This window comes from Phenylobacterium sp. (assembly GCF_965284355.1).
In the GTDB taxonomy this organism is placed as follows: domain Bacteria; phylum Pseudomonadota; class Alphaproteobacteria; order Caulobacterales; family Caulobacteraceae; genus Phenylobacterium.
Genome location: NZ_OZ260078.1, coordinates 3590635 through 3645420 on the forward strand (window position 1 = coordinate 3590635; position 54786 = coordinate 3645420).

The following is a 54786-nucleotide window of genomic DNA, read 5'->3' on the forward strand; positions in this document are numbered from 1 at the left end:
CAGCTCGCGGGACGTCCGCTCCTGGGCCCAGAACCATTTCGTGCCGACAGGCTGCCTGGCCTGATCGAAGACGGCGACACGGACATCGACGCCCGTGGCGGTCATCGCCTTCGCCAGGGCTTCCGCCTTGGCTTCGGCGCGGCCGCCCGAGCGCACCACCAGCGGCGCCAGACCATCGGGGCCTTCCACCATCCAGCCGCCGTCGACGGGCAGCACCCGGAATTCCACCGCCTTCATGACACCTCTCCGGTTCGGCGCTCGAGGCGCAACAGGGCGTCTCGAACGTCTGTAAACGGAACCGGTTCAGGCGTTCCGAGCAGCCAGCGAAGCGTGGGTTCGTCCTGTACGGCCGAGGCGTCCGAAGCCCAGGACGAGAGGATCTCGCGCTTCTGGGTCAGCGGCAGGTGCGGGTCTTTGACGACATCGTCTGGAATCGTGAATCCGACAGCGGGGCGGACCCCGCGGGCAAGGGCGGCGCGCAGCCCCTGGCCCTGAAGCAGATGTTCCGTGGTTGCCAGTCGCACGGTCGTATCTCCAGCAGTTTCCTTCCTCGAAAGCGCCGCGGCGGCGCGGCGGCGATTGATGTGGATCGCCGTCGCCGTCGTTCAAGAGGGGGTATCCTCCCGGGACCAACCGACAGCACTGGAAACCTGGCGCGGCGCCCGCCACAGTGCGATCAGGCGACGGAGGCTTCCTGTGGCGGCGACAGATCTGGCCGGCGATCTGCAATGGTGGCGCGAGCATCGCGGGGCCGCCGCCGACCCCGCGGCCATGCGCGACGTCCTGGCCCGCCTGCAGGCCTGGAAGGCCCAACACGACCAGGACCGCACCGGCCAGCCCGGTCCCTTCCTGAAGATGGTCTGGGACGGCATCTTCGGCGACGACGACGGCGCCGTCTGCGCCGCCATCGCCGAGCTGGAAGCCGCGCTGGAGCGCGCCGCCTAGCCCTCCGCGACCTCGCCCACGCTTCCGCGCAGGCCCCCCGCGTGATAGGCGCCCGCCATGAGCATTTCTCCCGCCGCCGAGGCAGCCCGCCGGCGCACCTTCGCGATCATCTCCCACCCCGACGCCGGCAAGACCACGCTGACGGAAAACCTGCTGCTGGCCGGCGGGGCCATCCGGGCGGCCGGCGCCGTGCGCGCCCGCGGCGAGAACCGCCGCACCCGCTCGGACTGGATGAAGATCGAGCGGGAACGCGGGATCAGCGTCTCGGCCTCGGTGATGACGTTCGACCACGACGGGCTGATGTTCAATCTGCTGGACACGCCCGGCCACGAGGACTTCTCGGAAGACACCTATCGGACGCTGACGGCCGCCGACGCCGCGGTCATGGTGCTGGACGCCGCCAAGGGCATCGAGCCGCAGACGCTGAAGCTGTTCGAAGTCTGCCGGATGCGCGACATCCCGATCGTCACCTTCATCAACAAGATGGACCGCGAGGCCCAGGACCCGTTCGAGCTGTTGGACGAGGTGTCGTCCAAGCTGCAGCTCGATCCGTCGCCGCTGTACTGGCCCGCCGGCTCGGGCGGCCGTTTCAAGGGCATGCTGGACCTGCGCCGCGACCGCTTCCTGCCGTTCGCCAAGAAGACCGGCGGCGCCAAGGAGGAGGACGAGGGTCACCCCGGCGCGATCCCCTTCAAGGGCAACGCCATCGTCAGCTACCTCGACCCCGACGAGCAGGAAGAGCTGGCCGAGAACGCCGAGCTGGCCATGGGCGGCCTCAAGGCCTTCGACCCGCAGGCCTTCCTGGAGGGCCACATGACCCCGGTGTTCTTCGGCTCGGCGCTGCGCCACTTCGGCGTCGACCAGCTGCTGGAGGGCCTGGGCGCTTATGCTCCGCCGCCCAAGTCGGTCGCGGCCCGCAAGGGGGGCGTGGACACCCACGTGGCGCCCGGCGACCGCGAGGTGACGGGCTTCGTCTTCAAGGTCCAGGCGAACATGGACCCCAACCACCGTGACCGGATCGCCTTCCTCAAGCTGTGCTCGGGCAAGTTCAGCCGCGGCATGAAGCTGAAGGTCCAGAACACCGGCAAGCAGCTCAGCGTGAACGCGCCGATGATGTTCTTCGCCTCGGACCGCGAGCTGGCCGAGGACGCCTACGCGGGCGACGTGATCGGCATCCCCAACCACGGCGTCCTGCGCGTGGGCGACAGCCTGTCGGAAAGCGGGACCCTGCGCTTCGCCGGCCTGCCCAACTTCGCCCCGGAAATCCTCCAGCGGGTCCGCGTGAAGGATCCGCTCAAGGCCAAGCACCTGAAGAAGGCGCTGGAGAGCCTGGCGGAAGAGGGTGTCACCCAGCTGTTCCGCCCGTCGCTGGGCGCCGACTTCATCGTGGGCGCGGTGGGGCAGCTACAGTTCGAGGTGATGGCGGATCGCCTCAGGGAGGAATACCAGCTGGACGTGATCTTCGAGCCCAGCCCGTTCGGCGAGGCCCGCTGGATCCTGGGGGAACCCGCCGACCTCGAGGACTTCATGAGCAAGCACCGCTCGGCCATGGGGACCGACATCGACGACCAGCCGGTCTTCCTGGCCAAGAGCGCCTGGGACGTGGGCTACGCGGTCGACCGCTATCCGAAGGTCCGCTTCGAGCGCTCGAAGGAACGGGCCTGATCAACCTCTTCAATCCCGCTCATCCCGGCGAATGCCGGGACCCGGATGGAATGGCTCAGATGTGGGTTCTACAGGCTCGGCGCTGTTCCCATCGGTTGCAGCGCCTTGAGATCTGGGTCCCGGTATTCGCCGGGATGAGCGGAAGAGCGGAGGTGCGATGACAGGAACCCTTCTCTACGGCGTCCCTGCGCCCGGCCTGATCGACATTCCGGCCGGCGCCCAGCAGGTCTCGCCGCTGGTCCCAGGCTCGGCCGATCTCGCCACGCTCCCGGACGGCGCCGTCGACGAGGCCTTCATCCTCGCCCCCGGCGGCACGCTGGAGCGCGACTACGTCCTGGCCCAGGCGCTGCGGGCGCTGAAGCCCGGCGGCCGCCTCACCGCCTTCGCGCCCAAGGACAAGGGCGGCTCGCGGCTGAAGAAGGTGCTGGAGGCGTTCGGCTGTCAGGTGGGCGAGGACGCGCGCCGCCATCACCGCTTCTGCTACGTCGAGCGGCCCGCCCGGCCCGCACGCCTCGCCGAGGCTATCGCCGCGGGCGCCCCGCGCGTCGTCCCGGCCCTGGGCCTGTGGTCGCAGCCCGGCGTGTTCAGCTGGGACCGCATCGATCCCGGCAGCGCCAAGCTCATCGCGGCCCTGCCGCCGCTCTCAGGCAAGGGCGCCGATCTCGGCTGCGGCGTTGGCGTGCTGGCCACGCGCATCCTGGCCTCGCCGGCGGTCACTTCACTCGCCTGTATCGACCTGGATCGTCGCGCCACCGAATGCGCCGCGCACAATCTCGACGACCCGCGCGTCACGGTCGTCCAGGCCGATGTGCGCCGGCTGGACGAGACGTCCGGCGACCTCGACTTCGTGGTCATGAACCCGCCCTTCCACGACGGCGGCCATGAGGACCGCGACCTGGGCGTCGCCTTCGTCCGCGCCGCGGCGAAGCTGCTGCGCAAGGGCGGGACCTGCTGGCTGGTCGCCAACCGCCACCTGCCCTACGAGAAGCCGCTGGGCGAGGCCTTCGCCCGCGTCGAGGTGCGCTCCGACGCCGGGGGCTACAAGGTGGTGGAGGCGCGCAAATGACGGCCAAGGTCCCGATGGCCCGCGTCGACCGCCTGCTCGCCAACCTGGGCTACGGCTCGCGGCGCGAGATCGCCCAGCTGGTTCAGCACAAGCAGGTCGTCTTCGACGGCGTGGCCGTGAAGGACCCCGGCGCGAAGGTGCCGATCACGCCCGATCTGCCCAGCCGTATGACCGTGGTCGACAAGCCCGTCGACCCGCCCGCGCCGCTGACCGTCCTGATGCACAAGCCTGCGGACGTGGTGTGTTCGCACAAGGAGATCGGGCGCAGCGTCTACGAACTCCTGCCCCGCCGCTGGCAGGCGCGGATGCCCGGCCTGTCCACCATCGGACGCCTCGACAAGGACACCACCGGGCTCCTGCTGATCACCGACGACGGCCCGTTCCTGCACCGGGTGATCTCGCCGAAGAGCCATGTGGCCAAGCGCTACCTGGCCACCCTGGATCGTCCGCTGGAGGGCCACGAGGCCCAAGCGTTCGCCTCCGGGACCCTGATGCTGGAGAGCGAGACCTCCCCGCTGGCCCCGGCGATCCTGGAGCCCATCGACAGCCACCGCGCCCATCTCACCATCACCGAGGGCCGCTACCATCAGGTCCGCCGCATGTTCGCCGCCGTGGGCAACCACGTGACCGGCCTGCACCGCGACCGCATCGGCGCCCTGCCGCTGCCGGCCGACCTCGAGCCCGGCCAGTGGCGGATCCTGACCGCCGCCGCGCAGGCGCTCATTTTCAGCTAGGCTCGCCGAGCCGTTCAGGCGCCCAAGTTGGTGATGATCGTCATTGGCTCGGATTCAGATCGGTTCGCAACCCTGTCGGGCGCCGCCGCCGGGCGCTCTACTGTGCGTCGGTTCAACGCCTCGTGGGTGAGGGCGGCCCGACAACTGGCCCGCACCCCGTCCCTATATCAGCGGTCTCCGGCAAGACCGCGGCGAGGGGGCGCGTGGGCGTTGAACCTCCCCGAGCTCTCGTTGCGCGGATGCGTGCGTCCGCCGGGCCCGGACCAACAGCGGCGACGCGGTGGATACCGTCGCCGCGGGCGGCCGAAGCCTGGATGCGAGCTCGGGGGACCCTTCCGAGCGGGCAGGCGAGGGGTGACAAGACCGACCGCCGCGACTACAACGTCGCCCGATGACCTCCGTCGCCACGACCTACTTTTGGTATTTTAGCGAACCGACGCCCCTGGCGCCGGCGGAGGATCGCTTGGCCTGACCCCACTCAGGACCAGACCCCTTCCCAAGCCGCCAGGGCCCTGGCGGCTTTTTTCATGGCCGCCGCCCTCCCACCTTCAGGAGACCAGCCGTGCAGCCCAGACCGACCGCCGACACCCGTATCCAGCGCCTCGAGGCGCTCAGCCCGCCGTCCCAGGTGATCGGCGAGGCGCCGACCACCTCGATGATCTCCGAGGTGGTGGGCGAGTCCCGCGGCGCCATCCACCGCATCCTGGAGGGCCAGGATGACCGGCTGGTGGTGGTGATCGGCCCCTGCTCGATCCACGACCCGACCGCCGCGCTCGAGTATGCGCGCCGCCTGGCCGAGCAGCGTCGCCGCCACCTGGGAGACCTCGAGATCCTGATGCGCGTCTACTTCGAGAAGCCGCGGACCACAGTGGGATGGAAGGGCCTCATCAACGATCCCGGCCTCGACGGCGGCTTCCGCATCAACGACGGCCTGCGGCTCGCGCGCCGCCTGCTGATCGACGTCAACGCTCTTGGCCTGCCGGCGGCCTGCGAGTTCCTGGACGTGACGACCCCGCAGTACATCGCCGACCTGGTCGCGTGGGGCTGTATCGGCGCGCGCACCACCGAGAGCCAGATCCACCGCGAGATGGCGTCGGGCCTGTCCTGCGCCGTCGGGTTCAAGAACGGCACGAACGGCGACGTGAAGATCGCGGTCGACGCCGTGCTGGCGGCGGGCAATCCGCACCATTTCCTGGCCGTGACCCGCGAGGGCCGGGCCGCCATCGCCGCGACGGCCGGCAACGGCGACTGCCATGTGGTGCTGCGCGGCGGCAAGCATCCCAACTACGACGGCGCCAGCATCGCCTCGGCCGGGGCCGAGCTGGCGAGGGCGGGCCTGCGCGAGCGGGTGATGGTCGACGCCAGCCACGCCAACTCGTCCAAGAACCACGAGAACCAGCCCAAGGTGGTGGGTGACCTCTGCGCCCAGCTGGCCGCCGGCCAGGAGCGGATCATGGGCGTGATGATCGAAAGCCACCTCGTCGCCGGCCGCCAGGACCTGATCGCGGGCCGCCCGCTGACCTACGGCCAGTCGATCACCGACGCCTGCATCGACTGGGAGACCTCGGTCGACGTCCTCGACAACCTCGCCGCCGCCGTCCGCGCCCGCCGCCAAGCGACCGGCCGCGTGGGTCAGACGAAAGTCACCGCCAACGCCTGAGGGCGCCCCAGGCGCTGCGACCTGGAACCACGGAAAACACGGAAGGACACCGAAGGAGCTCCGCGCCTGGACCTGCCTTCCGTGTTTTCTGTGTCTTCCGTGGTTCAATCCTAGCGGCGCTGACGCGCCAATCGCGGCGCAAAGGCTGCGTCCGTCCATGGCGAAGCGGCCAAGGGTTAACAAAAGCGGCGATCAAATCTTTGTATTACTGGGGGTTCCCACCCTCGTTGTTAACCATACTGACGGAATTAAGGGGTTGTTAAGACGCGCGGCTCCGGGTTTGCTGTGTTTCGGCAAAGCCTGTGTGGGGCGTTCCAAGGTGGGACGTCCGTGAGGCCGGAGCGGGTCATGTTCGAGTTGGGCCGTGAACTTCGACGCTTCTTCGCAGCCGACAGGGGCAAGCCTGTCGACGGACTGACGGGGGGCGACTCCTCGCTGCTCGAACTGCTGGACAGTCAACTGCTCGCCCAGGAAGCCAAGGCGGCCGACGTCGCCGCCGGGCGCATCAGCGCCAAGGACAAGCCGCGCCGCCGGCTGGAAGCCGCCATCGTCTGGCGCGAAGTGGCTCGCCGCACCGGCGACGCTGTGGCTCTGCGCAAGGCCGCCGCCGGCGCCGAAACCGCCGCCGCCGGCTTCGAAGGCGCCCATCGCAAGGACGGCTGGGCCCGCGCCCGCTGCGAACAGGCCTACTGCGCGCTGCTGGGCGCCGAGATCTTTGGCGACCCGGGCCTGAACGCTGCCGCCGAGGTCGCCTTCAAGGACGCCCGGGTCAGCGTCCGCGGCGGCCTGGCCGCGCCGCTCGCCGACGTGGGCCTGCTGGCCATCGAGGGCCGCCGGGTCCTCGACAGCGCCGACGCCGACGAGGCCCGCGCCTTCTTCGACCGCTTCAATGCGCCGATCTCTGCGCTCGACGCCATCGCCAAGCGCGTCACCGCCGCCCGGGCGCTGGCCGCCGAGGCCCGCCTGATCCGCGCCGACCTGCTGTGCGGCTGGGGCGCCCGCCTGAAGGACGGCGACCTCCTGGATATGGCCGCCGCCGAGGCGCAGGCCGCCGGCGAGCGCCTCGACAACGCCTACGAGCCGCTCACCTGGGTGCGCGCCAAAATCCTCCACGGCCAGGCCCTGGCCCTGCGCGGCGAGAGCGTCGGCGACGTCGACGCCCTGGCCGCCGGCGCCGGCGCCCTGGCGCTGGCCCTCGACAACCTGACCCGCGACCACAGCCCGCTCGACTGGGCCCGCACCCAGGTGGCCCTGGCCCAGGCGCTGCAGGCGCTGGGCGAAGCCTCCAGCGACGCCCGCGCCTTCGAGCATGCCGTCAGCTGCTATGACCGCGCCTCGGCGGTGCTCAAGGAGACGCCGACCCTGCCGCTGCGCGGCCAGGCCGCCGGCTCGCGCGCCGTCTGCCTCGCCCGCCAGGCCGAGATCACCGGCGACTGCGCCGTGCTCGACGTGGCCGAGGCCGCTATGAAGATGGAGCTGGCCAACCTGTCGCCGGGGCGCGACCCGGTCGGCTGGGCCCTGGCCCAGCTGCATCTGGCCCGCCTGTACGAGGCCCGCATCACCATGACCGGCAAGGAGACCGGCGAACGCGCCAAGGCCCTGATGGCCCTGGACGTCGCCCTCGACGTCTTCGCCGACCACGGCCTGCGCTCGCTATCGGTCCTCGCCTACGACGCCGTCGAACGCCTCAGCACCCACGACGCCTGAGACCCGCGAGGCCGCCCTCGACCGTTTGTCGCAGGCCGCTTTGCAACCCGCCGGAACCGCGGGCATCCTGACGCAAAGGAGGCCCTCATGTTACGTCTGCTTGCGCTTTCGGCCGCCGCCGCCCTCTGCGCTGCGCCCGCCGTCGCCCAGACCTTCACCGCCGCGCCGACCGCAGCCGAGATGGCGGCTGTCTACCCTGAGAAGGCCAAGGCCCAGGGCGTGGGCGGCGCCGTGGAACTCGTGTGCACCGCTGCCCGGGACGGCAGTTTCGACGACTGCGCGATCCTGGGGGAGACGCCCCGCGGGCTGGGCTTCGGCGCTGCGGCGCGCAAGTTGGTCGAGAGCAAGCTGCGCGCGACCGGCGTCGCCAAGGGCGCCGAGACCCGGATCCCGATCACCTTCTCGGCCGACCTCGCCAGGGGCGACGCATTTTCGGTGAAGACCCCGGTGTGGACGTCGCTGCCCACTGTCGCAGACCTGCAGGCCGCGGCCCCCAAGACCGAGGGCGGGCCCAACAACGCCCGCGTCACCCTGGTCTGCGACGTGCAGGCGGGCGGGTCGCTCAGCGGCTGCAGCGTCGACCGCGAGGAGCCGGCAGGCGCGGGCTTCGGCCCGGCGATCCTGGCGCTGGCCCCCAAGTTCCAGGTGGCCCTGATGAGCGCCGAAGGCATGCCCACGGTCGGCGGCAAGGTCCGCGTGCCGGTGCGGTTCGACCTGAAGCCTGTAGAGCAGGCGGCGAAGTAGCTACCGTCCCCGCCACCACTTCAGGCCCACGCGCTCGGCGGCCTCCAGCAGCGCGTGCAGCGCAACGCCCATCGCGCCCAGCACCACCAGGGCGGCGATCATCCGCGCCGTCTGCAGCTTGTTGCCGGCGTCCAGCATCTGCCAGGCCAGCCCCTGGACCTTGCCCGAGCCCGCCCCGAACTCGGCCACCACCGCGCCGATCAGCGCCAGGCCCGCGCCCACCTTGTGGCCCTCCAGCAGGAAGGGGACGGCCGAGGGCAGCCGCAGCCTCAGCACCGTCTGCCAGCGCCCGGCGCCATAGAGCGCGAACAGCCGCTCCAGGTCGGGGTCGGCCGAGCGCAGGCCCGCCGCCGCGCCCGAGAAGATCGGGAAGAACGCCACCAGCACCGCCAGCGCCACCAGCGCCCGCTCCGGATGGTCCAGCCCCGCCCAGATCAGCAGCAGGGGCGCGATCGCCACGACCGGTGTGACCTGGACCACAGACGCCAGCGGCCGGATCGCCCGGTCGATGAGCGGGCTCAGCGCGGTGGCGATCGCCACCGCCTGGGCGATCACGCTGGCCACCACCAGGGCGATCACGGCGGTCGAAAGCGTTGTCGCCGACGCCTTCAGCAGGACCGGGAAGTTGTCCTTCAACGCCACCGCCACAGCCGACGGCGCCGGCAGGAAGTAGGCGGGCACGTGCATCGCCCGGCAGGCGATCTCCCATCCCGCCAGCAGCAGGATCACCAGGATCAGGGGCGGTGCGATCCGGCTCACGCCGCGACGCCCTGCGCCAGGGCCTCGGATACCGCCTCGGCGGTGGCGCGGAAAGCCGGGGTGGTGCGGAACTGTTCGGGTCGCGGGATCGGCCCCGCCACGGGGAATTCCGCCCCGATCCGCCCGGGGCCCTTGGTCATCACCACCACCCGCGAGGCCATGTAGACGGCCTCCTCGACGTTATGGGTCACGAACACGATGGCGGGCTTCGAGCCCGACCACAGGCTCAGCACGTCGTCGGCCAGGGTGCGGCGGGTGATCTCGTCCAGCGCCGCGAACGGCTCGTCCAGCAGCAGCAGCCGGGGCTCGGTCACCATCGCGCGCGCCAGCGACACCCGCATCGCCATGCCGCCCGACAGCTGCGCCGGCCGCTTGGCCTCGGCCCCCGCCAGGCCCACCCGCGCCAGCGCCGCATCCGCGCGGTTCAGCGCCTCGCCCTTGGCCACCCCTGACAGCTCCAGCGGCAGCGCCACATTCGCCCGCGCCGACAGCCAGGGGGCCAGAGTCGGCGCCTGGAAAACCACCGCCGTCTCGCCACGTCCGGCCGCCCGCGTCACCGCGCCCCGCGTCGGCGCCTCCAGCCCGGCCAGCAGCCGCAGCGCCGTCGACTTCCCGCAGCCCGACGGCCCCACCAGCGCCACGCACTCGCCCGCCTCCACGCCCAGGCTCACCGGCCCCAGGACGCGCCCGGACGCGTAGTCGACTTCGACGTTCTCCAGCGCGGCGACGGTCATCAGTTCCTCCCCTGCGAAGCGGGGAGGGGGACCACGAAGTGGTGGAGGGGCGCTGCCGCGGCCGGACGGCCGCGCACGGCCCCAACGCCCCCTCCACCACTTCGTGGTCCCCCTCCCCATCGCGATGGGGGAGGACCTTGAGCGCCGCGCGACGCTCACTTCGCCAGGAACTCCAGCGTGTAGGCTTTCTTCGGGTCCAGGGTCTTGGGATAGACGCCCTGGGCGGCGGCCACGTCGTAGAAGGCCTTCCAGCGTGCGTCGGTCATCGCGCCCACGGCCGCGCCCTCGTCGCCGTCGACGATCTTGTAGGCCTTCAGCTTCTCGCGGGCCTGCGCCAGCACGTCGGGGGTCATCTCGGGATTGTCCTTGCGGATCAGCGCATCGGCCGCCGTCGGATCGCCGTTGAGATAGTCGCGCCAGCCCGCGGCGCTGGCCTCGACGAAGGCTTTCACCGCCGCCGGGTTCTTGGCGATCATCTGGTCGGTGGCCAGCACCATGGTGGCGTAGCCGGGGTAGCCCTCGTCGGCCAGAAGGAACACCTGCGGCTTCACGCCGGCCTGCTTCTCGATCGTGTAGGGCTCGCTGGTCAGATAGCCCTGCTGGGCCGCGCGCTTGTCGGCCAGGAACGGCGCGGCGTTGAAGGTGTACTTGCGCACCTGGTCGTCGGTGAACCCGTACTTGGCCTTCAGCCACACCCAGAACGCGGTGACCGAGGCGTCGGCCAGCAGGATCGGGCGGCCCTTCAGGTCAGCGAGGCTCTTGGCCGTGCCCGGGTGCGCCATCAGCACCTGGGGGTCCTTCTGCATGAAGGCGGCGACCGCCTTCACCGGCACGCCCTCGTTGGCCAGGTTCATGACAATGAAGCTGTTCGAGCCCATGCCCAGCTCGACGGCGTTCGACGCCAGCAGCTGAGGCACGTTTACGCCCGGCCCGCCCTGGACGATCTCCACCTTCAGACCGCGCTTCGCATACTCGCCCGAGGCCAGCGCCTGATAGAACCCGCCTTGTTCGGCCTGGGCCTTCCAGTCGGTGGCGAAGCGGATGGTCACCGGCGCATCGGCCGAGGGGGCCGCGCTCTCGCTCGCCTTTTGCGGTGAGCAGGCCGCGACCATGGCAGCCACGGCCAGGACCAGGTTACGCAACAGCTTCATATCGTCCCCTCGATTTGGCGCTGAGGGTAGGGCGCAGCGGCGGCGCTTCCAAGCGCCCAATAGCAAGAGGGCGGCGCTCCGGTTTCCCGGCGCGTCGCCCTCTCATACAGATCCGTTGGGGGATCTGCGCCTTCCAGGCCAACCGTTCAGTTCGGTGCGGGTCGCCCCGCGGTTTTCCCTGATCGTCGGCGCCAGTCCTCCGGTTCCAGGCCCGGGTCGCCCCGGTTCTTTCCCCTTGCGCCTGCCGCTCCGCCCGCTGGCTTCCGGGTCCGCCGTTGCCGGTTTTTCCGTCCGCCGCGCCGCAGGTCCTGTCGGCAAGAGGACGGTGCGCCCGAACCTATTCTGGCGCAAGCGGGCCGGCCGGGCGGGCTGTCATCGACCTGTCGGCAACCTGTGACTCAGCGGTTGAAGGCCGGTGCAAGACGACCGACTTTCGCTGCAATGTCAGTCGCATGGCTCCATCCACAGGAAAGCCCGTGACGCCTTCAACGTCCGGCTTCGAGAGCCTCGCGGCGCTCTTCCAGCTCCAGCCATTCTTCCTCGGCCGACGCCAGTTGCCCCTGCGCCGCCTCCAGCGCGCGGGAGAACCGGTCGAAGGCCGCCGGGTCGCGGCTGTAGAGGTTCGGATCGGCCAGCGCCTTCTCCAGCGTGGCGATCTTGCCGGGCAGGTCCTGGATCATCGCGTCCAACTCGGCCAGGCGCCGCTGGTCCTTGAAGGTGAGCTTGGTGGCCGCCTTGGGCGCCGCCGGCTTCGGCGCGGGCTTGGGCGCTGCTTTGCCGACCTCCAGGGCCTGCGGCGCGCCGAAGAAGCCCGGGTTCTGGCTCAGGAAATCCTGCCAGCCGCCCGGCGTCTCGACCGCCCGGCCGGTCCCGTCCAGGCCGATGGTCGAGGTCGCCAGCCGGTCGATGAAGTCGCGGTCGTGGCTCACCAGGATCAGGGTGCCGTCGTAGTCGGCCAGCAGGTCCTCGAGCAGGTCCAGGGTGTCCATGTCGAGATCGTTGGTGGGCTCGTCCAGCACCATGACGTTGGCCGGATTTGCCAGGGCCCGGGCCAGCAGCAGGCGGTTGCGCTCGCCGCCCGAGAGCGTGCGGACCGGCTGGCGGAACTGGCTCTCCTTGAACAGGAAGTCCTTGGCGTAGCCCGCGTAGTGCATCGGGCGGCCGCGGACCATCACCTGGTCGCCGCCGCCGGGCGTGAGCACGTCCTTCAGCGTCATCTCGGGATCGAGTTCGGCCCGGCTCTGGTCGATGTACGTGACTTCCAGGTTCGTCCCCAGCTTCACCTCGCCCGCATCGGGCGCCAGATCGCCCAGCAGCAGCTTCACCAGCGTGGTCTTGCCCGCGCCGTTGGGACCTACGATGGCGATCCGGTCGCCGCGCAGGATCCGCGTCGAGAACGGCTTCAGCACCACGCGCTCGCCGAACGCCTTGGCGATTCCCTTCACCTCCGCGACCCGCTGGCCAGACGCGCCGGCGCTGGCGAGACCCATGTTCAACTGGCCGCGCTGGTCCTTCATCCACTGGGCCTTGGCCTCGCGCATGGCGTTCAGGCGGCGCAGGCGGCCCTCGTTGCGGGTGCGGCGGGCGGTGACGCCACGGGCAAGCCAGTGCATCTCCTGCTTGATGGTGACGGCCAGGCGACGGGCCTCCTCGGCGTCCTGCGCCTCGATCTTCTCGGCCCAGGCGTCGAAGCTGCCAAAGCCCTGATCCAGGCGGCGCACCTTGCGGTGTTCCAGCCAGAAGCACCGGCCCGTCACCCGCTCCAGGAAGGCGCGGTCGTGGCTGACGATGAGCGCGGCCGCGCGGCTGGCGGCGATCTCGGCCTCGAGCGTCTCGATGGCCAGGATGTCGAGGTGGTTGGTGGGCTCGTCCAGCAGGATCACGTCCGGATCCTCGGCGAACGCCTTGGCCAGCGCGGCGCGCCGCGTTTCCCCGCCCGACAGTCCCTGCGTGGATTTGGCCGGATCCAGCCCGAAGTCGTGCAGCGCCGCCTCGGCCCGGTGCGCCTCGGCCCCGCCCGACGTGGCGTACTCCAGCACCGTGGCCCCGGTGACCGGCGGCTCCTGCGGCACGTAGCTGATGCTGGTCCCCGGGCTCACCGTCCGCTCGCCGTCGTCGGCGGCGATCTCGCCCGCCAGGATGCGCAGCAGCGTCGACTTGCCCGCGCCGTTGCGCCCGACCAGGCAGGCGCGCGTCCGCGCCTCCAGGGCCAGGTCGACCCCGTCGAACAACATCAGCGGGCCATCCGCCAGGCGGACACCCTTCAGGGCCAGGATCGGCGCTCTCATGGGGGCCGGGAGATAGGCGAAAGTGACGGGCAGCGCCAACCTTTCCCGCCCCTTCACGGGAAGGGACAGCTTGGGCGGAAAGTTCGTGCTTCTGTCACACGTCCGTAGCGCATAAATCCCCCCGATGTCCGGCGAACCCTTCTGGCGGCGAAAGACCCTCGGGCAGATGACGGTCCCCGAGTGGGAGAGCCTGTGCGACGGCTGCGGCCTCTGCTGCCTGGTCCGCTTCGAGGACGAGGCGACAGACGAGGTCATTCCCACGCGCGTCCACTGCAAGCTGTTCGACCCGGATCGCTGCCAGTGCTCGAACTATGCCGAACGCCACAAGTACGTCCCCGACTGCATCAAGCTCACGCCGCACAACATCGAGGCGCTGGAGTGGATGCCGAAGTCCTGCGCCTACCGCCGCCTGCACGAGGGCCGTGACCTGGCCGAATGGCACCCGCTGATCTCGGGCGATCCGGAAAGCGTCCACCGCGCCGGCATCAGCGTCCGGGGCCAGACAATCAGCGAGGACGCCTTGGCCGATCCCGAAGACGCCCTGGATTTCGCCGCCTGGGACCTGATCATCGAACGCGGCGACGACTAGGCAGTCTCCGACCCGCGCAGCGTGCTAAGCCCGGCCCCATGAAGTGCCACTACATCAACCTCGACGCGGCGACGGGCCGTCGCGCGAACCTGGAAGCGGCGTTCCGGGCGGTGAACCCGGCCGGCTGGGAGCTGGTGCGCATCGCCGCGTCCGGCCCGGACGCAGCCGCCGGCGTGCCGGGGTCGATCACGGCGACGGAAAAGGCCTGCTGGCTCAGCCACCGGCGCGCCATCGAGGCTGCGCGGGGCGACGACGAGCCGGTGGTGATCGTCGAGGACGATGTCCGCTTCTCGCCCCGCACCTTCCCGATCCTGGGCGCCCTGGCGACCGCCGACTCCGAGTGGGACCTGCTCTATAGCGACGTCATCCTGACCGAGATCTCGTCGATGGTGGCCTACGCCCGCGACTGGCCCCAGCTGGCGCGCGCCGGCAACTTCCGCCTGCAAGACCTGGCGACGCTGCCGTTCGTGGGCGCCGCCGCCTACGTGGTCCGGGGCGGCTCCAAGCGCCGCGTGCTGGAGGCGCTCGACAGTCTGCCGTTCGACCGCGCCTACGACGTGGCGCTGCGCGACCTGATCCACGGCGGCGTGCTGCAGGGCCGCGCCTGTTTCCCGTTCCTGACCGCGCCCGGCGCCGACGCCGACGCCTCGACCATCCAGCCCTCGCAGCTCCAGTTCCGGGATGCGGCGATCAACGCCTTCCGTCGGCTGATGTTCGTCGACCGTGACCTGGAGGCCTCGCGCCGCGACGTCGCCGCGCTCGAGGCGGCGCACGGTGATCCGGCGGCGACAGTGGTCGGCGGCGTGCTGGGTGCGCTGGTCTCGTCCAGGATGGCCTAGGTGCGCATCGTGTGTGATATTTTCGCCACAGGCGAGGTTGCATGACGCAACCTGACCGCCAATCTAGTACTCACATCATCGACATGGTCTTTCGAGGAGTCTGACGAGCTTGGCGCGCGATCCCTACCAGGAACTGGGCGTATCCCGCACCGCCACCGCGGATGAGGTCCGCAAGGCGTTCCGCAAGCTCGCCAAGGAAAACCACCCGGACACCAATCCCGGCAACAAGGCGGCCGAGGAGCGCTTCAAGAAGGTCTCGGCGGCCTTCGACATCGTGGGCGACGCCGAGAAGCGCAAGAAATATGACCGCGGCGAGATCGACGCCGATGGCCGCGAGACCTCCATGGGGGGCGGTTTCGGCGCGGGCGGCCCCTGGGGCGCGGGCGGCGGCCCGGGCGGCGGGTTCGGCGGTCGCGCCGGCGGGCGGCCGGGCGGCGGCTTCCGCACCGAGACCTTCGAGGGCGCCGATCTGGGCGATATCCTGGGCGAGATGTTCGGCGGCGGGCGGCAGGGGCGCGCCGGCGGGGCCGGCGGCGGCTTTGGCGGCTTTTCCCGGCGTGGTGCCGGCACCCGGGCCAAGCTCGAGATCGACCTCGTCGACGCCATCCGCGGCGGCAAGCAGCGGATCGCCTTCTCGGACGGCCGCACCATCGACGTCACCATCCCCAAGGGCGCCCAGGACGGCCAGAGCCTGCGCCTGAAAGGGCAGGGCGCGCCCGGCCGCTCGGGCGCCGGCGACGCGTTCATCGAGATTGCGATCAAGCCGCACCCGCTCTATCGGCGGGAAGACGGCGCGCTGGTGATGGACCTGCCTATCGCCTTCTACGACGCGGTGCTGGGCGGCAAGGTCGAGGCGCCCACGCCCGACGGCCCGGTCAATGTCGCCGTGCCCAAGGGGGCCAACACCGGCACGCGCCTGCGCCTGAAGGGCCGCGGCCTCTCGGACGCCAAGGGCCATCGCGGCGACCTCTTCGCCCGCCTGGTCGTCGTCCTGCCCGAAGGCTCCGACCCCGCCCTCGACGCCTTCGCCGAAGAGGCCCGCGCGAAACGCCCCTACACGCCCAAGCGGCGGTAACCCCTTCTCAGGAACGTCATGGCCGGGCTTGTCCCGGCCACTCAGATACGAGGCGCTCGCAGCAAGACGCGCGGCATCGACGCCGCGGGTCATCAGTCGGACGACGGCGCTTCTGGGTGGCCGGGACAAGCCCGGCCATGACGTTCCAATTTAGGGGCGATATGGCCAGCGTAGCTGTTGGCCTAACCAACGTGACCTAATATCCGTGTTCAGCCGGGGTTCAGTCCGGCCCCCGTACTCAAGGTCTCCATGAAACGCCTCTTCGTCCTTGCCGTCCTGGCGCTGGTCGCAGCCGGTCCCTCCGTGGCCGATGCGCAATCCGGTCGTCCGGTGCTGGGCTTTGGCGAGGATCGTGGCCGCGGCGCCCAGGCGCCGCTGTCGCAGGTGCTGCGCAATCTCGCGGCGCGCTATCCCGGCCGCCATCTGAACACCACAACCGGCGACTACGGCGGTCGGCCCGCCTACTTCGTTCAGTGGCAGATGGAGAACGGTCGGGTGGTCGTGTTCGTTGTGGACGCAGAGAGCGGTCAGGTCATCGGCCGCCAAGGCGGCTGAACCCCAGAAGAGAGAAGGGACGCTTAGGTGCGCATCCTGCTTGTTGAAGACGATCCGGACCTGTCGCGTCAGCTGAAGCTGGCGTTGGGCGACGCCGGCTATGCGGTCGACCACGCCCCCGACGGCGAGGAAGCCCAGTTCCTGGGCGAGACCGAACCCTACGACGCCATCATCCTCGACCTGGGCCTGCCCAAGGTGGACGGGGTGTCGGTGCTGGAGCGCTGGCGGCGCGAGAATATGGCTTCGCCCGTGCTGATCCTCACCGCCCGCGGCGCGTGGAGCGAAAAGGTCGCGGGCTTCGACGCCGGCGCCGACGACTACCTGACCAAGCCGTTCCACACCGAGGAACTGCTGGCTCGCCTGCGCGCCCTGCTGCGCCGCACCGCCGGCCACGCCAGCCCGAACCTGGCCTGCGGCGGCCTGCGCCTTGATCCGCGCGCGGCCCGCGCCAGCGTCAACGGCGAGCCGCTGCGGCTCACCTCGCTGGAGTATCGCCTGCTGCATTACCTGATGATGCACCAGGGCCGGGTGATCAGCCGCACCGAGCTGGTCGAGCACCTGTACGACCAGGATTTCGACCGCGACTCCAACACCATCGAGGTGTTCATCGGCCGCGTGCGCAAGAAGATCGGCTCCGACCGCATCGAGACCGTCCGCGGCCTGGGCTACCGCCTGATCTGCCCGGCCGACGAGGTCGACGCGGAGGCCGCCAAGACGTGACGCCCGCGGGGGGAGCCGGCCCGCCATGAGCCTGCTTGAGGGCCTGACGCGACCTTCGCTCGCCCGGCGGCTGGTGATCCTGGCCTCGGGCGGGATCGTCGCCGCCCTGGCGATCGCCGCGGTCGTGCTGGCGCTGCTGTTCCAGCAGGCGGCGCTGCGCCGCTTCGACGCCAACCTGTCGGACCTGATCGACAACCTGATCGCCGGCACCACCATCGAACAGGGCGAGGTGGTGGCTCCGGCGCTGACCGATCTGCGGGCCCTGCGCGCGCTCTCCGGCCGCTATTGGGAGATCGCCGAGGTCACGCCCGACGGCAAGATGCGGGCGGTCGAGGAGCTCACCTCGCGCTCCCTCTACCAGTCGGAACTGTACATCCCGCCCGACCTGGCCCAGCGGCTGCAGGCCGATCCGGGCAAGCCGATCGCCTATGACGCCCCCGGCCCCCAGCCGGGCGAAAGGGTCCGGGTGCTGGCCCGCTGGACCACCTTCTACGGCCTGAAGCAGCCGTTGGTGTTCCTCGCCGCAGAGGACAGCCGCCCCGTCGACCGCGAGGTGCTGGGCTTCGTCACCGCCACCGCCGTCGCGTTCGGCCTGCTGGGCCTGGGCCTGATCGTGGCCGTGATCGTCCAGGTGCGCGTGGGGCTGCGCCCTCTGTTCCGCCTGCGCACCGAAGTGGCCGAGGTGCGGCGGGGTAAGACCGAGCGCCTGCAGGGCGCCTATCCCTCGGAACTACGGCCGCTCACCGACGAACTCAACGCCCTCGTCGCCCACAACCAGGAGACCGTCGAGCGCCAGCGCACCCACGTCGGCAACCTGGCGCATGCCTTGAAGACCCCGATCTCGGTGATGATCACCGAGGCGGCCCAGCGCCCGGGCCCTCTGGCCGACGTGGTCACCCGCCAGGCCGACGTCATGCGCCAGCAGGTCGATCACCACCTGCGCCGCGCCCGCGCCGCCGCCCGCAGCCAGGGGCAGGGCGAGCGCACGTCGGTGGCCGAGGTGCTGGACGAGCTGGCCCGCACGCTGGAGCGCATCTTCCGCGACAAAGGCGTCACCATCGACTGGGACGCCCCCGACGACCTCTGGTTCTTAGGCGAGCGTCAGGACTTCATGGAGATCGCCGGCAACGCCATGGAGAACGCCGGCAAGTTCGGGCGGCGCAAGGTGCGGGTGCGCGCGGTCGCCGACGGCCCCGAGACCCTGCGCCTCACCGTCGAGGACGACGGCCCCGGTCTCACCCCCGACCAGCGCGAGGAGGTGGTGCAGCGGGGGGCCCGTCTGGACGAGAGCGCGCCGGGTTCCGGCCTCGGGCTCTCGATCATCGACGAGCTGTCGCGGGCCTACCGGGGCTCACTGGAGCTGGGCGGGGCCAGCCTGGGCGGCCTGGCCGTGATCGTGCGCCTGCCGCGCGCCGCGGACTGAAAACCTCAATCTTGGGAAAGCTTTAACCCTACGCTCCCATGCTGAGGGCTAACGGCGTTCGGCCGGGACCCGAGCAAGAATGACGGCGCTTCCGGAGCGCAAGATCGAGATCGTGCGACGCCTGGTCGAGAGCGCTCCAGACCGCGTGGTCGGGAGCCTGCAACAGGCGCTGTCCGCCACGCCGCCCGAAAGCGCGTTGGGCGCGGTCAAGGCCGTGGTCGAGACCGAGGTGGCCGACCGCAATCTCCGCAACATCGTCTTTCAGCCCATCGCCCCCTTGTGCGTCGGCGGTGACGCCCACGGTCTGACGTTCCCCGCGCGCTCGCTCTCCTTCATCTGGCGGGCCTTGAAGGCCGTGGTCCCCGACGACGTCGAGGAACTGCGGGCCGACGCCTACGCCGACCCGCGCAAGCGCATCGACGCCCAGGACCGGTTGGTCGCCGCCGCCCTGGCCGGGCTGCGCCAGGGCTCTCATCCCGATTTCGTGTCTGCCTCCGCGGCGGCTGACGACTTCCGTGGCGGCGCGGCCGCGCAGCTGATGGCCTGCCTGGAGATTTCCGCTGTGGTGCGGCGGGCGACCGGACGCCTGGCCGAATGGATCGCCCATCCCGGCGGCGAGACCGCTGCGGGCGCACGCCTGGCCTACAAGGACGCGGTCGAGATCTCCGACGACGCCGGCCCGCGCTTCTTCCACATGCTGGCCGCCCAGATGGCCCACCCGTGGATGATCATGCGCATCATCTCTGCGGTGATGGACAAGCCCAACGAACGCTACATGAAGGACTCCGAGGTCTCGAGCTTCGCCGAGGCCCTGATGGACGAGATCGACGCCTCGATCGCCGCGATCGCCGGCATGAGTCTGGACGACGGGCCCCAGGTCGGCAGCGTGGGCGCGCAGCGCGCCGAACTGGCCGTCCAGCAGATCCTGGAGATGGAAGCCTCGGTCGAGCTGCCGCGCGATCAGGGGTGGGGCCAGCGGGTCGTCAAGCAGCGCGCGGGCCTCGCCGGCGTCATCGAGGGCCGGCTGAAGGAAGCCGAACGCCTCGCCATCGAGTCGCTGCCGATGTTCGCGCCGCGCAACCAGCGCGTCCGCCACCAGATCCCGCTGCTCTCGGAGATGCCGAACCAACGGCTGGTCGTCAGCATCACGACGCTGCTGACCTTTGCGCAGGATCTGCGGTCCATTGCGAACTACGGCGGCTTTTCGAGCGCCCGCAACAAGCTGATCGAGAAGCTGGGCGAGTACATCGACCACTACGTCGAATCCGCCGTGGACCTCGTGCGCGCCGACGAGGTCGAGGATCGCGCGATCGCGGCGGCCTTCCTCGAGACCGCGGCCGCCTACAACCATCTGATACGCGGGGAAAAGGCGGCCGAAATCACCCGCCGCCGCGCCCACGTCGCCCTGGCCCCCGATCCTCAGTCGCTCGCCGGCTGAGTCAGGCCCCGGCGGCCGCCGAGCCCCTGGCCCGGCGATTGCAGCGAACATGTTCCACGACCCTTGCAACGAGGGCCTGGTCCAGGGCTATTCACAACGTTCTATGCGCGCGCCGTCCCTACGATTGTCCGAGCTGCTCCGTGCGAGCGCGTCCAAGAGCGCGCCCGTCGAGCTCCTGCTCGACTCGTGGTCCCAGGTGGAGGACGCGGTGCTCGCCGACACGGGCCACGCCCGCGAGGACTTCGACGCCGCCTCCAGCGCGCTGCCGCCGATCGCGGGCGCCATCTCCGACCGCCGCGCGCTGGCCACCGCCGTCCTGACGGTCGCCGGCCAGGTCTGCTTCGCCGACGCCGCCTATCGCGAGCTGTTCCCGGACGTCGCAGACCTGCGTCCCCTTCTGAAACGCGCGCGCCGGGAAGGTCCCGTCGTGAGCCTGGTGGAGGGCGTGGCCGCCGCGGCCTTCACCGCCTGGATCGGCGACGCCGAGGCGGCCGCCCGCTGGCCCCTCGACCCCGAGGCCAAGGCCGCCCTGGCCGCCGGGCCCGATCGGCTGGTGGTCGTGGTCGGCGCGCCGTCCCGCTCGTCCGAACTGGCCCGTCGCGCAGCCCGGGTGTTGGACCTCACGGCCCTGGAAGCCCGGCTGGCCGAGGCGCTGATGTTCGCGCCCAATCTCGAGGTGGCGGCCGCCGACGCCGGGGTGGGTCGCGAGACCGCCCGCGACGCGCTGCGCCGCATCAACGCCAAGGCCGGCGTTCGCCGCACGCCCGAGCTGATCGGCCGCCTGATCGGCGTCATGTGCGTGGCCCAGGCGAACGGCGAAGACGACGAGGCGCTGTCGGAGACGGCCTTCGGCCTCACCCCCGCCGAGGCCCGGGTCGGCGCCCAGATCGCCCGCGGCCTGACCGCCCCGGAGACCGCCCAGGCCCTCGGGCTCAGCCCCGAGACCGTCAAGACCCACATGAAGGCGGTTCTGAACAAGACCGGGGCCAAGGGCGCCAAGGACTTCGCCCGCCTGCTGGGCGAGGCCCGCGAGCTGGTGGCCGTCGCCTCGGCCTCGGAGTCGGTGTTCGGCGAGCAGGAGGGCGGCGGACGTCTGCGCGTCATCTCCTCGCTCGACGGCGCGCGCCGCATCGCCCTGATCGACTATGGCCCCTACGACGCGCAGCCGGTGCTGGTGTTTCACGGGGCCGCGGCCGGCCGCCGGCTGCCCGATGGCGTCCGCCAGGCCATGATCGCCGCCGGCCTGCGCCCGATCGTCGTCCAGCGTCCGGGTTTCGGGCTGACCGACCCGACGGGCGGCGACTATCCCGCCACCGCGGCGGCCGACATGGCCGCGGTGATCGAGCGCCTGCGCCTGCGCAAGATCCACGTGCTGGCCCGCGACACCGGCACGCCGACCGCCCTGGCATTCGCTCACGCCTACCCCGACCTTCTCGATCGCATGGTGCTGATGAACCCGCATCCGCCCATGTACCTGGAGGACCAGCGGACCACCTTCGTGGCCTCGGTCCAGCGCCACCTGCTGCGCAATCCCGATCTCGTCGTGACCTTCGCCGAGTTCCTGCGCCGCCAGGCCACGACACGGCTTCTGGAGCGCATCCTCTTCAAGGCCCTGGAAGCGGACACCGACCTGCGAGCCCTCGAGGATCCTGCGGTCCGTCAGTTCCTGATCCGCGACATCCAGGCCATGTGCGCCCGGTCGGTCTACGGCTTCGCCGCCGAGCACGCCGTCTACGCCAACGACTGGCGGCCGGCCCCGGCGTCGACCCGGCACACCGGCTGGATCGTGGCCCAGTCCACCGGCCTGACGGGCCACGTCGACCCCGCCTGGATCGGCGTGCGCGACCTCAGGATCGTCGAGCTTCCCGGCGCCGGCGTCCTGCCTCAGTTCACCCACCCGACCCTGCTCGCCGGGCTGTTCGGCTAGAGTCCGGTCGGGCCTGAAGTGACACCCCCATTCGGGGGAGGGCGCCGCGAATTCCGCGACTTAGCTTGTCCCCAACAGCGCTTCATGGGGGCATACATGCGCAAGATCATCACCACCGCCGCGGCGCTTGCCGCGCTTCTCTCGGGCTCGGCCGCGTCGGCCCAGGGACTGCAGGTCAGCTACGCCACGGACGCGACCATGGACTGCGCGGCGATCGCCGCCGAGTCCGGCCGCATGGACCAGCTGGTCGCCGCCGCCAACGCCAAGGTGGGCAAGGCCGACGGGTCGGCGCAGGGCGCCAGCCTGGCCTCGACCGTCGCCGTCGAAGGGCTGGCGCGCTCCGGCATGCTGGCGCGGGTGCCCGGCGTGGGCATGTTCGCCAACCAGGCCGCCGGCATGGCCAAGCAGCGCGCCGCCCAGGTGCGCGCCCAGGCCGAGAGCGAGATCCAGGTCGCGACCACCCGCAAGGCGGTCATGGTGGGCCTCTACACGGGCAAGGGCTGTGACGCCGCGCCCACCGCCGCAGCGCCCGCGGCCGCGGCCGAACCCGCCGCGGCCGCGCCCACGGGATTCTGATCCGCCTTCCAGGCTTGGAGCGCAAATCTCCCGATCTGCGCTCCGGGAGGGCCACCCGTGATTCCGCGCAGGCCGGCCGGCGGGGCGACGCCCCCATGCGATCCTCTGCAGGACGGCTTTTCACGGGTGGCCGCATCCCCGGCCCCGGCGCCTCGGCGCCGGGTCTTCCCGCACAGGAATCGGGCCGCATTCGCGTTCACGGCGAACCCGGTTGCCTTCGCGCCACCCCTTCGCCAAAGCTGCATCATGGCGGTCGCCTCAAATTCTCCGGGTAAAAGGCCGCTGGCCGTGAAGGTCGGCGGGCTTGCGATCAGCCTTGCGATCGCCGCGGCTCTGGTCGCCGCCACCACGCTGCTGCGCGCCGCGCTGTCGCCCCACCTGGGCGTGCTTTCGCCCTTCATGCTCTACATCGCCGCGGTTCTCGCCGCGGGGCTGCTGCGCGGTCCGCTGTGCGGGGCGCTGGTGATGCTGGGCGGCGGCGTGGTGGGGTTCCGGCTGTTCCTCAGCCCTGGCGGGGTCAATCAACACGGCGCCGAGCTGGCGCTCATGATGTTCTGGGGTGTCTCGGCCCTGGTGCTGCTGACCGCCAACGAACTGCGCGTCCAGCTCAAGGGCGCCATGGCGCGGCTCAGCGCGGCCCTCCAGCGTCACGGCCCGGCGTCACAGTGAAGCGTTAATTTCTCCCGCAAGGGGAGAATTGTCGGATATCGAACACAACCTTCTGGCGCGGCGTGTATAGTGGAGCTGCCGTAGGAAGGGTGACCCCCGATGCCCCTCTTCTCGTTCTACCCCTGCCGCAAGGACGGATCGTCCACGGCGTTCGAGACCTTCGAACAATACAGCGACGACGACGCGCTCGAACGCGCCAATCAGGTGCTGCGCGAACACGACAGCGCGGTCGAGGTCGTCGTCTGGCAGGGTGAGCGGCGCGTCGGCGCCGTGCAGCGGTTGGGCGCCGACGCCTGATCCAAGCTTGCTCTTGATCGCGGGTTCGGCCAAAGCGACCTCATGTCGAGTGTCCCAGCCAAGGATCGGCGTGTCGCGGCGGTGCGCATCATGGCCGCCGTCAGCGTCGTGCTGGCCATCATGTGCGTGACCCTGGCCTGGGCCTGGACCGAGCAGCGCGAGGAAGCCGCCTGCTGGCGCATCGCGGCGGAGTTTCAGCGCATCCCGGAAAGCGACTGCCGCGGCTCGTTCTGGGCCAGCCGCGACGCCACCGACGACGCCTCGCCGCCGCCCTGACCGTGTTGCGGACCTTCCTGGCGCTCGCCGCGCTCGCGTTCGCCCTGCCGGCCGCCGCCCAGACCCCGGCGAAGACCCCGCCCGTCCTCTATCGCAACGCCACGCTCATCGACGGCACGGGCGCGCCGGGCCGGCCCGGCATGTCGGTGCTGGTCGAGGGCGAAAGAATCACAGCCGTCCGTCCTGACGCCCAGCTCGTCGCCCCCGCCGGCGCCCGCGTGGTGGACCTGACCGGCAAGGTCATGGCGCCCGGCCTGATCGACAGCCACGAACACCTGGCCACCCCGCCCAACCGCATCCGCGCCGAGGCCGGCCTGCGCCGTGATGTCTACGGCGGCGTCACCCTGGTGCGCGACATGGCCGACGACCTGCGCGCCGTCGCCGAACTGGCCCGCGCCAGCCGCAAGGGCGAGATCGCCGCCCCCGACATCCGCTATGCCGCTCTGATGGCGGGCCCCAGCTTCTTCGCCGACCCGCGCACCATCGCGGTCAGCTACGGCTACACGCCCGGAAAGACGCCCTGGATGCAGGCCATCGACGCCGGGACCGACCTGCGGGAGGCCGTGACCCTCGCCCGCGGCACGTCGGCGGCGGCGATCAAGATCTATGCGAACCTGCCCGGCGACCTCGTGGCGAAGATCACAGCCGAGGCCCATCGCCAGGGCCTGCAGGTGTGGGCGCACACCGCCGTCTACCCCGCCACGCCGGCCGAGGTGGTCGCCGCCCGCCCCGACGCCATGAGCCACGCCTGCAGCCTGGGCCACGCCGTGGCCGGCACGCCGGGCTCGTACCAGTCGCGCACGCCAATGGACGACAAGCCGTTCCTGGCCGCCGACAACCCGGCGGTCGAGGCGCTGCTCCAGAAGATGAAGGCGGCCGGCATCGTGCTGGACGCCACCACCAGCATCTACCAGCAGGCCCGTCCGGGCGGTCGTCCCGGTCTGTGCTCGGGCGCCATGTCCGAGGCGCTGGCCCGCCAGGCTTACAAGGCCGGCGTCACGATCAGCGCCGGCACCGACTGGGTCGCCCCCTACGACGACCCCTGGCCCACCCTGCACAAGGAGATGGCGGCGCTGGCCAAGGCCGGCCTGCCGCTGAACGAAGTGATCAAGGCCGCCACCCTCAACGGCGCCCGCGCGGCCGGCGCCGAGGATGAGGTGGGCACGATCCAGGCCGGCAAGCTGGCCAACCTGATCGTGCTGGCCAAGGACCCCACCGCCGACCTTGAGAACCTCAAGACCCTGGAGCTCACGGTCAAGCGCGGCCGCGAGTACCGCCGTTCCGACTTCACGCCCCTGACCAAGGCCGAGATGGAAGAGGCGGAGTAGGGGCTCATAGGCTGCTCGCCGGTCTGGACGGAGCCACTTGCCCCATCCCCTGAACGTCATGGCCGGGCTTGTCCCGGCCACCCAGAAACGCAGGCGATGCCGAAGGCGCGCTGGCGGCGCGGCCGCGACTCCCGCCGCTAGCGACGGCGCATCTGGGTGGCCGGGACAGGCCCGGCCATGACGCTCAATAGGTAGGGAGATCCTAGCTCTTCGGCTTCAGGTCCGGTCGCGAGGCCAGGAACGCGGCCCGCTCGGCGGCGGTCAGCACCTTGGCCTTCTTCTGCCGCGACACCTTCGGCGTCGGCGGGGCGTAGGTGGCGGGGCGCTTGGGGGGAGGGCTCATCGCTTGCGGAACCTCGAGGCCTCGGCGGCCAGTTTGCTCACCCAGGCTTCGGGTTCGTCGCTCTCGGCCTGGAAGGGGAGCGTCCCCGCCACGCCACGGATCGCCAGCCACAGCGGCCCGCAGAAATGGCCCAGCACGCGCAGCGCCCGGCGCTTGTCGTCGGTGACGTCCCAGCCGGCGTCCTCGAAGGCGAACACCTGGGCGCCCGGCGGCTTGGTCTCGATGTTGTCCCACCCGGCGGGCCGCTCCACCGCGTCGGCCTCGTCGGCGGTCAGGCCGAACAGCGCGGTGGCGCAGGCGTCGATCTCGGGATGCTCGGCGCGGGCCTCGGGCTCGGCGAAGTCGCGCTTCATCAGCGCCTTCAGCTCCAGGTCCGCGACGCCGGGCAGGTCGATCAGGCGGCGCAACGGCGGCTTGCTGGTCATGCCCACCGCCTAGCCCGGATGGCGCGCCTTGGCGAGCGGCATGGACTGCCTCTCCTGCGGCGCCGCGCCGTTCCGTAAGGGCGGAGCCAGGATTCCCGTCGCATCGCCCGTGGAGTTTGCTAGCTTCGCGGCCGTTCAGGGGGAGACCGGATCACATGCAGACGCGCTCAGCCGCGACGGGCCTCGCCCTGACGCTCTTCGCGACGGTCGCCCTCGCTCAGCCTGCGCCGCGCAATGCGGTCGGCAAACCCGACCTGTCCGGCGTCTGGTCCAATGTCTCGCTCACCAAGCTGGAGCGCCCGTCGGCTTTCAAGGGTCCCACGCTCACCGAGGCCGAGGCCAAGCGGATCGCCGCCGCCGATCCCCTGAAGGCCGCGGCCGCCGCCGACTCCAAGCCCAGCGACCCCAATGCCGGCGCCCCGCCTCCCACCGACGGCGCCATCGGCAGCGCCCACAGTGCGGTGTTCCTCGACGCCGGCGACAGCTTCGCCAAGGTCAAGGGCGAGTACCGCACCTCATGGATCGTCGAGCCCGCCGACGGCCGCATGCCGATGACCGATCTGGCGCGGCGCCGCGCCCGCGAGGCCGCCGCCATGTCCAACCGCATGGACCCCACCGGCCCCGAAGAGCTGGCCCCCAACGACCGCTGCCTGATCGGCTCGCGCGGCTCGGGCGGGCCAGGGATGCTCAACAACATCTACAACTCGAACTACCGCTTCCTGCTCACCCCCGACGCCTTCGTGGTCATCGTCGAGATGGGCTTCGGCGTGCGCACCATCCCGATCCTGAAGGACAAGGCCGCCGCCCAGGCCGCCCACGGGCCCGCCGCGCTGCATCCCTGGATGGGCGACGCCACCGCCTGGTGGGAGGGCGACGTGCTGGTCATCGAGACGATCAACGTGAACCCGGTCCAGGGCCGCTTCGGCCCGATCTTCCTGTCCGAGAAGGCCCGGGTCACCGAGCGCCTCACCCGCGCCTCGGCCAAGGAGATCGCCTACGAGTTCCAGGTGGAGGATCCTGTCCACTACACCCAGCCCTGGCGGGCCGAGATGACGCTCACCGCCCTCGACGGCGACATCTACGAATACGCCTGCCACGAGGGCAACTACGCCATGACCGGCATCCTCGGCGGCGCCCGCGCCAAGGAAGCCCAGCCCGGCTCAGCCCCGTAAGCGCCGCAGGCGTCGTCATCTCGAACCACGAAATACACGAAAGGGCGGGCCGCCTCCTTGGGCCGCGAAGCGGCGTCCGCCGCCCTCTTGTCCGCGTGCTTCCGCGTTCCTCCTATCCGGTGGATCGATCGCCCGCTGCGCGGGCAGGGGCCTAAGGTCCCTTTCGTGTATTTCGTGTATTTCGTGGTTCAAATCCTACGGCGCTGACCTGCGTCAGAATCCGTGCAGGTGCCCCCAGGCTTCCAGCGGGTCGCGGTCGGTGCGCCAGGTGTTGATCGGGGCGTCGGGGTCGCGGAAGCCCAGGGCCATGCCGCAGAACAGCATCTGCTCCGGCGGCGCCTCCAGGAACCCCTCGACCGTCCTGGAGAACACCGACCAGTACTCCTGCGCGCAGGTGTCCAGCCCCTGCTCGATGGCCAGCAGCATCAGCGTCTGGATGTACATCCCCAGGTCCGACCACTGCGGCGGGCCCATGTTGCGTTCGATCAGGAAGAACACACCCACCGGCGCGCCGAAGAACTCGGTGTTGCGCGCCAGTTGCCGGAAGCGCCCGGCCTTGTCCTCGCGCGGGATCCCGATCGAGGCATAGAGGTCCTCGCCGCACTTGAATCGCCGCGACCGATAGGGCTCCCACAGGTTGTCGGGATAGATCGCATAGCTGGGCGCAGCATCCGGCCCGTTGGCCCGCACCTGCGCCAGCAGCGCCGCCAGCCGCTCGCCCGTCACCGCATGCACGTGCCACGGCTGCAGGTTGCCCCCGCTGGGCGCCCGGCCGGCGCGCTCCAGCAGTTCGCGCACAGTGGCCGCAGGGATCGGATCGGGCCGGAACGCCCGGATGGAGCGGCGGTGCTCGACCGCCTCGGAAACCTTCATGTCAGCGTCCCCCACCTGCCGCATCGGCCAGCGTCAAAACCGTTTTGCCCGCGCCCTGGCCCGACAGGGCGAACTCCAGCGCGGCGGCGAAGTCCTCAAGCGCGAACGATCGGCCGACCGGCGGCGCGAGCGACGCCTCCGCCACCCAGCCGATCAGCTCGTCGAGCTCCGCGGCGGCGCGTTCGGCCTCGAACAGCAGGAACTGGCGTACGTCCACGCCCACCAGCGCCGCGCCCTTCATCAGGGTCAGGTTGGCCGGCAGCGCCGGGATCGGCCCGCCCGCGAAACCCACCACCAGATGCCGCCCGCCCCAGTTCAGCGACCGGAACGCCGGCTCGAACAGGGGCCCGCAAACCGGATCGAACACCACGTCCGGGCCGCGCCCGCCGCCCGCGTCCTTCAGCCGCTCGCGCCAGCCCTCGGGCGCGGTGTCGATGGCCACGTCCGCGCCGTGCGCCAGCGCGAACGCGCGCTTCTCGTCGCTCGACGCCGCCGCGATCACCGTGGCGCCCAGCCGCTTGCCCACCTGCACCGCCGCCATGCCCACGCCGCCCGCCGCGCCCAGCACCAGCAGGCGCTCGCCGGCTTTCAGGCCCGCCCGGTCGCGCAGGCCGTGCAGCGCCGTCAGGTGGTTGATCCGGAACCCCGCCGCCTGGCCGAAGCTCATCGCGTCCGGCAGCTTCACGACCGACGCCGCCGGGGCGACCGCGAACTCGGCGAACCCGCCCCGCACCGTCGCCATCACCCGCTCGCCCACCGTCAGCCCCTCGACCTCGGCGCCCACCGCTGCGATCCAGCCGCCGGCCTCCTGGCCGGGCGTGTGGGGCAGCGGCGGCTTCACCTGATAGCGGCCCAGCGAGACCAGCGCGTCCACATAGCCCACGCCGCAGGCGGCGACCTCGATCACCACCTCCTTGGGCCCCGGCGTCGGGACCGCGACTTCGATCAGCCGGTAGTCGGCGATCGACTCCAGCGTCTGGGCCTCGACTTTCCGCATCATCTCTCCCGCCTTCAGCGACCCGAACTTAGGCCCGCTCACGCGACGGCGCCTTCCAGGAATTGCGGCCTCGCCGACAGCTGGAAGCGGCCCCTTCTAGAGCCCCAGGTCGCTCAGCCCCGGATGGTCATCGGGCCTGCGCCCGAGCGGCCAGTGGAACTTGCGGTCCGCCTCGGCGATGGGATGCTCGTTGATGCTGGCGTAGCGGCGATGCATCAGTCCGTCGGCGGCGAACTCCCAGTTCTCGTTGCCATAGGCGCGGAACCAGTTGCCGCTGTCGTCGTGGTATTCGTAGGCGTAGCGCACCGCGATCCGGTTCTCGGCGAACGCCCACAGCTCCTTGATCAGGCGGTAGTCCAGCTCCTTGGCCCACTTGCGCGCGAGAAACGCCTCAGCCTCGGCGCGGCCCTTCGGAAACTCGACCCGGTTCCGCCAGACGGTGTCTTCCGTGTAGGCGAGCGCCACCCGGGCCGGATCGCGGCTGTTCCAGCCGTCTTCGGCCAGCCTCACCTTCTCGCGGGCGGTCTCGAGGGAGAACGGGGGCAGTGGCGGACGTGACATGTCGGGCTCCTGGTCGTTGAGGTTTGTGACGGCTAGAGATCCAGCAGCAGGCGCTCGCCGCCCGTCGCCGACGGGTCGGCCGGGACGGCGCAGCAGATCAGCGCGCTGCCGTCGGGGATCGGGGCCTCGGGCGTCTTCGGGTAGGCGACGGCGCCGCTCAACACCCGGACGGCGCACGTGCCGCAGTTCCCGCCCCGGCAGCTGAACTCGGGCGTGAGACCCCGCGCCTCGGCCAGCTCGAGCAGCGAGCCCGACTCCGGCGTCCAGCGGGCCTCCTTGCCCGACGCGACGAAGGCGACGGGCACGGGCTGCGTCGCGGGCGGCGGTCCGCGATCTGCGGCCGGCGCGTTCAGGCTCCGCTTCAGCGACGCGGGGCCGAACGCCTCGGCGTGAATCCGCGCGTCCGGCGTGCCGATGTCGCGCAGCTGGTCGTACAGCCCTTGCATGAAGGCCGGCGGCCCGCACAGGTAGAAGTCGTAGCCGTCCAGCGGCAGGACGCTGCGCAGCGTCGCGATGTCGAGCCGGCCCTGCACGTCGTAGTCCTCGGGCCGGGCGTCGGTCGTGTCCGCCAGGATGCGCACCACCTTCACGGCGCCCTCCGCGCGCGCCTGCAGCTCGGCGATCTCGGCGTCGAACGCCCGCTCGGCCCGCGAGCGCGCGGCGACGAACACATAGGTCGGGCGCACCCGCCGCTTGCGCAGGCCTTCGAACACGATCGTCCGCAGCATCGCCAGGATCGGCGTGATCCCCACGCCCGCCGCCAGCAGCACCGCCGGCCGGGGCTCCAGCGCGTCGATCGTGAAATGGCCGGCCGGCGCACGCGCCTCGATGATATCGCCCACCTTCAGGGTGTCGTGCAGGTGGGTCGAAACCAGGCCCTGGCGCTTGACGCTGATGCGGTAGTGGCCGTCCGACGGCGCCGTCGAGATCGTGTAGGTGCGGATGACGGGCGCGTCCTGACCGCCCGCGCGGAGGCGGATCGGCAGGTGCTGTCCCGCCGCGTGCGCCACGATGCCTTTGCCGTCCGCCGGCTCCAGATGGATCGAGCGGATCACGCGGCTCTCATCGACGATGCGAGCCACCCGGAACGGCCGCCACTGCGACTTCAGCGCCTCGGCCTCCAGCCGGGCGGCTGCCTCGGCCCAGTCGCCGGTCATCCGGTTGTTGGGCGAGTCGCCGTCGGCCTGCGCCACGAACCGAAGCGGCAGCGCCGCCTTGCGCAGCACCACCTTGCGTGGGCGGAACACCCAGAGCCGCTCCGCGCCCTGGAACGCGGCGATCTCAGGCGAATCCAGCACGACTTCGGCGTCGCCCGTCAGCTGCAAAAGGTCGCCCGTCCGGAAGTCCGGGAAGACGAGGCCCGCCCGCGGGTTCAGCAGGAAGTTGCCCAGCGTGTTGAAGTGCAGGTTGCCGGCGAAGTCGGGGATGGTCAGCGACCCGTCGGCGTTGATCCGCACGAACCCCGGCTTGCCGCCTCGGTGCGACGCATCGACGTGGCGACCCGCGGCGTCCTCGATGTACGAGGCCACGAAGAAGGTGTCGGCCCCTTCGATCATCTCGCGGACGCGCGGATCGCTCAGGTCGGTGGTCGTGGTCAGATCCGCCGGCGTCGGCCTGCCGGGCGCACGGACGAACTCGAAGTCGCGCAGGCGGATGTACTGCGGGCAGTTGCCGAACGCGTGCTCGACCTCGACGCCGAAGCGGCCGTCGCCCTCGCGCCGCACATGGCCGTTCATGCGATTGCGCCGGCGCGTGTGCAGCTCGATGCCCAGCAGGCCCACCGCCGCGCCGTCGCCCAGCCCTCCGGTGGCGGGGTCGGCGGGATCGGCCTGCGTCGCGAACTCCAGCCGGCGCGGGTCGGGGCTGGTCATGAAGCCGGGATACCCCGCCACCAGGGTCGCCCAGGCGTCGCCCGCCCCATCGACAGCGCCCAGCACGATGAAGGGCAGCTGCCGATAGAACGCGCGATGCTGGTCCGGCATGTGGTCGCGGATGACCCGACGCCCGAACTGCTCGAGGCGCTCGGCCACCCCCACCGTTCGCTGCAGGGTCACTTCGCCTTCATGGAAGGGCGAGGGCGTGGTGTTGGGTTCGCCAGACATGCCGGACTCCTCGGGAACGGGGGAAGCGAGGGGAATGCGCCCCTCTCGCGACTTAAGCGGCGAGACCGACCGGGGTCGCGCCGAACGCGACGAAGCCGGGCAGCGCCTCGATGCGGCTGAGCCAAGCCCGGACGTTCGCATAGTCCGAGAGGTCGACGTTCCCCTCGGGAGCGCGGGCGATGTAGCTGTAGAGCGCCACATCGGCGATCGTCGGACGGTCGGCGGCGATCCATTGGCGGCCGGCGAGTTCGGCTTCGATGACCTTCAGGACGGCATGGGCGCGGCCGATCACCTCTTCGGGGTTGAACCCCGCGTTGAAGATGGTGACCAGGCGGGCGGCGGCGGGGCCGAAGGCGATCTGGCCGGCGGCCACCGAGAGCCAGCGCTGGACCGCGGCGGCGGCGGCGGGGTCTTCCGGCAGCCAGTCGGTCCGGCCGAACTTCTTGGCGGCGTAGATCATGATGGCGTTGGAGTCGGGCACGATCACGCCGTCGTCGTCCAGCAGCGGAACCTGGCCGAAGCGGTTGAGGGCCAGGTACTCGGGCGACTTGTGCTGACCCTTGGCCAGGTCGACATCGACGATCTCCACGTCGGCTCCGATGAGCGACAGGAAGAGGCGGGCCCGGTGGGCGTGGCCCGAGATCGGGTGGAAGTAGAGTTTCATGGGAAGGGCTCCAGGGGTTGGCCGGCGTTCCGGCCCCCCAGAGATGCGACAGAACGCTTGGCGTAAGAACCGCCACTGTGATCAAGTCAGCGTTCCGGAAAATGGAATAACAATCGGAGCCGGGGATGGATCGCTTCCACGCGATGCGCGTGCTGGTGCGGATCGCCGACACCGGCGGGTTCGCCGAGGCCGCACGCCAGCTGAACCTCAGCCCGCCGGCGGTCACGCGCGCGGTCGCAGGCCTCGAGGACTTGATCGGCGCGCGCCTCCTGACCCGCACCACCCGGCTGGTGAAGCTGACCGAGGTGGGCCAGCGCTACGTGGAGGACTGCCGCCAAATTCTCGCCGCCATGGAGGAGGCCGAGGCCGCCGCCGCCGGCTCGTACGCGCGCCCGACCGGCGTGATCACCATCACCGCCTCGGTGCTGTTCGGCCAGATCTACATCGTGCCCATCGTCACCGACTTCCTCGACGCTCATCCCGAGGTCACCGGGCGGCTCCTGTTCCTGGATCGCGTGACCAACCTCGTCGACGAGGGCATCGATGTGGCGATCCGGATCGGCCACCTCCCGGATTCCAGCCAGACCGCGATCAAGGTCGGCTCGGTGCGCCGCGTCGTGTGCGGGGCGCCCGGCTACTTCGAGCGGCACGGCGTCCCCGACCATCCATCCGACCTCACCCGCCACCGGATCATCGCGGCGACCAGCGCCTGGACGTCCCTGGACTGGCGCTTCGGTCCGGACTCCAGGATCGTCACGCACGTGACGCCCGCCCTGTTCTGCAATTCCAACGAGGGCGCGATCAGCGCGGCCCGGTCTGGGTGGGGCCTCACGCGCGTGCTGTCGTACCAGATCGGCCCCGACCTGCTGAGCGGCGCCCTGCAGACCACCCTGGACGATTTCGAGGAAGCGCCGCTTCCCATCCATATCGTCCATCCCGAGGGGCGGAACGCCTCAGCGAAAGTGCGCGCCTTCGTGGACTTCGCCGCCGCCCGCCTGCGCGCCAACCGGTTCGTGAACTGATGGCAGTGTTCCACTATTTGGAATAGTGGATTGTCCAGGACGCCGATTATCTACGTCGGCGTCGCGTCGTAACTCCTGGCCGCCCCGATCTGGGGGGTCTGGAGAACGACATGAGCGAGACGCGCACAGCCGGCGACGCCACCCCGCGAACCTGGTTTCGCACGCGCCTCGAGGCGCAGCTGCGGCTCGCGCTGCTCGGCGACACCGCCGGCCCGGCGACCCTGGCCCAGCTGATGAACCAGGCGCAGCGCGCCGGTCTCAGCGGCGCCGAGATCGACGCCGCGCTCGCCGGGCGAAGCTTCGAGGTGCGTACCTCGTCTCTCCTGGCCTACGCCCTGAAGCAGGGCGATCCGGTCGAGACCGACCTCAAGCGGCAGCGTGGGGCGCGCCTGGGCGTCACCGCCTCGGCCTTCGACCGCATCGCCCAGGCGACGGACCGGATCCTGCGGGACGCCCGCTGATGTTCCGCGCCTTCACCCGCCCGCCTGCCGCCACACCGCCGCGCCGCCGGAACGATCTCGGCGACATCGCCCCTCGGCGCCCGCGCCCCGACCGTCTCGCGTCCTTGTTCAGCGCCGAGCGCGCCGGCGAGGTCGGCCTTGAAACCCTGATGCGCGTCCTCTGACGCGTTCCCCGAAAGGTCCTCCGATGATCGAACTGTTCACCGCCGACACCCCGAACGGGATCAAGATCCCGATCGCCCTTGAGGAGCTCGGCGCGCCGTACGTGGTGCGCATGATGAAGCTCGGGAGTCCGGAGCTGCGCTCGCCCGAGTTCGCGCAGGTCAATCCGAACGGAAAGATTCCGGCCATCCGCGACCACAGCAGCGACGGGGGCCCGCCGATCACGGCCTTCGAGTCCGGCGCGATCCTGCTCCACCTCGCCGAGACCTTCGGCGGGCTGCTGGGCGCGACGCCGCAGGCGAGGGCCCAGACGCTGAGCTGGCTGTTCCTGCAGGTGGCTGGCCTGGGGCCGGCGCTGGGCAATGCGGGGCACTTCCGCGGCCTCCGCGCTCCCGACCCCTACGCGACCAAACGGTTCCAGGGCGAGGCGGCGCGCCTGCTCGGGCTCCTGGAGCAGCGGCTTCGCGACAGCGCCTGGCTGAACGGCGAGAGCTATTCGGTCGCCGACATCGCCCACTTCGGCTGGGTGCGCCGGATGGGCTACGGCGGCTTCGCGTTGAGCGACTTCCCTGCGCTCTCGGCCTGGGTCGATCGCATCGAGGCGCGTCCCGCCACGTCCCGCGCGATCAGGAGACTATCGCAGGGCGGCGACGCGCCCCTGCCGGCGCCGACCAACGCGAGCGCGGTCACACCGTCGGGCGCGACCTAGATGTGCCACGACTTCGCCTTGGACCTTGGCGCCGGCGTCCGTCGGTGCATGTACTGCTGGGCCGTCGAGGCGTTCGCGCGCCCGGTGGAATGCCCCGATCGGGCGGACAAGACCAAGTCGCGGGAGGGCGCGACCCCAGAGCCATCGCCCCTTCGGCCCGGACGTCAGGTCCACATCAACCCAGCCTGAGCGCCGCCCGGCGCTCCAGACGGAGCCGCAGAATGTCACCTCTCGTCCGGGTCCGGTTCGCGATCTTCATCGTCGCCGTCCTGGCGCTGCCCGCCGTGCTGATGGCCCAGAGCGATCCTCAGCGCGTCGAGCTGGGCAAGCTCGCGATGATCCTGTCGCCGGCCGTGGCGGGCCTCCTGCTGAACTGGGGAGTCGGCGGCGCGAAGGGCCCGCGGCGCTGGGGCTGGGTTGCGGCCGCAGCGGGCGTGACGCTGGCCATCGCGGGCGGCGCCCTCGCCGTGGCCTTCCTGGCGGGCGCCGCGCGCTTCAGTCCGACCGGCGTCACAGGCACGAGCCTGCTGGCCGTCGTCGGCGTCTCGACCCTGACCAGCGTCCTCGAGGAGCTGGGGTGGGCCGGCGGCGGCCTCGCCCTGGCCGATCGCGCGCTCTGTCCCCGCTGGGGCGTCGCGGTCCTGGGCGTGGTGTGGGCGGCCTGGCACCTCGTTCCGGTGGTCTTCGGCGTCGGGCTCTTCCCCTATCTCGAGCAGGGGCCCCCCGGCATGATCGCGGCGTTCATCGCCGCGTGCGTCGTCTACCGCTTCCTGCTCACAGACCTGCGCCGCAGGGCCGGCACCTGGCTGGCCGCCGCAGCAGGACACGCGGCGCCCAACATCCTCCTGGCCGGGCTCATGGCCGCCGGGGTGGGCGGCTTCGAGTCGGGCGCCTGGGGCTACTTCCCGGCGCCGGGCGGGCTGGTCTTCCCGCTGCTCGCGCTCGCGGCCCTCGTCGCCCTGCAGGCGCGTCGGTCCAGCCCCTCGTAGGCGCTCCTGGCGGGCTTCGCGGCCTTGGCCTCAAGTGTAACCTCCGTTACATTTGGCGCATGACGCCCGCCCATCGCGCGCTCGCCGCCGACATTCTCGCCCGGTCCGCTTGGCTGGCCCAGGGCGGCCCGGCGCTGGCCGACCTGTTCCTGGCGCACGGCCGCTTCGTGCCGCTCGCCGCCGGCCAGTGGGCGCACGGCGAGGGCGACGACGAGACCGGCGTGCTGGTCGTGCTGAAGGGGGCGCTCCGCCTCTACTGCAAGGCGCCCGGCGACCGCGAGGTGCTGTTCAGCCAGGCAGGCGCCGGCGCGGCCCTGGGCCAGACCGCCCGCTTCGGCGGCGGCCCACGGCTGGTCACCGCCATCGCCGCCGAGGACGCCCTGATCCTCCAGGTCTCGGACCGTGCGCTGAGCCGCATCGCCCAGGACGAGCCGCGCCTGTGGGAGGCGGTCTCGGCGCTGCTTTACCTCCAGCTCCGCAATCTGCTCGAGATGCTGGGCGACCACGCCGCGCTGCCGCCGCGCCAACGGCTGGCGCGCCGCCTGGCCCAGCTCGCTGGCGCCTCGCCCCAGTCTGTCCTGCGTATCACCCAGGAGACGCTGGGCGAGATGGTCGGCCTCACCCGCAAGACCGCCAACCTCCACCTGGCCGCCCTCGAACGCGACGGCCTCATCCGCCGCGCCTACGGCGGCCTCGCCATCACCGACCCCGCCGGCCTGCGCCGCGTGGCCGGAGGGTGAGCCCGGCTCTACCCGGCGCTTGGGCCTGGCATTGGAGACCGGTGGCGCAGGAGACGAGCCATCCGGATCAACAGCTGCTCGTCCTTGAACGGCTTCGACAGATAGTCTCGGGCCCCGAGGGATACAGCCAGCTTCACGTCCTCCGGCCGGTTCCGCGCAGTCAGGACCAGGGTGGCGGTCGACTTGATAAAGCCGGTGGCCTTCATGTGCTCCAGCACGCCGAAGCCGTCGAGGCCCGGCATGTTGATATCCAGCACCATGGCGGTCGGCCGAATGTCCCGCAGCCGCTCTACCGCGGCCAGGCCGTCCCGGGCGCTGTAGGTGGTGCACCCGGCCAGTGACAGCCGGGTCGTTACGAGGTCGAGCACCATGGGGTCGTCATCGACCACCAGGACACGGGCCCGGTGCGAGTCAAGCTGCAGCACGTGACGCCTCCCCTGAACAACCGAAGATGGCCGCGTGGATCGCTGCGATGACGTCGGCCGGCACCATGGGCTTGGCGACCATCCCGTCGAAGCCATCCAGGTCCTGCTTCAGGAACGACTCGGACCCTGCGGTGAACGCCAGCACGGGAACCGACTGGTTCGGACCGTCGGAAGCCCTCAGACGGTTGAGCACTTCCGGCCCGTTCATCTCCGGCATTCTCATGTCCAGCAGGATGGCGTCGACCGGCAGCTGGGCCGCCAGGACAAGGCCTTCGCTCGCTGACGCAGCGGCGCTGATCTCGGCTCCGGATGGCTCCAGGATCGCGCGCGCGAGTTCGCGATTGGCGGGATTGTCGTCAATGACGAGCACCCGGATCCCGTCGAGCGCAGCGCGACCTGCGACGTCGGCGACGTCGAGCCCGTCGGTGACCTCCGCGGCGACGGCCGGAATGCGGACATGGAACGTCGAACCTCGCTCCGGTTCGCTCGAGACCGAAATGCCTCCGCCCATGACCTCCGCAAGGCCTTGGCTGATGGCCAGGCCCAGTCCCGTTCCACCATGTCGACGGGTCGATGACCCGTCCACCTGTGAGAATCTCTGGAAGAGCTTGCGCGTCTGGTCCGGAGTCATGCCTGGGCCGGTATCCTCGACCCAGATGTCCACGGTCTCGCCGGCGGCATCGTAGCCGGCCGTCAGACGCACATGGCCCTCGTCGGTGAACTTCACCGCATTGCCGATCACGTTCAGCAGGATCTGGCGCAGCTTGTCGGGATCGAGAAGCACGCCGCTGGGCAACTCGTCGGCGATTGCGAAGTCGAGCTCGATACCCTTTGCATCGGCCTGCGGCGCAAACATCAGCAGGGCGTCTCGGAGCAGACTTGAGACGTCCACGGCCTTAGGCGAGAGGACGACCTGGCCGGCCTCGAGCTTCGAGAAGTCGAGAATGTCGTTGACGAGCGCAAGCAAGGCCTGGCCGGCGGTCTTCAGCCGAGACACATACGTCCGGGACTGAAGCTCGAGCTCGGGCCGTTCCGCAAGCAACGTCGTGTAACCCAGGACCGCCGTCAGGGGGGTGCGGATTTCGTGGCTCATGTTGGCCATGAAATCCGTCTTGACCTGCGCTGCCGCCTCGGCCGCGTCACGGGCCGCCTCCAGAGCCAGTGCGGTTTCGCGTTCGGCGGTCACGTCCCTGAGCACGTTGACGATTTCTATGACCTGGCCGTCCGGGCCTCTGATCGCGGTGGGGTTCCCCTGCACCCAGATCCAATGGCCCTCCTTGTGGCGAACTCGATGTTCCCGCGTGCTTCCCGGCGGGTCCGGGAGCCCGGCGAACCGCGCCGCGCGCAGAGCCTGGAGGTTCGCCACATCGTCAGGATGCACCAGGTCGACTGCGAATGTGCCGACGAGTTCTTCCGGCTCATACCCATACTGACGGCAACTCGGTGACACCCAGGTGAGGCCCCGTCCCGGCTCGATACGCATGACCAGGTCGGCGGACTGCTCCATCAGGAAGTTCAGGCGCGCCTCGTTGGTGCGAAGCCGATCATCGGCGAGCTTCAGGTCCGTGACGTCGATGAAGGTGCCGACCAGCGACCGCACGGCGCCGGTTTCGTCGAAGACGCAGCTTCCCCGCGCGGCCACATGGCGGGTTTCGCCATCGGGGCGGATGATCCGCGCATCGAGCGCGTAAGCTTCTCCGTGGGACACCGCCCGTCGGACAAGCCCGGCCAGCACTTCGGCGTCGTCCGGATGGTACAGCGAGAGCACGCCGGCAAGGTCCGGTGGCGGCGACCGTGGGTCGTTGCCGTGTATGCGATGGACCACGGGCGACCAGAATGTGGTGTCGCTCGTCGCATCCCATGACCAGTGCCCGACCCCGGCCATCTCTTCGGCCTGGGCCAACAGGGCGCGATCATTGGCCTGCGCCCGTTCGAGCGACATGTAATTCGCGATGCTGCGGCGCATCATCAGCGCATCCGTGACCGCGCTCGCCATCGCCGCCAGCTGGTTGCGTTGCACCTCGTCGAAGGAGGCCCGCGGCTGCAGGTCGATGATGCAAAGCGTGCCCAGTTTGTGGCCATTCGGGGTGACCAGCGGCGCGCCGGCGTAAAACCGGATCCCGAGGTCGCCGGTGACCAGCGGATTGTCGGCGAAACGCGGGTCGCGCGTCGCGTCGACCACCACCATGACGTCCGTGTGGCGAATGGCATGGTCGCAGAAGGCAACCTCGCGGGAGGTCTCGCGGACGTCCAGGCCCACGCAGGATTTGAACCATTGGCGGTCGGTGTCGATCAGCGATACGAGCGCGATCGGCGTCTGGAACGTGAGCGCCGCCAGCCGGGTCAGACTATCGAAGATGGCTTCCGGCGGCGTGTCGAGGACGTCCAGGTCATGCAGGGCCGCTAGCCGCGCGCGTTCCGGTTCTGCAAACACCTATTCCCTCCAAGCCACTTGGCTGCGAGCCTGACTCATCATGTGAAACGGGCGGTTAACGCCGATCGCGTTCGATCCCGCCCCCTTGCGCCTCGCCGCCCAAATGGGCACCTCCAGCGGATGAAGCTGTTCGCCAAGCGCCCGTCCACCGCCGCCCTCAGCCTGGCCGCCGCGCTGGCCGCCGGCTTCGGCGTCTCGGCGGCGCTGCAATTGCGCGCGCCCGACGGCGTGCAGCTCACCGCGACGCCCGTGGTCCAGGACGCCCTGAGCGACCCCGGCACGCCCGCCTTCGGGGCCCAGCGGCCCGAGGTCACCATCGTGGTCTTCACCGACTACCAGTGCGGGGTCTGCAAGGCGACCGACGGGGCGCTCCTGCGCCTCCTGGAGACCGACCCCACCGTCCGCGTCGTGTTCAAGGACTGGCCCATCCGGGGGCCCGGCTCCGAGATCGCCGCCCGCACGGCGCTGGCCGCCCACCGCCAGGGCCGCTACCTCGAGGTCCACAAGGCGCTGATGTCCGCCAAGGGCGCGCTCACCGCCGAGCGCGTCGAGGCCATCGCCCGCGATGCCGGCGTCGACCTCAAGCTTGCGCGCCGGCATGCCCGCCAGATCGACGAACAGATCGTCCGCCACAATCTGCAGGCCTTCGGCCTGGGTCTCCAGGGCACGCCCGGCTACGTGGTCGGCCGCTTCCTGGTGCCCGGCGGCCTCGACGAGCGCAACCTCGCCAAGGTCGTCGAACGCGCCCGCAAGGCCGGCCCCCCCGCGCCGCCGGCCGCCTAGAGCGCAGTGGCTTTCGCTGCGGCCCACTGTCAAGCTGACGATGAACTACGCCGGCGCCCCGCCGTTGCGGTTGCCGAGCGTCCAGGAGTTCCGCCATGTCCACGCGTCTGATCTTCCTCGTCGCCGTGGCGGTCGTGTCCCTCGCGGGCCTGTCGCTGGCGGCCTGCAAGACGCCGATCCCGCCCCGCGATCCGGACTCGACCCGGCCGACGCTGCCCAAGCCGAAGGTCAGCAACATGCCCACGCCCGCCGAGCGATAGCCGATCAGGCCGCGCCCCGCCGCGTCGCGACGGCCCAGAACACCACCCCGCCCAACGCCCCGGCCGCCACCGCGCCGACCGGGACGAACAGGGCGCCCACCAGGTCGTGCGGGCCGGTCACCCGGCTGATCGAGGGGAGCATCATCAACAGCGGTGGCGCGCCGCCGATCACCGCGCCCGCCGCCGCGCAGCGCCCCGCGGTCGCGCGCAGCCGATGGCGGATCGCGAACCACAGCGGCACGCCCAGCATCAGGGTGGCCGGCCCCGCGAACAGCACCGACCCGAACACCGCGATCGCAACGCCCGCCTGCGGGTCGCCCGCGACGGCCGCCATCGCCACCGCCAGCGCCAGCACCGCGGCCAGCGGCGCCGCCACGAACGCCGCCGCCAGCCGCCGTCCCGAGGGCTGCGGGAGGGTCCCGCTCACTTCCCCTGGAAGACCGGCTTGCGCTTCTCCAGGAACGCGCGCCGCGCCTCCTGGCCGTCCTCGCTGCCGAACGCCTTGCGGATGTTGCTCACCTCCAGGCGCAGCTGCCCCTCCATGTCGGTGCTCTCGTAGCTCTTCACGATGCCCCGCTTCAGCAGCCGCAGCGTGATCGGCGACCAGGCGCACAGCTCCTGGCAATAGGCCGCCAGCCGCTCGCCGAACGCCGCGTCGTCCACGACCTCGCCGGCCATGCCCCACGCCACCGCCTCGTCGCCGTTCAGCGTGCGGTTCTCCATCATGAAGCGCATGGCCCGCTCATAGCCCATGGCCTGGGGCAGGGTGATCGTCAGGCCCGCGTCGGGCGATCCGCCGATCCGCGTGTAGCCGGCCATCAGCCGCGCGCTCTTCGCCACCAGCCGCACGTCGGTGGCCATGGCCAGGCCCAGGCCCGCGCCCACCGCCACGCCGTTCACCCCGCCCACCACCGGCTTGTCGCAGCGCTTGCGGATCGACAGCAGGAAGTTGCCCACCCAGCCGATGTCGTCCAGCTGGGCGTTCTGGGGCGAGTAGGGGGAATAGGGCTCTGCCCCCGGCGACAGGTCCAGGCCCGCGCAGAACGCATCGCCCGAGCCGGTGATCGCCACCACCCAGACGTTGTCGTCCAGCGCCGCGGCGTCCACCGCCTCGACGATGCCCCACGCCAGGGCCTGGCTGAGCGCGTTCTTCTTCTCGGGCCGGTTCAGCGTGATTGTGCGGACGTGGCCGACGTCCGACGTGGTGACGAGTGCGCTCATGGTCTCCCCCGGGATCCTGTTGTTGTCGCCAGCATAGGCGCCCCGGCGCGGGCGGGAAGGGGCCCCGGCGCCTCGAAACCGGGCGCGCGCGCCGAAATGACCGCCTGTCGCGCCCGAACAGCCGCTGACGCTCGGCAACCCTTCATAAACCGTGTTCACCCTAACCGGGCTTGTCGCGCGTCGCGCCCCCGCGTCGGCGCCGGCGATCGAACAAGAAGGACGCCCGACATGAAGCGCCTCTCCCCCCACATCGTCGTCACCCTGGCCGCCCTGGCCCTCACCGGCTGCCAGCAAAAGACCCCCGCGCCCGCCGCCGAAGCCGCCGCACCGGTCGACCCCCACGTCGCCACCGCCGTCACCGAGGTCCGCTCGGCGGTCATCGACCCGGCCACCGGCAAGGCCCGCGACGCCGGCGCGGTCTTCGCCCCGCAGGATCCGGCCGCCGCGCCGCTGCCCAGCGGAAACCTCGGCGACGCCAACGCCCTGCAGCGCAACCTGCAGCCCCGCGCCCCCGGCGATCCGGCGAAGTAGCGCCCACGAAAAAGCCCCGCGGGCGACGCCGGCGGGGCTTCTCCAGATCGCTCGGGAGCGGCCGCGCCTACTTCGGCGCGGGCGCCTACGGCTATGAGGCTGCGGCTCAGCGCTACGTTCGACAAGTCGGCGGCCGAAGCTGGTCGATCGACGGTGGCCGCGGCGCCGGCCGCATCCGACGTCGCGTCGAGCACGTCGCCGACAAGCGCGGCGTTGTCGCGGCGGCGGCGTTGGCGCTGGCGGCGGCGTCCTGGGCCGCGGCCGTGGCGGCGGCGTCGGGCGTCGTGTCTTCGACCTTCTGCTGGCAGGCGCTCATCGAAAGCGCCGCGGCCCCGCAGGCCGCCAGAATGGCAATGCGCATTGGTTCTCTTCCCCGTATTTCCACGTACTGAGCCGCCCGCCGCAAAGGCTTGCGCCGTGGCCCCGTACGCTCAACGCGCCGGGGGGCCGGGCGTTCCCTCGGAGCTCGCCCCGGCCGCGGCCTCCGCCTGCCGCGCGGCGGACAGCATGCTGGTCATCGCGTAGTTCCCTTCGTGGCAGGCGTACTCGAACATCGGCCCCGCCGCCGTCTGCATCACCATCTCGCCCTGCCACGGCATGACGAACCGCGCCGGGTTGCGCACCGTGAACGCATAGTGGAGCCGGGTCGGGCCCAGCCGCGTCAGCCGTTCGGTCACCACCATGTCGGCCGCCGGGTCGCCGCCCGGCGGCGCGTCCACCTCCAGCGGCGTGAAGTTGGTGGTCTCGATCACCAGCGTCGCGCCCTCCCACCGCCCGATGGAGTCGCCCAGCCAGCGGCGCACCGTCGGCGGCGGGTGCCTGGCCCCGGGCTCCAGCCGCACGATCCGCAGGTCGCTGAAGTACTCGGCGTGGATCACCAGCGCCTCGCGCGTCTGCAGAAACGTGTAGTTGTTGTTGTACACCCCGTTCAGCATCGGCGGCCCCGCCGCCGCCCCCGGCAGGCAGCGGTCGGTCCGGCCCCGCTCCTCGGGGTTGTTCGTCGGCCCCTTGCGCCCGGCCATCCGCGCCGTGTTCACCGCCTTGGCCGCCGCGTTGAACGGCAGCTTGCCGTCGGCCGGCGAGACGATCCACGAGGTCCGCGCCTGTCCGCGCACCCGCCCCAGCCCGTGGTCCAACTCCCACCATTCGGAGTCGGCGCCGCCCACGTCGTCCTCGATCTCGGGCGGCTTGCCCCGCCGCTTCGCCTCATAGGCCGCCGCCTCGGCCTCGGTCAGCACCAGGGCCTTCAGGTCCTTGGGCCGCTCCAGCGTGGTCAGCGACCCGTTGCTCCACAGCCCGCTCAGGTCGGGCGGCGGCGGCCCGGCGCGCGCGCCCCCGGCCAGCGCCAGCGCGGCGGCCACAGCGATCACCACCCGATGTCCCAAGACGTCTCACCCCCGCGGCCCGCCGACCGGGCGCCCCGGCTTCAGGCTAGAGCATATCGCCGGTACGGGAAGGCCCCCGCGGCAGCCGCCGGTACAGTTTCGGCCGCAGCCGCCCGCGCCGCCCGTCGATCGCCCGCAGCGCCGCGTTCGCCGCCGGGATGCCGGTGACGCCCACCTCGGCGATCGCGTCGTCCCGGTCCAGCTCCAGCCGGAAGTCGCGGAAGTCGCACGCGATCACGAACGCCAGCCGAAACCCCGGACATTTCCGCACCCGCGAGTAGACCATCTTGGATGACGGCGCCCCCGGCTCGGCCACCGCCTCGCTCACCGAGGCCCCGTCCCGCACCGCATCCAGGAACCGCCCCAGCGCCTCCGCCGACGCCTGCTCCCGCTGCCCCGCCCCGTTCCGCCGCCGCCCCCGAACCCGCCGCCGCGCGTCGGCCAGCCGCTGCCGCTCCCGCGCCAGCCCGGCCCGCGCCTCCGCCACCGCCGCCCCGAACGCGGGCACGACCTGCATCCAGCGGAACACGGTGCAGTACGCCGGCATCCGCGGATCGGCGGTGATCGCCTTTATCGTCTCCCCGTCCTGGATCCGCGCGACGATCAACTCCCCCATCTCCCAGGTGAACGCGCTGTCCCGATGTCCCGACCGCTTGTCCATCGGCGGGATCGGCCACTTGCGGGCAGGGGAGTGGAGGGGAAAGCGCTGGATCATGCCGGCAGGGTAGCGGGGCGGTGCGTCAGATCCGGTCGCAAGGGCGCCCGAAGGGCCTCCTCTCCCGGCCGCGGCAGCGGCGAGGGAGAGGCCGGGAGAGGGCGGCGCGGCGCTTAGGCCTACACGGCGTTGGACCCGGTCGCACCCGGCCCTCGGGTACAATGCCCCGCAAACGGGACGGCCAGCGCCGCCCTCTCCCGACCTCTCCCACGGCGCTGCCGCGCCTGGGAGAGGAGGAATCCGCGATTGGGTGACGGCGCGCGCGAACGCCGCTAAGCTTCCCGGCAAGATGGATGCTGGTATCTTCCTTGGGGTACTGAATTGCGCCCTTGCACTCGTGGGCGCGCTTGCTGATGTCCCGCGCGCGGCAAAGGTAATGAGCACCATCTTGGTTTTAAAAAACTCGCAAATGCTGCTTGACTTCGAAGGGACCCTTTTCAGTCTAAGGGAAAGCCGCTGAACTCCGCGACGGCGAGCACCCTTACAGGGTGCCTCCCGCCCTTAAATCCCATGGTTGATTGCGAGCCTACGGGCTGAGCCGTGTCAAGGATCGCGCCTCCAGCGCGACCGCGCGTCGCGGCGACGCCTGCGGCGTCGTCCTTGAGACGGCTCAGCCCGTAGGCAAACTCTGTCCATGGGTTTCAGGGCACGGTGTGGGCGCTTGACCCAACCCTCATATGTTCCTCATATGTTCCTTACCTCCCCCGCAAAGCGGCGGGAGGGGGACCATCGGCCGAAGCCGGCGCAAGCCGGCTGTAGAGCGGATGGTGGAGGGGGCGAACGGCCAGCAGGGCATGCGACGCAGACTGATCACCACGCGCGCCCGAACGATGCGCAGGGCGATGACGGAACCCGAGGTGATCCTCTGGAGCCGCCTGCGCGGCCGGAGCGACGACAAGCCCACGTTCCGCCGCCAGCACCCCTTCGCGAACATCATCCTCGACTTCTACTGCCCGTCCGCCGCGCTCGCGGTCGAGATCGACGGCAGAACCCACTGGCACGACGAAGCCCAGGCCAAGGACGACGCCCGGGACTTCTGGCTGAAGCAACAGGGCGTCGACGTCCTGAGGATCCCGGCGTCGAGCGTCTACCACGACCTCGATAACGTCGTGGACGGCATCCTCCGCCGGGCGGCTGCACGCCAGCAGATGCGGCTCGCCCCCTCCACCAACCGCTCTTCGCTACGCTCGGCGGCCGGTCCCCCTCCCGCCGCTCCGCGGGGGAGGTAAGAAGACCCCCTCGGCGTCTCGACGACCGGCTTCCGCAATCTTAGTGAGCTTCGTTGATCAAACTGCCGGAGCCCAGCCCCGCTCGACCGCGATTGAGGGGGAGCCGCCGACCCCGACGCAGGCGCGCCCGTCCGCCTCGGCCGCGCTCCAATGATAGCCTAGGTCGCCTTCAAACGAGCACCAGACGAACCACCCCCGGCGAACTCGGATATCGGTGTATCCGACCGCCGCGAGTTCGAGGCGCACTTGGTCAGCACCCTGAGGCCCGACGACCAACTCCAAGCCGACGAGGAGCCCGCCAATAGCCAAGAGCAACAGGACCGCGCCTAGGATCCGGGGGCTCAGCTTTCGCGGACGCCTACTCGGACCGATACTCTCGTTCGGTTGAGGTCTGAGGCGCACGATACTCTCTCGACCGGTCCTTCCACGGCGCAGCATGGCCGTGGTGCGAGCCAACGGCAACGGTTGTCCCGCCGCTCCGCGGGGGAGGTAAAGACTCCTCTCCCGCGTCTTACCTCCCCCGCGAAGCGGCGGGAGGGGGACCATCGGCCGAAGAGCCGATGGTGGAGGGGGCGGGCGGCGGGCAGCGCGTTTACCTCCCAAACGAAAACCCCGCCGGCCTCTCGACCGACGGGGCTCCGTCAATTCCGTAGCTCACCGGCCCGCTTACGCGGGCCGCTCAGCCGCCAATCAATACCCCTGGATCTTCGCGTACCGATCCCGGTGGAACGCCTGGTTCCCGAACGCCGCTTCCGCCGCCCGCGCGCGCTTCAGGTAGAAGCCCGCGTCATGCGCGTCGGTCATGCCGATGCCGCCGTGCATCTGCACCATCTCGTTCGAGATCAGATGGAACGTGTCGCCCATCTTCGCCTTCGAGAGCGAAACCAGTTCCGGCACGTCGGGCGCATCGTTGTCGATCGCGGTCAGCGCGGCTTCCACGGCCGAGCGGGCCAGTTCCAGCTCGGTGAACATCTTGGCCGCCCGGTGCTGCAGCGCCTGGAACGAACCGATCACCTGGCCGAACTGCACGCGGGTCTTCAGGTAGTCGAGGGTGACCTCGAACGCCTGGGTGGCCGCGCCCAGCATCTCGGCGGCGATGCCGGCCCGCGCGCGGTCCAGCACCTTTTCCAGCAGCGCCGCGCCGCCGGTCAGCTTCTCGGCCGCCGCGCCGTTGAACTCGACGTTCGCCGCGCCGCGGCTGTCGGCCAGGCTCAGCTTGCTGCGCGTCACGCCGGCGTCGTCGGCCTTCACGAGGTAGAGCTCGATCTGGCCGCCTTCCTTGGCCGACACGACGAACACGTTGGCCGCCATGCCTTCCAGCACGAACACCTTCTTGCCGGTCAGCTTGCCGCCGGAGACGGTGGCCTCGACCTTCTCGGGCTTGTGGTGCGGGCCTTCGTCGACGGCCAGCGCCGCCACGACCGAGCCGTCGGCGATCTTCGGCAGCCACTCGCCCTTCTGGCTCTCGGAACCGCCCAGGATCAGCGCCGAGGCGGCGCCGAGGCCCGAGGCGATCAGCGGCGAGGCGGTCAGCGTGCGGCCCAGCTCCTCGAGCACGAGGCCCAGGCTCAGGTAGCCGAAGTTCGAGCCGCCGTATTCCTCGGGGATGATCACCCCGGCCCAGCCCATCTCGGCCATCTCGTTCCAGGCGGCGACGTCGTAGCCGACCTCGACCCCGCTATCGCGCATCTTCCGGAACGCCGTGACCGGGGACTTCTCCTGCACCCAGCTCTTGGCCGCGTCGCGCAGCATGCTCTGTTCTTCGGTAAGAACGGCCATTCTCAAATTCCTCTCAAATCTTCAATTTCAAATCTAATCCGATGACCCCCTAGCGTGTCATCCCGGTTTCGCCGCAGGCGAAGACCGGGACCCACGAACCGCGAGGCGGCTGGATCCCGGACAGCCCGCTTCGCGGCCTTCCGGGATGACACCTACGGTGTCAGTTCGCTTGCGTAAGGTCAGGCAAGCCCAGGATGCGCTTGCTCACGATGTTCGACTGAACTTCCTGGCTGCCGCCGAAGATCGTGAACGCCTTGCCGAACAGCCAGCCGCGCACGGCTTCCAGCTCCTCGCGCTTGAAGGCCTCGCCCTCCCAGCCCAGGCCCTGGTGGCCCATGATCTCCAGAGCCATCTCGTGACGCTCCTGGATCAGCTGGGTGCCGGCGTTCTTCATGATCGACGTCGCCGACGAGGGGCCCGAGTTGCCCTTGGCCTCCATCATCGCGCGCACGGCGGTCTGCTGGAAGGCGCGCCAGTTCATGGCGTTGGTCACCAGCCGCGTGCGCAGGTCCTGGTCGTCCAGGCGGCCCTGGTCGTCCAGGCCGACGTATTCCTTGGCCAGCTGCTCCAGCGGCTTGCCGCCCGAGCCCAGCCCGCCGCCGGCGCCCGTGAGGCCCGAACGTTCATGCTGCAGCAGGCGCTTGGCGATGGTCCAGCCGCCGTTCAGCGGGCCGACCAGGTCCTTCTTGAGCGCGATGGCGTCGGTAAAGAACGTCTCGCAGAAAGGTGAAGAGCCGGCGATCAGAGGAATCGGCCGCACTTCCACGCCCGGCTGATGCATCGTGAACAGCACGAACGAGATGCCCTCGTGCTTCTTCGAAGTATCCGTCCGCACGAGACAGAAGCACCAGTCGGCCCATTGCGCGCCGCTCGTCCAGATCTTTTGGCCGTTGATGACGAAATGGTCACCTTTATCTTCGGCCTTAGTCTGAAGACTTGCCAGGTCGCTGCCCGCGCCCGGTTCCGAGAAGCCCTGGCACCACGCGATCTCGCCGCGGCAGATCGGCGGGATGTGCTCCAGCTTCTGCGCCTCGGTGCCGTATTCCAGCAGCGTGGGGCCGAACATCATCACGCCCATGCCGCCGATCGGGTTGTAGGCGCCGGCCCGGGCGAACTCGCCCTGCACGATGCGCGCCTCGGCGCCCGACAGGCCGCCGCCGCCATAGGCCTTGGGCCACGTGGGCGTGCCCCAGCCCTTCTCGCCCACCGCCTTGCGCCAGGCTTCCTGCTCGGGCGTGGGGTCGCTGCCGCGCTCCTCGCGCGCCATCGGGTTGGGCTTGCCCTTGAGCGCGGCGGGGAAATTCGCCTCAACCCAGCTGCGGACCTCCTTGCGGAAGCCCTCCAGATCCGTGCCGCCAAAATCGGCCATTCTCAAAATTCCTTCGTGTTCAATATTTCGAACGTCATCCCCGGGCTTGTCCCGGAGACCCAGAAGCGCCGGCGCCGCAGGTAATTCCCGAACGTCGGCGTATCTGGGTGGCCGGGACAGGCCCGGCCATGACGCGTTTCAAGGGTTGGGAGATTACCTCGACTGTGTCGCCTCGGGCAGCCCCAGAATCCGCTTCGAGATGATGTTCAGCTGCACTTCCCACGACCCGCCCGCGATGGTGCCGCTTTTCCCGCGCAGCCACGCCCGTGTCGCGCCCAGCGCCGCGGGGTCGAACGCCTCGCCCTCCCAGCCCAGGCCCTGGCTGCCCAGCAGCTCGACGGCCAGCTCGGCCTTGTCCTGACGCACCTTCGAGCCGACGTTCTTCAGCACCGACGTCGCCGCCGACGGCCCCGAGTTCGACCGCGCCTCGTCGGCCGCGCGGCGCCCCGTCAGCTGGAACGCGCGCTCTTCCATCAGGTGCTCGGTGAGGCGCCGGCGCAGGTCGGGATCGGCCAGCCGCCCGTCGTCCTCGACGCCCACATGCTGCTTGGCCCAGGCGATCACGCCCGGCCCCGGCAGCACGCCCGGCGCGCCCGCGTTGTTGGCCCCGGAAATCCCCTGCCGCTCGTGCTGCAGCAGCCGCTTGGCGATGGTCCAGCCGCCGTTCAGCGGCCCCACCAGGTTCTCCTTGGGCACCTTCACGTTCGTGAAGAAGGTCTCGCAGAAGGGCGTCGTCCCGTTGATCAGCAGGATCGGCCGGGGCTCGACGCCCGGGCTCTTCATGTCGATCAGCAGGAAGCTGATGCCCTCGTGCTTCTTGGTGTTGTCGGTCCGCACCAGGCAGAAGCACCAGTCGGCGGTGTGCGCGCCGCTGGTCCACACCTTCCCGCCGTCGACGACATAGTGGTCGCCCGCATCCACGGCCTTGGTCTGCAGGCTGGCGAGGTCCGACCCGGCGTTGGGTTCCGAGAACCCCTGGCACCAGCGCAGCTCGCCCTTCACGATCGGCGGAATGTGGCGCTGCTTCTGCGCCTCGTTGCCGTATTCCAGCAGCGTCGGGCCGAACATCATCACGCCCATGCCGCCGATGGGGTTGTAGGCCCCGGCCGCGACCAGCTCCTCGGCGATCACGCGCGCCTCGGCCTTGCCCAAGCCCCCGCCGCCGTACGCCGTCGGCCAGGTGGGCGTGCCCCAGCCCTTCTCGCCCATCGCCTTGCGCCAGGCGTCCTGGTCCGGCGTCAGCTCGCGCCCCTCAGGCGCGGCCTTGCCCTTCAGCGACGCCGGAAAGTTCGCCGCGATCCAGGCGCGCGCCTCGACGCGGAAGGCGGTCAGGTCACCGCCGCCGAAGTCAGCCATGTCTTCCCACCCTTCCTTTTCTTACCGTCATCCCGGCCGCAGCGAAGCGGAGAGCCGGGACCCAGCAGCTCGGGACGCTGGGTCCCGGATCGGCCTGAGGCCGTCCGGGATGACGGACGTTGGTTACGAGCTCTGCGTCGTGTCCGGCAGCCCCAGGATCCGCTTGCTGACGATGTTCGACTGCACCTCCTGGGAGCCGCCGAAGATCGTCCAGGCCTTGCCCGACAGCCAGCCGCGCACCGCCTCGATCTCCTCGCGGCTGAAGTCGTCGCCGCTCCAGCCCAGGCCCTGGTGGCCCATCACCTCGAGCAGCAGTTCGGCGCGGGTCTGGCCGATCCAGGTGCCCGAGTTCTTCATGATCGACGTGGCGGCCGACGGGTTCACGTTGCCCTTCGACTCCTCCCGCGCCCGCTCGATGGTCAGGGCATGCGCCCGGGCGTCCATCTCGTTCTGGGCGATCCGCATGCGCAGGTCGCTGTCGGCGATCCGGCCCTGCTCGTCGACGCCGACGTACGTCTTGGCGATCGACGAGACCTTGGCCCCGCCGGTCATCCGGCCGCCGCCCTGGCCCGAGCGCTCGTGCTGCAGCAGGCGCTTGCCCACCGTCCAGCCGCCGTTCAGCGGCCCGACCATGTCGTCCTTTTCGGCCCGCGCGTCGGTGAAGAACGTCTCGCAGAACGGCGACGAGCCGGCGATCAGCTTGATTGGCCGGGTCTCGACACCAGGTTGATGCATGTTGATCAGAACAAAGCTGATGCCTTCATGCTTCTTCGACGTGTCGGTTCGAACAAGACAGAAGCACCAGTCAGCGTATTGCGCGCCGCTCGTCCAGATCTTCTGGCCGTTGATCTTCCAGTGATCTCCGGCATCCTCGCACTTTGTTGTCAGGGAGGCCAGATCACTACCTGCGCCGGGCTCTGAATACCCTTGGCACCAGCGGATTTCGCCCCGCACGATCGGCGGAATGTGGCGCTGCTTCTGTTCCTCGGTGCCGTACTCCAGCAGCGTCGGGCCGAACATCGACAGGCCCATGCCCACCATCGGGTTGTAGGCGCCGATGCGGTCCATCTCCTGCTGCAGCACGCGGGCTTCGGCGGGGGACAGGCCGCCCGCGCCGTACTTCTTCGGCCAGGTGGGCGTGCCCCAGCCCTTTTCGGCCATCCGCTGCTTCCACAGCAGGTGGTCGCCCTCGGGCTTGAAGCCCCCCACCATCGCGCGCTCGCCGGCGCGGGGGTCGTCGCGGAGCGACTGGGGATAGTTGGCCTCGAGCCACTCGCGGGCCTCGGCCCGGAAAGCGTCAAGCGCGCTGCCGCCGGAATCGGCCATCGGATCCTCCCTGAAATCTAGACGGCTAAATACCGCTCTTTCTAATCAGGCATATTTCACGACTTCGGATCGGGAAGGCCAAGCACTCTTTTCGAGACGACGTTCAAATTGATCTCGGAACTGCCGCCCTCGATCGAGTTGGCCTTGGACCGCAGCATGCTGCGCACCGCCGCCAGCTCGCCCTCGGCGAAGCCTTCGCCGCTCCAGCCCAGGCCCTGGTGGCCCAGGCCTTCCAGCACCAACTCGTTGCGCTCCTGGGCGATCTTGGCGCCGGCGTACTTGATGGCCGCGGCCAGGTTCGACGGCCCGTTGCCGGCCCGCGCGTCGTCCTGCTGGCGGCGCACCGTCAGCTGGAAGGCGCGGTTCTCCATCAGGTGCTCGGTGATGCGGCGGCGCAGGTCGGGGTCGGCCAGCCGGCCGCTGTCGTCCAGGCCCACGTTCGCCTTGGCCGCCTCGATCACGGTCGGCACGCTCACCGCGCCGCCGATGTTGCCGGCGCCCAGGCTGGCCCCGATCCCGTCGCGCTCGTGCTGCAGCAGCCGCTTGGCGATCGTCCAGCCGCCGTTCAGCGGCCCGAACAGCTGGCTCTTCGGCACCTTCACGTCGGTGAAGAACGTCTCGCAGAACGGCGACGTCCCGTTGATCAGCAGGATCGGCCGAACCTCGACCCCCGGCGCCTTCATGTCGATCAGCAGGAAGCTGATCCCCTCGTGCTTCTTCGAGGTGTCCGTCCGAACAAGGCAATAACACCTATCGGCGTACTGGGCGCCGCTCGTCCAGATCTTGCTTCCGTTGACCAGGAAGTGGTCGCCCTTGTCCTCAGCCCGGGTCTGCAGGCCCGCGAGGTCCGAGCCCGCGCCGGGCTCGGAGTAGCCCTGGCACCACCAGACGTCGCCCGAGACGATCCCCGGGAAGTGCTCGTGCTTCAGCTCCTCGCTGCCGTACTCCAGCAGGGTGGGGCCGAACATCGACACGCCCATGCCGCCGATGGGGTTGCGGGCGCCGATCTTGCCCATCTCCTCGGCCAGCACGCGCGCCTGCTCGCGGGAGAGCCCGCCGCCGCCGTACTTCGCCGGCCACGTCGGCGTGCCCCAGCCCTTGGCGCCCAGCGCGCGGCGCCACTTCAGGGCGTCCTCGCTCTCGGGCCGCGCCTGCAGCTTGGCCAGTTGCGCCGTCGCGTCGTGCGCCAGCGACTTGGGGAAGTTGGCGTCGAGCCAGTCCTTCACCTCGGCCCGGAAACCCTCCAGGTCCTGCCCGCCGAAGTCGGCCATCACGCTAGCTCCTTACTTGGGATCCGGCAGGCCCAGGACCCGCTTGGCGATCACGTTGAGGTTCACTTCCGAGGTCCCGCCCTCGATCGAGTTGGCCTTGGTCCGCAGCCAGCCGCGGGTGGCCACGATCTCCGGCGTCTGGAACCCGTCGCCGTCCCAGCCCAGGCCCTGGTGGCCCAGAGCCTCGATCATCAGCTCGGACCGCTCCTTGGCGAACTCGGCCGCGGCGTACTTGATGATCGACGTCGCCGCCGACGGCCCGTTCCCGGCCCGGCTCTCGGCGGCCGACCGCGCGATCGTGTGGCGCAGGGCGGCGAAGTTCATCTTGTTCTCGGTGATGCGTCGGCGCAGGTCGACGTCTTCGTCGGCGCCGTACGTCTTGGCGATGCTGGCCAGGTCGCCCGAGGCGCCGCCCGCCGACCCGCCCTCGCCGAACCCGGCCGAGATGTTCTGGCGCTCGTACTGCAGCAGCCGCTTGGCGATCTCCCACCCGCCGTTCACCCGCCCGACCAGGTTCTCCTTCGGGATCTTCACGTCCGTGAAGAACGTCTCGCAGAACGGGCTCTCGCCGCTGATCAGCGGAATCGGCCGCGTCTCGACGCCCGGCGACGCCATGTCGATCAGCACGAAGCTGATCCCCTCGTGCTTCTTCGACGTATCGGTCCGCACCAGACAGAAGCACCAGTCCGCCTTATCGGCGTAGCTCGTCCAGATCTTGCTGCCGTTGATCAGCCAGTGGTCGCCCTTGTCCTCGCACCTGGTGGCCAGGCTCGCGAGGTCCGAGCCCGCGCCCGGCTCGGAGTAGCCCTGGCACCAGCGCACCTCGCCATTGACGATGCGGCGCAGGTGGGTCTGCTTCTGCTCTTCGGTGGCGTATTCCAGAAGCACCGGGCCCAGCATCCAGATGCCGAACGCCAGCACCGGCGGCCGGTACTTGCCCGCCGCCATCTCGCGCTCGAGCACGCGCGCCTCGGCGGCCGAGAGCCCGCCCCCGCCGTATTCCCTGGGCCAGGTGGGCGTCGTCCAGCCCTTGGCGGCCATCCGCCGCATCCAGACCGACTGCGGGTCGTCCGACCCTGCAAACGCGCGACCGCCCCAGACCGCTTCCGGGTCGGTCTTGACTTTGGGATCGCGCAGCTCGGCCGGATACATCGCCTCCAACTCGGCCCGCACTCCCTTGGCGAAGGCGTCGAGGTCCGTGGCGCCGAAGTCGGCCATACCGATCTCCCAAAGTCGTGTCGTTAGGCCCCGAGCTTAACGTTCGCCCGCGGCCGGGCAAAGCCAGATTAAACGTCTGTTTGAGCGGACCTGACGATACGTCGCCTATAGAATGGATTCGATGCGACTCCTTCGCCATCCCGCCGTCGCCGCCGCGGCGCCCTGGACTGCAGCCCTGCTGACCCTCGCGGCCGGCGTGCTGCTGCTCGCCTCCGCGGCCACGCCGTCGATCCCCAGCCGCTTCATCCGGCTGATGGAGTTCGAGCCGGCGATCCTGATCGAGATCAGCCACTTCATGTCCAGCGTGCTGGGCCTGGTGCTGGTCATGCTGGCCTTCGGCCTGCGGGCCCGGCTCGACGCCGCCTGGGCCGCCACCCTGGTGACCCTCCTGATCGCCGCCCCGCTCAGCCTGGTGAAGGGCTTCGTCTGGGAGGAGACTGCGCTGCTGTTGGGCCTCGCCCTGGCGCTGGCGCCTTTTCACTACGCCTTCCCGCGCAAGGCGGCGCTGACCCGGATGGAGATCACGCCGGCCTGGCTGTTCTCGGCCGCCGCCTTCGTGGTGGGCGCCGGGATGATCGGCCTATGGTCGTTCCAGAACGCCGACTACGGCGACCTGCCGTGGTGGCAGGTGATGGCCGACGAAGACGCCGCCCGCTCGCTGCGCGCCTGGGGCGGCGCGGCCATCGCGCTCTTCGCCTTCGGCGTGTGGAGACTGCTGGGCTCGGCGGCCACGCCCCCGATCGTCGGCGAGGAAGATCCCGACTTCGACCGCGTCCGGGCGATCCTGGCCAAGGCGGAGGTGGCCCGTCCCACGTCCAATCTGGCGCTGCTGGGCGACAAGCGGTTCCTGTTCTCGAACTCGGGCGAGAGCTTCCTGATGTTCGGCGTGCGCGGCCGCAGCTGGATCGCCCTGGGCTCCACGGTGGGCCGCAAGGACGAACGGCTGGAACTGCTCTGGCGGTTCCGCGAGCTGGCCGACGCTCACGCCGCGCGCCCGGGATTCTACAACCTCGACGCCGACGACCTGCCCGACATCGTCGAACTGGGGTTCGCCATCCAGAAGCTGGGGGAGGGCGCCGTGTCGCCGCTCGACAGCTTC

Annotated in this window: 58 protein-coding genes (2 of these 58 cut by a window edge); 32 read left to right on the plus strand and 26 right to left on the minus strand. The window is 70.4% G+C overall.

The annotated features are described in order from the left end of the window. Window positions 1-237 carry the 5' portion of a hypothetical protein gene (locus ACQ66R_RS17740; protein WP_430424016.1) on the minus strand. It extends 12 nt beyond the left edge of the window, so 237 of the gene's 249 nt are visible here — the first part of the coding sequence; it begins with the start codon at window positions 235-237; the stop codon falls past the left edge of the window. Then, a complete protein-coding gene (locus ACQ66R_RS17745) occupies window positions 234-524 on the minus strand; it encodes a hypothetical protein (RefSeq protein ID WP_430424018.1) in 291 nt (96 codons plus the stop codon). The genes ACQ66R_RS17740 and ACQ66R_RS17745 overlap by 4 nt, the downstream gene beginning before the upstream one ends. Before the next feature lie 172 nt (window positions 525-696). On the opposite strand from ACQ66R_RS17745, the gene ACQ66R_RS17750 reads away from it, so the two are divergent. From ACQ66R_RS17750 to ACQ66R_RS17780, 7 genes are all read left to right on the plus strand, one after another. Then, the gene (locus ACQ66R_RS17750; protein ID WP_430424020.1) at window positions 697-945 is read left to right on the plus strand and encodes a hypothetical protein; all 249 of its coding nucleotides are present in this window, start codon (window positions 697-699) and stop codon (window positions 943-945) included. 57 nt (window positions 946-1002) lie between these two features. Next, complete coding sequence (locus ACQ66R_RS17755) at window positions 1003-2610, plus strand: peptide chain release factor 3 (RefSeq protein WP_430424022.1); 1608 nt, start codon at window positions 1003-1005, stop codon at window positions 2608-2610. 157 nt (window positions 2611-2767) lie between these two features. Further along, complete coding sequence (locus ACQ66R_RS17760; protein ID WP_430424024.1) at window positions 2768-3676, plus strand: class I SAM-dependent methyltransferase; 909 nt, start codon at window positions 2768-2770, stop codon at window positions 3674-3676. Further along, entirely contained in the window at window positions 3673-4410 is a 738-nt protein-coding gene (locus ACQ66R_RS17765) for a pseudouridine synthase (protein WP_430424026.1), read from the plus strand. The genes ACQ66R_RS17760 and ACQ66R_RS17765 overlap by 4 nt, the downstream gene beginning before the upstream one ends. A gap of 562 nt (window positions 4411-4972) precedes the next feature. Further along, the gene (locus ACQ66R_RS17770) at window positions 4973-6070 is read left to right on the plus strand and encodes a 3-deoxy-7-phosphoheptulonate synthase (protein ID WP_430424028.1); all 1098 of its coding nucleotides are present in this window, start codon (window positions 4973-4975) and stop codon (window positions 6068-6070) included. Window positions 6071-6418: 348 nt separating this feature from the next. Continuing rightward, complete coding sequence (locus tag ACQ66R_RS17775) at window positions 6419-7777, plus strand: hypothetical protein (protein WP_430424030.1); 1359 nt, start codon at window positions 6419-6421, stop codon at window positions 7775-7777. 87 nt (window positions 7778-7864) lie between these two features. Then, on the plus strand, window positions 7865-8521 hold the full coding sequence (locus ACQ66R_RS17780) for an energy transducer TonB (protein ID WP_430424032.1): 657 nt from the start codon (window positions 7865-7867) through the stop codon (window positions 8519-8521). On the opposite strand, the gene ACQ66R_RS17785 is transcribed toward ACQ66R_RS17780, so the two are convergent. The 4 genes from ACQ66R_RS17785 to ACQ66R_RS17800 form a co-directional block, all read right to left on the minus strand. Continuing rightward, entirely contained in the window at window positions 8522-9280 is a 759-nt protein-coding gene (locus ACQ66R_RS17785) for an ABC transporter permease (protein ID WP_430424034.1), read from the minus strand. Beyond that, the gene (locus ACQ66R_RS17790; RefSeq protein WP_430424036.1) at window positions 9277-10014 is read right to left on the minus strand and encodes an ABC transporter ATP-binding protein; all 738 of its coding nucleotides are present in this window, start codon (window positions 10012-10014) and stop codon (window positions 9277-9279) included. Before ACQ66R_RS17790 ends, ACQ66R_RS17785 begins: the two co-directional genes overlap by 4 nt. 155 nt (window positions 10015-10169) lie before the next feature. Then, window positions 10170-11165 (minus strand): ABC transporter substrate-binding protein, encoded by a 996-nt coding sequence (locus ACQ66R_RS17795; protein ID WP_430424038.1) that lies wholly within the window; start codon window positions 11163-11165, stop codon window positions 10170-10172. Window positions 11166-11650: 485 nt separating this feature from the next. Beyond that, window positions 11651-13453: an ABC-F family ATP-binding cassette domain-containing protein gene (locus ACQ66R_RS17800; protein ID WP_430426343.1), complete on the minus strand. Its 1803-nt coding sequence runs from the start codon at window positions 13451-13453 to the stop codon at window positions 11651-11653. Between the two features lie 124 nt (window positions 13454-13577). Here ACQ66R_RS17800 and ACQ66R_RS17805 point away from each other — a divergent pair, with 124 nt between their 5' ends. From ACQ66R_RS17805 to ACQ66R_RS17865, 13 genes are all read left to right on the plus strand, one after another. Next, window positions 13578-14042 carry a YcgN family cysteine cluster protein gene (locus ACQ66R_RS17805; protein ID WP_430424040.1) on the plus strand — a complete coding sequence of 155 codons (465 nt, stop codon included), beginning with the start codon at window positions 13578-13580 and terminating at the stop codon, window positions 14040-14042. A 38-nt stretch (window positions 14043-14080) separates the two neighbouring features. Then, entirely contained in the window at window positions 14081-14881 is an 801-nt protein-coding gene (locus ACQ66R_RS17810) for a glycosyltransferase family 25 protein (protein ID WP_430424042.1), read from the plus strand. 109 nt (window positions 14882-14990) lie between these two features. Continuing rightward, a complete protein-coding gene (locus ACQ66R_RS17815; RefSeq protein WP_430424044.1) occupies window positions 14991-15956 on the plus strand; it encodes a DnaJ C-terminal domain-containing protein in 966 nt (321 codons plus the stop codon). A gap of 249 nt (window positions 15957-16205) precedes the next feature. After that, a complete protein-coding gene (locus ACQ66R_RS17820; RefSeq protein ID WP_430424046.1) occupies window positions 16206-16511 on the plus strand; it encodes a PepSY domain-containing protein in 306 nt (101 codons plus the stop codon). Window positions 16512-16538: 27 nt separating this feature from the next. Further along, the gene (locus ACQ66R_RS17825; protein WP_293362965.1) at window positions 16539-17231 is read left to right on the plus strand and encodes a response regulator transcription factor; all 693 of its coding nucleotides are present in this window, start codon (window positions 16539-16541) and stop codon (window positions 17229-17231) included. Window positions 17232-17256: 25 nt separating this feature from the next. Beyond that, complete coding sequence (locus ACQ66R_RS17830) at window positions 17257-18654, plus strand: ATP-binding protein (protein WP_430424049.1); 1398 nt, start codon at window positions 17257-17259, stop codon at window positions 18652-18654. A 79-nt stretch (window positions 18655-18733) separates the two neighbouring features. After that, window positions 18734-20092 (plus strand): hypothetical protein, encoded by a 1359-nt coding sequence (locus ACQ66R_RS17835; RefSeq protein WP_430424051.1) that lies wholly within the window; start codon window positions 18734-18736, stop codon window positions 20090-20092. A 103-nt stretch (window positions 20093-20195) separates the two neighbouring features. Continuing rightward, window positions 20196-22019, plus strand: a complete 1824-nt coding sequence (locus tag ACQ66R_RS17840) for an alpha/beta fold hydrolase (RefSeq protein ID WP_430424052.1) — start codon at window positions 20196-20198, stop codon at window positions 22017-22019. Window positions 22020-22115: 96 nt separating this feature from the next. Beyond that, window positions 22116-22595, plus strand: coding sequence for a hypothetical protein (locus tag ACQ66R_RS17845; RefSeq protein ID WP_430424054.1), 480 nt, complete (start codon window positions 22116-22118; stop codon window positions 22593-22595). Window positions 22596-22841: 246 nt separating this feature from the next. Further along, complete coding sequence (locus ACQ66R_RS17850) at window positions 22842-23264, plus strand: hypothetical protein (protein ID WP_430424056.1); 423 nt, start codon at window positions 22842-22844, stop codon at window positions 23262-23264. A gap of 99 nt (window positions 23265-23363) precedes the next feature. Then, window positions 23364-23561 (plus strand): hypothetical protein, encoded by a 198-nt coding sequence (locus ACQ66R_RS17855; protein WP_430424058.1) that lies wholly within the window; start codon window positions 23364-23366, stop codon window positions 23559-23561. Between the two features lie 42 nt (window positions 23562-23603). After that, a complete protein-coding gene (locus ACQ66R_RS17860) occupies window positions 23604-23837 on the plus strand; it encodes a hypothetical protein (RefSeq protein ID WP_430424060.1) in 234 nt (77 codons plus the stop codon). A 2-nt stretch (window positions 23838-23839) separates the two neighbouring features. Further along, window positions 23840-25165, plus strand: a complete 1326-nt coding sequence (locus ACQ66R_RS17865; RefSeq protein ID WP_430424061.1) for an amidohydrolase family protein — start codon at window positions 23840-23842, stop codon at window positions 25163-25165. Window positions 25166-25367: 202 nt separating this feature from the next. Here the strand turns inward: ACQ66R_RS17865 and ACQ66R_RS17870 are convergent, their stop codons facing one another. Then, window positions 25368-25508 carry a hypothetical protein gene (locus ACQ66R_RS17870; protein ID WP_430424063.1) on the minus strand — a complete coding sequence of 47 codons (141 nt, stop codon included), beginning with the start codon at window positions 25506-25508 and terminating at the stop codon, window positions 25368-25370. Beyond that, entirely contained in the window at window positions 25505-25933 is a 429-nt protein-coding gene (locus ACQ66R_RS17875) for a hypothetical protein (protein ID WP_430424065.1), read from the minus strand. Before ACQ66R_RS17875 ends, ACQ66R_RS17870 begins: the two co-directional genes overlap by 4 nt. A gap of 155 nt (window positions 25934-26088) precedes the next feature. Between ACQ66R_RS17875 and ACQ66R_RS17880 the strand changes: the two genes are divergently transcribed. Next, entirely contained in the window at window positions 26089-27105 is a 1017-nt protein-coding gene (locus ACQ66R_RS17880) for a hypothetical protein (protein WP_430424067.1), read from the plus strand. Between the two features lie 213 nt (window positions 27106-27318). On the opposite strand, the gene ACQ66R_RS17885 is transcribed toward ACQ66R_RS17880, so the two are convergent. Genes ACQ66R_RS17885 through ACQ66R_RS17905 form a run of 5 tightly spaced genes read right to left on the minus strand, consistent with a single transcriptional unit; the run spans window position 27319 to window position 32302 of the window. Continuing rightward, a complete protein-coding gene (locus tag ACQ66R_RS17885; RefSeq protein WP_430424069.1) occupies window positions 27319-27978 on the minus strand; it encodes a nitroreductase in 660 nt (219 codons plus the stop codon). Window position 27979: 1 nt separating this feature from the next. Further along, window positions 27980-29017 carry an NADPH:quinone oxidoreductase family protein gene (locus tag ACQ66R_RS17890; protein WP_430424071.1) on the minus strand — a complete coding sequence of 346 codons (1038 nt, stop codon included), beginning with the start codon at window positions 29015-29017 and terminating at the stop codon, window positions 27980-27982. 54 nt (window positions 29018-29071) lie between these two features. Then, window positions 29072-29536, minus strand: a complete 465-nt coding sequence (locus ACQ66R_RS17895; RefSeq protein WP_430424073.1) for a DUF1348 family protein — start codon at window positions 29534-29536, stop codon at window positions 29072-29074. A gap of 32 nt (window positions 29537-29568) precedes the next feature. Then, complete coding sequence (locus ACQ66R_RS17900; protein ID WP_430424075.1) at window positions 29569-31638, minus strand: pyridoxamine 5'-phosphate oxidase family protein; 2070 nt, start codon at window positions 31636-31638, stop codon at window positions 29569-29571. Window positions 31639-31690: 52 nt separating this feature from the next. Then, entirely contained in the window at window positions 31691-32302 is a 612-nt protein-coding gene (locus tag ACQ66R_RS17905) for a glutathione S-transferase family protein (protein WP_430424077.1), read from the minus strand. Window positions 32303-32427: 125 nt separating this feature from the next. On the opposite strand from ACQ66R_RS17905, the gene ACQ66R_RS17910 reads away from it, so the two are divergent. The 6 genes from ACQ66R_RS17910 (at window position 32428) to ACQ66R_RS17935 (ending at window position 36385) form a co-directional block, all read left to right on the plus strand. Continuing rightward, window positions 32428-33324 (plus strand): LysR family transcriptional regulator, encoded by an 897-nt coding sequence (locus tag ACQ66R_RS17910; protein WP_430424079.1) that lies wholly within the window; start codon window positions 32428-32430, stop codon window positions 33322-33324. Window positions 33325-33434: 110 nt separating this feature from the next. After that, window positions 33435-33785, plus strand: coding sequence for a hypothetical protein (locus ACQ66R_RS17915; protein ID WP_430424081.1), 351 nt, complete (start codon window positions 33435-33437; stop codon window positions 33783-33785). After that, window positions 33785-33949, plus strand: a complete 165-nt coding sequence (locus ACQ66R_RS17920; protein ID WP_430424083.1) for a hypothetical protein — start codon at window positions 33785-33787, stop codon at window positions 33947-33949. Before ACQ66R_RS17915 ends, ACQ66R_RS17920 begins: the two co-directional genes overlap by 1 nt. A 23-nt stretch (window positions 33950-33972) precedes the next feature. Continuing rightward, complete coding sequence (locus tag ACQ66R_RS17925) at window positions 33973-34656, plus strand: glutathione S-transferase family protein (RefSeq protein ID WP_430424085.1); 684 nt, start codon at window positions 33973-33975, stop codon at window positions 34654-34656. Window positions 34657-34877: 221 nt separating this feature from the next. Next, window positions 34878-35645 carry a CPBP family glutamic-type intramembrane protease gene (locus tag ACQ66R_RS17930; protein WP_430424087.1) on the plus strand — a complete coding sequence of 256 codons (768 nt, stop codon included), beginning with the start codon at window positions 34878-34880 and terminating at the stop codon, window positions 35643-35645. Window positions 35646-35704: 59 nt separating this feature from the next. Then, window positions 35705-36385, plus strand: a complete 681-nt coding sequence (locus tag ACQ66R_RS17935) for a Crp/Fnr family transcriptional regulator (RefSeq protein ID WP_430424088.1) — start codon at window positions 35705-35707, stop codon at window positions 36383-36385. Window positions 36386-36393: 8 nt separating this feature from the next. Here the strand turns inward: ACQ66R_RS17935 and ACQ66R_RS17940 are convergent, their stop codons facing one another. Beyond that, complete coding sequence (locus ACQ66R_RS17940) at window positions 36394-36810, minus strand: response regulator (RefSeq protein WP_430424090.1); 417 nt, start codon at window positions 36808-36810, stop codon at window positions 36394-36396. After that, window positions 36797-39244 carry an ATP-binding protein gene (locus tag ACQ66R_RS17945; RefSeq protein WP_430424092.1) on the minus strand — a complete coding sequence of 816 codons (2448 nt, stop codon included), beginning with the start codon at window positions 39242-39244 and terminating at the stop codon, window positions 36797-36799. Before ACQ66R_RS17945 ends, ACQ66R_RS17940 begins: the two co-directional genes overlap by 14 nt. A gap of 120 nt (window positions 39245-39364) precedes the next feature. On the opposite strand from ACQ66R_RS17945, the gene ACQ66R_RS17950 reads away from it, so the two are divergent. After that, on the plus strand, window positions 39365-40027 hold the full coding sequence (locus tag ACQ66R_RS17950) for a DsbA family protein (RefSeq protein WP_430424094.1): 663 nt from the start codon (window positions 39365-39367) through the stop codon (window positions 40025-40027). A 95-nt stretch (window positions 40028-40122) separates the two neighbouring features. Next, on the plus strand, window positions 40123-40287 hold the full coding sequence (locus ACQ66R_RS17955; RefSeq protein ID WP_430424096.1) for a hypothetical protein: 165 nt from the start codon (window positions 40123-40125) through the stop codon (window positions 40285-40287). Between the two features lie 4 nt (window positions 40288-40291). Here the strand turns inward: ACQ66R_RS17955 and ACQ66R_RS17960 are convergent, their stop codons facing one another. Then, window positions 40292-40714 (minus strand): hypothetical protein, encoded by a 423-nt coding sequence (locus tag ACQ66R_RS17960; RefSeq protein WP_430424098.1) that lies wholly within the window; start codon window positions 40712-40714, stop codon window positions 40292-40294. Beyond that, complete coding sequence (locus ACQ66R_RS17965) at window positions 40711-41508, minus strand: enoyl-CoA hydratase/isomerase family protein (protein WP_430424099.1); 798 nt, start codon at window positions 41506-41508, stop codon at window positions 40711-40713. The genes ACQ66R_RS17960 and ACQ66R_RS17965 overlap by 4 nt, the downstream gene beginning before the upstream one ends. 228 nt (window positions 41509-41736) lie before the next feature. On the opposite strand from ACQ66R_RS17965, the gene ACQ66R_RS17970 reads away from it, so the two are divergent. Continuing rightward, window positions 41737-42039, plus strand: a complete 303-nt coding sequence (locus ACQ66R_RS17970; protein ID WP_430424101.1) for a hypothetical protein — start codon at window positions 41737-41739, stop codon at window positions 42037-42039. Window positions 42040-42151: 112 nt separating this feature from the next. On the opposite strand, the gene ACQ66R_RS17975 is transcribed toward ACQ66R_RS17970, so the two are convergent. The 3 genes from ACQ66R_RS17975 to ACQ66R_RS17985 form a co-directional block, all read right to left on the minus strand. Beyond that, entirely contained in the window at window positions 42152-42400 is a 249-nt protein-coding gene (locus ACQ66R_RS17975; RefSeq protein WP_430424103.1) for a hypothetical protein, read from the minus strand. Between the two features lie 70 nt (window positions 42401-42470). Next, entirely contained in the window at window positions 42471-43409 is a 939-nt protein-coding gene (locus ACQ66R_RS17980) for a hypothetical protein (RefSeq protein WP_430424105.1), read from the minus strand. A gap of 61 nt (window positions 43410-43470) precedes the next feature. After that, a complete protein-coding gene (locus ACQ66R_RS17985; protein WP_430424107.1) occupies window positions 43471-44526 on the minus strand; it encodes a hypothetical protein in 1056 nt (351 codons plus the stop codon). Between the two features lie 407 nt (window positions 44527-44933). Between ACQ66R_RS17985 and ACQ66R_RS17990 the strand changes: the two genes are divergently transcribed. Beyond that, a complete protein-coding gene (locus ACQ66R_RS17990) occupies window positions 44934-45368 on the plus strand; it encodes an endonuclease domain-containing protein (RefSeq protein WP_430424109.1) in 435 nt (144 codons plus the stop codon). 690 nt (window positions 45369-46058) lie between these two features. Here ACQ66R_RS17990 and ACQ66R_RS17995 read toward each other — a convergent pair. The 6 genes from ACQ66R_RS17995 to ACQ66R_RS18020 all read right to left on the minus strand — a co-directional run bounded on the left by ACQ66R_RS17995 (window position 46059) and on the right by ACQ66R_RS18020 (window position 53687). Next, entirely contained in the window at window positions 46059-47147 is a 1089-nt protein-coding gene (locus tag ACQ66R_RS17995; RefSeq protein ID WP_430424111.1) for an acyl-CoA dehydrogenase family protein, read from the minus strand. Between the two features lie 160 nt (window positions 47148-47307). Then, window positions 47308-48516: an acyl-CoA dehydrogenase family protein gene (locus ACQ66R_RS18000; RefSeq protein ID WP_430424113.1), complete on the minus strand. Its 1209-nt coding sequence runs from the start codon at window positions 48514-48516 to the stop codon at window positions 47308-47310. Between the two features lie 153 nt (window positions 48517-48669). Next, window positions 48670-49872 (minus strand): acyl-CoA dehydrogenase family protein, encoded by a 1203-nt coding sequence (locus ACQ66R_RS18005; protein ID WP_430424115.1) that lies wholly within the window; start codon window positions 49870-49872, stop codon window positions 48670-48672. A 123-nt stretch (window positions 49873-49995) separates the two neighbouring features. Next, window positions 49996-51198: an acyl-CoA dehydrogenase family protein gene (locus tag ACQ66R_RS18010; protein WP_430424116.1), complete on the minus strand. Its 1203-nt coding sequence runs from the start codon at window positions 51196-51198 to the stop codon at window positions 49996-49998. Window positions 51199-51254: 56 nt separating this feature from the next. After that, window positions 51255-52469 (minus strand): acyl-CoA dehydrogenase family protein, encoded by a 1215-nt coding sequence (locus ACQ66R_RS18015; RefSeq protein ID WP_430424118.1) that lies wholly within the window; start codon window positions 52467-52469, stop codon window positions 51255-51257. Between the two features lie 12 nt (window positions 52470-52481). Next, window positions 52482-53687, minus strand: a complete 1206-nt coding sequence (locus ACQ66R_RS18020) for an acyl-CoA dehydrogenase family protein (RefSeq protein WP_430424120.1) — start codon at window positions 53685-53687, stop codon at window positions 52482-52484. A gap of 121 nt (window positions 53688-53808) precedes the next feature. Here ACQ66R_RS18020 and ACQ66R_RS18025 point away from each other — a divergent pair, with 121 nt between their 5' ends. Next, window positions 53809-54786: the 5' portion of a phosphatidylglycerol lysyltransferase domain-containing protein gene (locus ACQ66R_RS18025; RefSeq protein ID WP_430424122.1), read on the plus strand. 666 nt of this gene lie beyond the right edge of the window; only the first 978 of its 1644 coding nucleotides appear in the window; the start codon lies at window positions 53809-53811; its stop codon lies beyond the right edge, outside the window.

Excerpts from the sequence above, each read along its gene's own strand:
- ACQ66R_RS17800 (WP_430426343.1), bottom strand. The coding sequence starts at position 13,453 with ATGAGAGCGCCGATCCTGGCCCTGAAGGGTGTCCGCCTGGCGGATGGC.
- ACQ66R_RS17965 (WP_430424099.1), bottom strand. The coding sequence starts at position 41,508 with ATGAGCGCACTCGTCACCACGTCGGACGTCGGCCACGTCCGCACAATC.
- ACQ66R_RS17765 (WP_430424026.1), top strand. The coding sequence starts at position 3,673 with ATGACGGCCAAGGTCCCGATGGCCCGCGTCGACCGCCTGCTCGCCAAC.
- ACQ66R_RS17795 (WP_430424038.1), bottom strand. The coding sequence starts at position 11,165 with ATGAAGCTGTTGCGTAACCTGGTCCTGGCCGTGGCTGCCATGGTCGCG.
- ACQ66R_RS17830 (WP_430424049.1), top strand. The coding sequence starts at position 17,257 with ATGAGCCTGCTTGAGGGCCTGACGCGACCTTCGCTCGCCCGGCGGCTG.
- ACQ66R_RS18005 (WP_430424115.1), bottom strand. The coding sequence starts at position 49,872 with ATGGCTGACTTCGGCGGCGGTGACCTGACCGCCTTCCGCGTCGAGGCG.
- ACQ66R_RS18000 (WP_430424113.1), bottom strand. The coding sequence starts at position 48,516 with ATGGCCGATTTTGGCGGCACGGATCTGGAGGGCTTCCGCAAGGAGGTC.
- ACQ66R_RS18010 (WP_430424116.1), bottom strand. The coding sequence starts at position 51,198 with ATGGCCGATTCCGGCGGCAGCGCGCTTGACGCTTTCCGGGCCGAGGCC.
- ACQ66R_RS17905 (WP_430424077.1), bottom strand. The coding sequence starts at position 32,302 with ATGAAACTCTACTTCCACCCGATCTCGGGCCACGCCCACCGGGCCCGC.
- ACQ66R_RS17835 (WP_430424051.1), top strand. The coding sequence starts at position 18,734 with ATGACGGCGCTTCCGGAGCGCAAGATCGAGATCGTGCGACGCCTGGTC.
- ACQ66R_RS17755 (WP_430424022.1), top strand. The coding sequence starts at position 1,003 with ATGAGCATTTCTCCCGCCGCCGAGGCAGCCCGCCGGCGCACCTTCGCG.
- ACQ66R_RS17930 (WP_430424087.1), top strand. The coding sequence starts at position 34,878 with ATGTCACCTCTCGTCCGGGTCCGGTTCGCGATCTTCATCGTCGCCGTC.
- ACQ66R_RS17990 (WP_430424109.1), top strand. The coding sequence starts at position 44,934 with ATGCGACGCAGACTGATCACCACGCGCGCCCGAACGATGCGCAGGGCG.
- ACQ66R_RS18020 (WP_430424120.1), bottom strand. The coding sequence starts at position 53,687 with ATGGCCGACTTCGGCGCCACGGACCTCGACGCCTTCGCCAAGGGAGTG.
- ACQ66R_RS17875 (WP_430424065.1), bottom strand. The coding sequence starts at position 25,933 with ATGACCAGCAAGCCGCCGTTGCGCCGCCTGATCGACCTGCCCGGCGTC.
- ACQ66R_RS17880 (WP_430424067.1), top strand. The coding sequence starts at position 26,089 with ATGCAGACGCGCTCAGCCGCGACGGGCCTCGCCCTGACGCTCTTCGCG.
- ACQ66R_RS17970 (WP_430424101.1), top strand. The coding sequence starts at position 41,737 with ATGAAGCGCCTCTCCCCCCACATCGTCGTCACCCTGGCCGCCCTGGCC.
- ACQ66R_RS17955 (WP_430424096.1), top strand. The coding sequence starts at position 40,123 with ATGTCCACGCGTCTGATCTTCCTCGTCGCCGTGGCGGTCGTGTCCCTC.
- ACQ66R_RS17845 (WP_430424054.1), top strand. The coding sequence starts at position 22,116 with ATGCGCAAGATCATCACCACCGCCGCGGCGCTTGCCGCGCTTCTCTCG.
- ACQ66R_RS17860 (WP_430424060.1), top strand. The coding sequence starts at position 23,604 with ATGTCGAGTGTCCCAGCCAAGGATCGGCGTGTCGCGGCGGTGCGCATC.
- ACQ66R_RS17985 (WP_430424107.1), bottom strand. The coding sequence starts at position 44,526 with ATGGTGCTCATTACCTTTGCCGCGCGCGGGACATCAGCAAGCGCGCCC.
- ACQ66R_RS17950 (WP_430424094.1), top strand. The coding sequence starts at position 39,365 with ATGAAGCTGTTCGCCAAGCGCCCGTCCACCGCCGCCCTCAGCCTGGCC.
- ACQ66R_RS17790 (WP_430424036.1), bottom strand. The coding sequence starts at position 10,014 with ATGACCGTCGCCGCGCTGGAGAACGTCGAAGTCGACTACGCGTCCGGG.
- ACQ66R_RS17840 (WP_430424052.1), top strand. The coding sequence starts at position 20,196 with ATGCGCGCGCCGTCCCTACGATTGTCCGAGCTGCTCCGTGCGAGCGCG.
- ACQ66R_RS17995 (WP_430424111.1), bottom strand. The coding sequence starts at position 47,147 with ATGGCCGTTCTTACCGAAGAACAGAGCATGCTGCGCGACGCGGCCAAG.
- ACQ66R_RS17850 (WP_430424056.1), top strand. The coding sequence starts at position 22,842 with ATGGCGGTCGCCTCAAATTCTCCGGGTAAAAGGCCGCTGGCCGTGAAG.
- ACQ66R_RS17775 (WP_430424030.1), top strand. The coding sequence starts at position 6,419 with ATGTTCGAGTTGGGCCGTGAACTTCGACGCTTCTTCGCAGCCGACAGG.
- ACQ66R_RS17900 (WP_430424075.1), bottom strand. The coding sequence starts at position 31,638 with ATGTCTGGCGAACCCAACACCACGCCCTCGCCCTTCCATGAAGGCGAA.
- ACQ66R_RS17820 (WP_430424046.1), top strand. The coding sequence starts at position 16,206 with ATGAAACGCCTCTTCGTCCTTGCCGTCCTGGCGCTGGTCGCAGCCGGT.
- ACQ66R_RS17915 (WP_430424081.1), top strand. The coding sequence starts at position 33,435 with ATGAGCGAGACGCGCACAGCCGGCGACGCCACCCCGCGAACCTGGTTT.
- ACQ66R_RS17780 (WP_430424032.1), top strand. The coding sequence starts at position 7,865 with ATGTTACGTCTGCTTGCGCTTTCGGCCGCCGCCGCCCTCTGCGCTGCG.
- ACQ66R_RS17810 (WP_430424042.1), top strand. The coding sequence starts at position 14,081 with ATGAAGTGCCACTACATCAACCTCGACGCGGCGACGGGCCGTCGCGCG.
- ACQ66R_RS17885 (WP_430424069.1), bottom strand. The coding sequence starts at position 27,978 with ATGAAGGTTTCCGAGGCGGTCGAGCACCGCCGCTCCATCCGGGCGTTC.
- ACQ66R_RS17895 (WP_430424073.1), bottom strand. The coding sequence starts at position 29,536 with ATGTCACGTCCGCCACTGCCCCCGTTCTCCCTCGAGACCGCCCGCGAG.
- ACQ66R_RS18015 (WP_430424118.1), bottom strand. The coding sequence starts at position 52,469 with ATGGCCGACTTCGGCGGGCAGGACCTGGAGGGTTTCCGGGCCGAGGTG.
- ACQ66R_RS17925 (WP_430424085.1), top strand. The coding sequence starts at position 33,973 with ATGATCGAACTGTTCACCGCCGACACCCCGAACGGGATCAAGATCCCG.
- ACQ66R_RS17805 (WP_430424040.1), top strand. The coding sequence starts at position 13,578 with ATGTCCGGCGAACCCTTCTGGCGGCGAAAGACCCTCGGGCAGATGACG.
- ACQ66R_RS17760 (WP_430424024.1), top strand. The coding sequence starts at position 2,768 with ATGACAGGAACCCTTCTCTACGGCGTCCCTGCGCCCGGCCTGATCGAC.
- ACQ66R_RS17920 (WP_430424083.1), top strand. The coding sequence starts at position 33,785 with ATGTTCCGCGCCTTCACCCGCCCGCCTGCCGCCACACCGCCGCGCCGC.
- ACQ66R_RS17975 (WP_430424103.1), bottom strand. The coding sequence starts at position 42,400 with ATGCGCATTGCCATTCTGGCGGCCTGCGGGGCCGCGGCGCTTTCGATG.
- ACQ66R_RS17855 (WP_430424058.1), top strand. The coding sequence starts at position 23,364 with ATGCCCCTCTTCTCGTTCTACCCCTGCCGCAAGGACGGATCGTCCACG.
- ACQ66R_RS17870 (WP_430424063.1), bottom strand. The coding sequence starts at position 25,508 with ATGAGCCCTCCCCCCAAGCGCCCCGCCACCTACGCCCCGCCGACGCCG.
- ACQ66R_RS17910 (WP_430424079.1), top strand. The coding sequence starts at position 32,428 with ATGGATCGCTTCCACGCGATGCGCGTGCTGGTGCGGATCGCCGACACC.
- ACQ66R_RS17935 (WP_430424088.1), top strand. The coding sequence starts at position 35,705 with ATGACGCCCGCCCATCGCGCGCTCGCCGCCGACATTCTCGCCCGGTCC.